The following is a 55,357-nucleotide window of genomic DNA, read 5'->3' as shown; positions in this document are numbered from 1 at the left end:
CTGCTTGGGTTTTTAAGAAACCCTAAACTTGGCTCAGCAATCTCAAATGACTATGTGATTTCTCGCATGGCCACTTGTGATGCTGATAATCTTGGCGACTATCAGTCCATACTCACAAGCACCCACACGAATTGCTTGATTCAATTTGTTAAAGAGCGTTTGGTTAAGAGCTTTTCGTCTCAGCCGAGGCGCGCATTCTACGCTTTCCTCATTGGCTGTCAAGCGTTTATTTTGAAGTATTTTGCGAGAAACCCGTTCAACTTCAAACACTTGACTCGCTGCGATCTCTCGTAGCGGGAGGCGAATCATACAGCGTTACAACCTGCTGTCAACTGCCTTTTTCACCGCTGCCGACCTGGTGATCGAAGCACCTCCGATACTACCTGAAACACTCAACTCATTGATTAACAAGAGGTTTTGCGTTTCGACTACGTCGGAAGTGGGGCGCATTATAAGGGGATCTGGAAGCCCGTCAACCTTTTATTTCAGGAATAGGAAAAGAACCGTGTCAGGGCTATCAGATGCTATTCGCATCCCGACCTTGCCAATACACATCCCGCTGCGCACTATATTGCGCACCCTTGCGCTTACAACAACGGAACCCAACATGAATTCCCCCCAACGCAGCCTGGCCACCACGCTGTTCCCCATCGGCTTGCTGCTGATCGCCATGGCTTCCATCCAGTCCGGAGCCTCGCTGGCCAAGAGCATGTTCCCAGTTGTTGGCGCCCAAGGCACCACAGCGCTGCGCCTCATCTTCGCCAGCATCATCATGCTGATTATATTGAGGCCCTGGCGCGCGCGCCTGGACGCCAGCACCCTGCGCAGCGTGATCATCTACGGCATGGCCCTGGGCGGCATGAACTTCCTCTTCTATATGTCCCTGCGTAGCGTGCCTCTCGGTATCGCTGTGGCGCTCGAATTCACCGGACCACTCGCGGTGGCGCTGTGGGCCTCGCGCCGAGCGCTGGATTTCCTGTGGATCGCCCTGGCAGTCGCCGGGCTGTTGCTGCTGATCCCCGTAGGCCAGACCGGCGCCAGCCTCGACCCGATCGGCGCAGCCTACGCCCTGGGCGCCGGTGTGTGCTGGGCGCTGTATATCCTCTATGGGCAGAAAGCCGGTGCCGAGAACGGCATCCAGACTGCCGCCCTGGGCGTAGTGATCGCCGCGCTGTTCGTCGCCCCCATCGGTATCGCCCATGCCGGCGCCGCATTGCTCACCCCTGCCCTGCTGCCGGTTGCCCTGGGCGTGGCGATCTTGTCCACCGCGCTACCCTACAGCCTGGAAATGGTCGCCCTGACCCGTATGCCCGCACGCACCTTCGGCACACTGATGAGCATCGAACCGGCCTTTGGCGCATTGTCCGGGCTGCTGTTCCTGGGCGAGCAGCTCACACTCTGGCAATGGCTGGCCATTCTCGCCATCATCACCGCCTCGGTGGGCGCTACCCTTTCCATGAAACGGGACGCGGCGCCACCCGTGGCTGCCGATTGATTTGAGAAATATTTTCATTTAGGCATCCAGCAGCCTTGTACCACCCGGCGTGGCTGATTAAGCTGTCACCAGATCATAATCTTGACGCTATCTACTGAGCGGCACATGGACGCCAGAGACCATCAGGGAAGAGGCAAAGCGCAAACTTCAGGCCCATTAATGTAGTCGGGCCGTATAAGGACAGGAATGAAACGTATTTTGCTCATCCTGGGCATCCTGGCCATCGCTGGATGTGCCGCGACAGCCAATACCGAGGTGAAACGAGGGAAAAAAGGCCTGCATATCAATTGCTCGGGACTCTCCTCGTCGTGGGAGAGGTGCTACAGCAAGGCCGCCAGCTCCTGCAGCAGCAAGGGCTATAAGGTCATCGCCCGCTCCGGTGACACCGACGAAGAGCCTGGCGATTACGTATTCGGCATAAACCCTGCCGGCTACACCAGCCGCAGCATGATCGTGATTTGCAAGTAACAGATGCATGAAGGGCAGCCAATGGCTGCCCTTTTCACATTCAGAGAGGTGCGGTCCGCCGTTCCAGCCAGGCCAGCGCTTCACCTTCCAGCAAAGGAGCAAGCCGCTCCCGTACTGTCTGGTGATAGCCATTCAACCAGGCGATATCCTCGCTGCCCAGCGCCTCGACCAACAGGCAGCGCGTGTCGATCGGGCACAGGGTCAAGGTTTCGAACGCCAGGAACTCGCCAAACTCGCTGGTGCCGACCTCGCGATTGACCACCAGGTTCTCGATACGCACCCCCCACTGCCCCGGCCGGTAGGTCCCAGGCTCGATCGAGCTGATCATCCCCGGCTGCATGGCTGTCTGCGGCGTGGCGGCCGCCTGGTAGGCGATCACCTGCGGGCCTTCGTGCACATTCATGAAGTAGCCGACACCGTGGCCGGTGCCATGCCCGTAATCGACCTGGTCGGCCCAGATCGGCGCGCGGGCGATGGCATCGAGCAGCGGCGAGAGGATCCCACGCGGGAACCTGGCCCTGGACAGCGCGATCATACCCTTGAGCACCCGCGAGCAATCCGCCTTCTGTTCGCGGCTCGGTTCACCAATCGGCACCATTCGCGTGATATCGGTTGTCCCGCCCAGGTACTGGCCACCCGAATCGATCAACAGCAAGCCATTGCCCTCGATCACGGCATGTGACTGCTCGGTGGCGCGGTAGTGCGGCATGGCGCCATTGCCGTTGTAGGCCGCGATGGTGGAAAAACTCAGCGACACGAAACCCGGACGGCGGGCACGGGCCGCGCTGAGCTGATCGTCGATGGTCAGCTCGGTAATGCGTTGCGTCCCCAGGTTCGTTTCAAGCCAGGCGAAGAACTCGCACAGCGCCGCGCCGTCCTGCTCCATGGCCTGACGGATATGGGCGAGATCCCCTTCACCCTTGCGCGACTTGCTCAAGGTCGTCGGATTGATGCCCTCGACCAGCCGCACCTGCTCATGCAGGTTATCCAGCAGCCCACGGGTGACCCGTGCCGGATCCACCAGCAGGCTGGCCGTGGCCGGAATCGCCGACAACGCGTCGCCGACCGCTTCATAGTCACGAACCTCGATACCATCGGCCGCCAACACTTGGCGCAGGTGCCCATCAACCTTGTCGCGCCCGACGAACAGGTACGCCTTGTCCTGGCTGAGCAACGCGAAAGAGACGAACACGGGGTTGTAGGAAACGTCGCTGCCACGCAGATTGAACAGCCAGGCGATATCGTCGAGCGTGGCAATAAAATGCCAGTCGGCGCCTTTTTCCTGCAGGGTGCCCCGCAGCTCGGCAAGCTTTTGCGCACGATTGACGGTCGCATGGGGCGGCAGGTGCTGGTAGACCGGATTGCCCGGCAGCGATGGCCGGTCGCTCCAGACCTCGGTCAGCAGATCGAGATCCGTACGCAGCTTTGCGCCCCGCGCTTGCAGACGCTCGCTTAACTGGCGGGCAGCGGCCACTGCCATGACCGCACCATCCACAGCCACGGTACCGTCGACCTCCGCCCCCAACCACTCCAACGCGCCTGGCTGCCCAGGCCGCAGCTTCATCAGTTCGATGCCACTGCCGGCCAGCTCCTTGTTCGCTTGCTCCCAATAGCGACTGTCAGCCCAGAGCCCAGCAAAATCCGCCGTGACCACCAGCGTACCCACCGACCCCTCGAAACCGGACAACCATTGCCGCCCCTGCCAATAGCCAGGCAGGTACTCGGACAGATGCGGGTCGGCCGAGGGCACCAGCAGGGCAGCAACGCCCTCCCGGGCCATGGCCTCGCGCACGCGGGCAAGGCGCGCCGGTACGGATTCGTGAAGCGGGGACTGACTGTTCATGCGCACTCCTGCGGATAGGTGTCGACGGGTCCAGGCCATCGATAATGAAACAGCTGGCGGGCGCCCGCAATCACCACGACCGTAACAAGGCATGCAGTGCCCCAAGTGTCCTGCCGACCGTCGATCCTTGCTCCTGAACTAAACAGCCTGCGCGCCTTCCCACCTCTTACACCCCCTGCGAACGCGAGGCTGGCCATGCCCCACTCCCGCGAACCGAAAAGCGCTGTCGTACTGCTCGATACCCGCGAGCACACACCCGAACACGAGCGGGCGACCCAACTGAGGATCGCCGAGTACCTGGCACGCCTGTTGGGCATCGAGCGCGTCGAGCCAACGCCTCTACCCGACACCGAAGCATGCTGTTACTACGTGCCGAGCGAAACCCTGGTCGATCCGGCGCGTCAGACGATGCTCGGCATCCAGGACGAGAACGACCTTTTCGGCGGAGCCGTCAGTCATCCGCACCTCGCTACCAAGGCTATCTCCCACCCGGTGCCTGCCGACGCCAGCTTCCCGCCCGGCTGGACCGATGCGTTTGCACGGCAAGCCTGCGATGCCCTGCTCCGTGGCTATACGGTGTTTTGCAAAGACGACGCCCGCCGGGCGGCCGAGCTGCTGCTGCGCGAGGGGCCGGTACGCATCAAGCCGGTGCTGGCCTGCGCCGGTCGAGGCCAGCAGGTCATCACCGACGCCCAGGCCCTGGAACCGTTGCTGGAGGGCATGGACGAACAGACGTTGGCACTGTGGGGCCTGGTCCTGGAAGAAGACCTCGACAATGTCGAGACCTTCAGCGTCGGCCAGGTCCGCGTGGCAGGGCTGACCCTCAGCTACCACGGTATCCAGCACCTGACCCGCGACCACGCTGGCACCGAGGTGTACGGCGGCTCCGATCTGGTGCTCGTGCGTGGCGACTACCAGAAATTGCTGCAATTGCCGCTTGCGGATCACCTGCGCCTGGCCATCACCCAGGCCATGGCCTACGAACAGGCCGCCGAACGTTACTTCCCCGGTTTTATCGCTTCACGCCGAAACTATGACATCGCCCGCGGCCGTGATAGCCACGGCCACCTGCGCAGTGGCGTGCTCGAACAATCCTGGCGCCTGGGTGGCGCCAGCCCGGCCGAGGTTCTGGCACTGACGGCCTTCGCCGAGGATCCGGCGCTGCAGCGGTTATGCGCATCGACCCACGAGGTGTTCGGCCGGGCGCGACTGCCCGCCGACGCCACACTGTTCTTTCAGGGGCACGACAGTGAACTTGGACAACTCAGCAAATATGCACGGATACGCGACCATGACCATCGAGAGTGAGATCGTGGAACTGCACGTCGAAGGGGAAAGCATCGCCGGCACGCTGGTCAGCCCCGGCAGCCGCATGCCAGGGATTCTTTTCGTCCATGGCTGGGGCGGCAGCCAACAGCGCGACCTGGCCCGCGCCCGGCAGATCACCGGGTTGGGCTGCGTATGCATGACCTTCGACCTGCGCGGCCACGAAAAGACCGAGAGCCAGCGCCTGACCGTCACCCGCGAACAGAACCTGGCCGACCTGCTCGCCGCCTACGACCGGCTGGCGAGTCACCCGTCAGTCGATCCCGGCGCCATTGCCGTGATCGGCAGCAGCTACGGCGGTTACCTGGCCACTCTGCTCACCCCGCACCGCCCCGTGAAGTGGCTGGCGCTGAGGGTACCGGCCCTGTACTGGGACGATGAATGGGACGCGCCCAAGCAAGCCCTGGATCGCCAGCGCCTGAACGCCTACCGCCTGCGCCCCCTCGGACCGGCCGACAACCGCGCCCTGGCAGCCTGCGCCGAGTTTGCCGGCGATGTGCTGCTAGTGGAGTCCGAACAGGATGACTACGTTCCCCACAGCACGCTGATGAGCTACCGCTCGGCGTTCGTCAGCGCCCATTCGATGACCCATCGCCTGGTCGATGGTGCCGACCATGCGTTGTCCAGCGAGGAAAGCCAGAAGGCCTACAGCGCGATGCTCACGGCCTGGATCAGCGAGATGGTCATCGGCGCGCGCCTGGACCGCTATCCGCACTATGCGCCCTGGTACGCCTGAGTACTGCCCAGCTGGCAATGCAGACCACCATCGGTGCCGCGCACAAGACTACGCAAGGTCTGGTAGGCGGCGAAATTCACCCCGCGCGCCTGGTGTTCGCCCAGCAGGTCGAGGAACGGTTCCTCGATGAAGCTTCCCGCGGCTGCCGCCCATGCCTGGCGTGATTGCCAGCGCAGGAGCTGGAGCACCCGGCGACCGTCGTCACTGACCTGGATGCTGACGCTCAGCAAGCCGTCGCAGCGTTGCGCCAGGTGTTCGCTGCGCACCACCAGCGCCTCGGCCAGGGCATCCTGGCGCAGTGGTGGGACGTCGTACTCGATCATCTGGGTGAACCACAGGGAATGGGTGTTGGCCGCCATGTTGCTTCTCCTCGTTTGGGCTCTTGCAGCAGATGGTCGTGGAGGGTAAAACCTCTAGCTAACTCAAGGTCAAGGATTTTATTGCCGATGAAGCCCCCTTCCTCCCAGGAACGCCTGCTCAGCGTCGGCCAGCTGGCCGCCCGTAGCGGCGTGGCCGTGACCGCCCTGCACTTCTACGAGACCAAGGGCCTGATCCACAGCACCCGCAATGCCGGCAACCAGCGGCGTTATCCGCGGGCCGTGCTGCGCCGGGTGGCGGTAATCAAGATGGCCCAGCGCCTGGGCATTCCCCTGGCCGACATCGCCGGCGCCCTGGATACCCTGCCCTGTGACCACACGCCCACCGCCGACGACTGGCAGCGCCTCTCGGCGCGCTGGCGCGACGACCTGAGCCGGCGTATCGACGAGTTGGTGATGTTGCGCGACCAGCTCGATGGCTGCATCGGCTGTGGCTGCATGTCGCTGAAAGAGTGCCCGCTGCGTAACCACCACGACCGGCTGGCCGATGAAGGGCCAGGCCCTCACCCACCCAGCCAGGATTGAGCCTCAGATCACCACATTGCGCACGAAACGCACCGCCTCCTCGCCATCATTGCGATAGGCGTAGCGGCAATCGCTGGGGAAGACGAAGAACTCGCCCTTGCCCAACTGCTGCTCGCCGCCTTCGATGACCAGCGTCAGGCGGCCTTCGGCCACATAGATCTGCTCGCTCCAGCCGGCGGCATCTGCCTCGCTGGCGTAGCACTCGCCGGGGGCGAGGGTCCATTCCCACAGCTCGACCTCGCGCCGGGCCGGGCTGCTGCCCAGCAGCACGGCGCGGCTGGCAGGGTGCACACCGGCCCAGGCCAGCTCGTCGATACGGCTGGTGTCGCGGCGATCGGGCGCCTGGATCAGGGTGCTGAATGCCACCCCGAGCGCTTCGGCGATCAGGTCCAGGGTGGTAAGGCTGACATTCTTCTCGCCGGCCTCGATGGCCACCAGCATGCGCCGGCTGACCCCGGAGCGTTCGGCCAGGGCGGCCTGGCTCAGGCCGGCGTCACCGCGCAGGCGGCGAACATTCTGGCTGACATGCTGCAGCACCGAAGCCCGGTGCTCGGAATCTTTGTGCACTATATTGCTCACTGGTAGGGGGTGCGCAGTATACTGCCCACTTTGCGGCGAATTGTGCGCCGCCCCTTCTGAGTGCGCAAGACCATGAGCCAGGCCTCCCCCAGCAAGCCCGCCGTCACCTTCCGCCTGAGCAAGGCCGAACTGGTGCTGGTGTTCATCACCATGCTCTGGGGCGGTACCTTCCTGATCGTGCACAACGTCATGACCGTCAGTGGCCCGATGTTCTTCGTCGGCCTGCGCTTCGCTGCCGCCGCGCTGTTCGTCGGCCTGGTGTCGGCCCGCTCGCTGGCAGGGCTGACCGCCACCGAACTCAAGGCCGGGGTGCTGATCGGCGTGTCGATCATGCTCGGCTACGGCTTGCAGACCATGGGCCTGCAGACCATCAGCAGCAGCCAGTCGGCATTCATCACCGCGCTCTATGTGCCCTTCGTGCCCTTGCTGCAATGGCTGGTGCTGGGCCGCCGCCCGGGCCTGATGCCGAGCCTGGGCATCGGCCTGGCCTTCGCCGGGCTGATGCTGCTGGCCGGCCCCGAGGGCGGCGCGCTGCACTTCAGCGAAGGCGAGCTGGTGACGCTGGTCAGCGCCGTGGCAATCGCCGGCGAGATCATCCTGATCAGCCGCTACGCGGGCAAGGTGGATGTGCGTCGGGTCACCGTGGTGCAGTTGGCCACCGCCTCGGCGCTATCGTTCCTGATGATCGTGCCTACCCAGGAGCCGCTCCCCGACTTCTCCTGGCTGCTGCTGGCCAGCGCGGTGGGCCTGGGCGCCATGAGCGCGGTGATCCAGGTGGCGATGAACTGGGCGCAGAAGTCGGTCTCGCCGACCCGCGCCACGCTGATCTATGCCGGCGAGCCGGTATGGGCAGGCATTGTCGGGCGGATTGCCGGCGAGCGTTTGCCTGGCGTGGCGTTGATCGGCGGGGTGCTGATAGTGCTGGCGGTGGTGGTGAGCGAGCTGAAGATTCGTCGCCAGGATGAGGCCGAGGCGTTGCCGGGCGATGACGCGCGTCAGCGCGAGACGGGATTGTAGGGTCTGTATGAAAAGTCTTGAGACGAAGGTCAGGCAAGGCGAAAACAGCCGAGGAAGCGGAGTTTACGGGTTGTAAATGAGCATTCCGAGGCTGTTTTCAACGCAGCATCACCGAGTATCAAGGCTTTTCATACAGAGCCTAGCCCTCCTGCACATCCTCGGGGCTGCAAAGCAGCCCCACGGCTACGCGCTCACCCGCTATGCTTTGTAAAAAACTGTTATAAAAAAACAGCTTGTCACAGCACATTTGTACGATCCTGCAACTGCTTGCGTGTTGGTGATCATCCCCCCGGCACGTATGATCCTTGGCAAACTTCTCAGAACAGAACGCTATGTCATTGATTGTGCTATTGCTTCTGCCCTTCGTGGGCAGTTGCCTGGCGGCTGTCCTGCCGCACAACGCACGCAACGCCGAGTCCATTCTCGCCGGGCTCGTGGCCCTGGTCGGCACCGTCCAGGTGGCGTTGCTGTACCCTCAGGTGGCCGATGGCGGGGTGATTCGCGAGGAATTCCTGTGGCTGCCCAGCCTGGGCCTGAACCTGGTCCTGCGCATGGACGGATTCGCCTGGCTGTTCAGCCTGCTGGTGCTGGGTATCGGCAGCCTGGTGGCGTTGTATGCGCGCTACTACATGTCGCCGCAGGACCCGGTGCCGCGCTTCTTCGCCTTCTTCCTGGCGTTCATGGGCGCCATGCTCGGCCTGGTGATCTCCGGCAACCTGCTCCAGCTGGTGTTCTTCTGGGAGTTGACCAGCCTGTTCTCGTTCCTGCTGATCGGCTACTGGCACCACCGCGCCGACGCCCGCCGCGGTGCCTACATGGCGTTGATGGTCACGGGGGCCGGCGGCTTGTGCCTGCTGGTCGGGGCACTGCTGCTCGGCCATGTGGTCGGCAGCTATGACCTGGACAAGGTCCTGGCTGCCGGCAACATCATCCGCCAGCATGCGCTGTACCCGGTGCTGCTGCCCCTCATCCTGATCGGCGCCCTGACCAAGAGCGCGCAATTCCCCTTCCAGTTCTGGCTGCCCCATGCCATGGCGGCGCCCACACCCGTCTCGGCTTACCTCCACTCGGCAACCATGGTCAAGGCCGGGGTGTTCCTGCTCGCCCGGCTATGGCCTGTGCTGTCGGGCAGCGAGGAGTGGTTCTGGATTGTCGGCGGCGCCGGCGCCGCCACCCTGCTGCTCGGCGCCTTCGCCGCGATGTTCCAGAACGACCTCAAGGGCCTGCTGGCCTATTCGACCATCAGCCACCTCGGCCTGATCACCCTGCTGTTGGGCCTGAACAGTCCGCTGGCAGCTGTCGCCGCGGTGTTCCACATCCTTAACCACGCCACCTTCAAGGCCTCGCTGTTCATGGCCGCGGGGATCATCGACCACGAGAGCGGCACCCGCGACATCCGCCGTCTCAGTGGCCTGTTCCGCCTGGTGCCATTTACCGCCACCCTGGCCATGGTCGCCAGTGCCTCGATGGCAGGGGTGCCGCTGATGAACGGCTTCCTGTCCAAGGAGATGTTCTTCGCCGAGACCGTGTTCATCAGCTCAACCGCCTGGGTCGAAGCGGCCCTGCCGGTGATCGCCACCCTCGCCGGTACCTTCAGCGTGGCCTATGCGCTGCGCTTCACCGTCGACGTGTTCTTCGGCCCTACGGCCGACGACTTGCCGCACACGCCCCACGAGCCACCCCGCTGGATGCGCGCGCCAGTCGAACTGCTGGTACTCACCTGCCTGGTGGTCGGCATTTTCCCGGCACAATCGGTCGGCCCACTGCTGGCCGCCGCCGCGCTGCCGGTCGTAGGCGGCACCCTGCCGGAGTACAGCCTGGCCATCTGGCACGGCTGGAATGCGCCGTTGATCATGAGTCTGATAGCCATGAGCGGCGGCATCGTTCTCTACCTGCTGCTGCGCAAGCAGCTGCAGCGCGGTCGTTTCCCCCACCCGCCGCTGATCGAGCGCTTCAATGGCAAGCGCCTGTTCGAGCATGGCCTGGTCCGCTTGATGCTGCTTGCACGGCATCTCGAGCGCCTGTTGACCACCCGCCGCCTGCAGACGCAGTTGTTCATGCTGGTGCTGGCAGCCTTCATCGCCGGCCTGACGCCACTGCTGTACAGCGGCCTGAGCTGGGGCGAGCGGCCGAAAATTCCCGGCTCCGGGGTCTTCGTCGCGCTGTGGCTGATCGCCATCGCCTGCGCCATCGGCGCCGCCTACCAGGCCAAGTACCACCGTCTCGCGGCGCTGATCATGGTCGGCGTCTGCGGCCTGATGACCTGCATCACCTTCGTCTGGTTCTCCGCGCCTGACCTGGCCCTGACCCAGCTGGCGGTCGAAGTGGTGACTACCGTGCTGATCCTTCTCGGGCTGCGCTGGCTGCCGCGACGAATCGAAGGCGTCTCGCCACTGCCGGGCAGCCAGGACCGTGCCCGCCTGCGCCGCCTGCGCGACCTGCTGCTGGCGGTGCTGGTCGGCGGCGGCATGGCCCTGCTGTCCTACGCCATGCTCACCCGCCCCACGCCCAACGACATTTCCTCGTTCTTCCTCAGCCGCGCCCTGCCGGAGGGCGGGGGCACCAACGTGGTCAACGTGATGCTGGTTGACTTCCGTGGCTTCGACACCCTCGGTGAGGTCACCGTGCTGGTGGCCGTGGCGCTGACCGTGTTCGCCCTGCTGCGCCGTTTCCGCCCGCCCAAGGAGAGCATGCAGTTGCCGGCACAGCAGCGCCAGCTGGCACCGGACGTGGTCACCGACCTGGTCAACCCGCGCCATGCCACAGACACCGCGCTGGGCTTCATGATGGTGCCGGCCGCCCTGGTGCGCCTGCTGCTGCCGATCGCCCTGCTGGTGTCGATGTACCTGTTCATGCGCGGCCACAACCAGCCCGGCGGCGGTTTCGTCGCGGGCCTGGTGATGTCGGTGGCGTTCATCCTGCAGTACATGGTCGCCGGCACTCAGTGGGTCGAGGCGCAGATGAGCCTGCGCCCACTGCGCTGGATGGGCACCGGCCTGCTCTGCGCCACCCTAACCGGTGCCGGGGCGATGCTGCTCGGCTACCCGTTCCTCACCACCCACACCGCCCACCTGCACCTGCCGCTGCTGGGTGACGTGCATGTGGCCAGCGCGCTGTTCTTCGACATCGGCGTGTACACCGTGGTGGTCGGCTCGACCCTGCTGATCCTCACCGCGTTGGCCCACCAGTCGGTGCGTGCCTACCGCCCCGCCAAGTCCAGCCAAGCAGGAGCCGCCTGATGGAAGAAGTCATTGCAGTCGCCATCGGTGTGCTCGCCGCCTCGGGGGTCTGGCTGATCCTGCGCCCGCGTACCTACCAGGTGATCATGGGCCTGTGCCTGCTGTCCTACGGCGTCAACCTGTTCATCTTCAGCATGGGCAGCCTGTTCATCGGCAAGGAGCCGATCATCAAGGACGGCGTGCCCCACGACCTGCTGCACTACACCGACCCGCTGCCCCAGGCGCTGGTGCTGACCGCCATCGTCATCAGCTTCGCCATGACCGCGTTGTTCCTTGTAGTGTTGCTGGCTTCCCGTGGGCTGACCGGCACCGACCACGTCGATGGGCGGGAGCGTGACGAATGAGCGGGATGAATCAACTGATCATTGCGCCGATCCTGCTGCCGCTGCTCACCGCGGCGCTGATGCTGCTGATCGGCGAAAAGCACCGCTGGTTGAAGGCGCGCCTGAACCTGCTGTCCACCAGCCTTGGCCTGGGCATCGCCGTCACCCTGCTGATGTGGGTACGCACACAGGGCCAGGCCGAATCCATCGGCGTGTATCTGCCGGGCAACTGGCCGGCACCGTTCGGCATCGCCCTGGTGGTCGACCACCTGTCGGCGCTGCTGCTGACGCTGACCGGCATCATCGGCCTGAGCGCTCTGCTGTTCGCCCGGGCCCGCTGGGACGGTGCTGGCGCCAGCTTCCACGCGTTGTTCCAGATCCAGCTGATGGGCCTGTACGGCGCCTTCCTCACCGCCGACCTGTTCAACCTGTTCGTGTTCTTCGAGGTGCTGCTGGCGGCCTCCTACGGCCTGCTGCTGCATGGCTCCGGGCGGGCACGGGTCAAGGCCGGGCTGCACTACATCGCCATCAATCTGTTCGCCTCGTCGCTGTTCCTGGTGGGCGCGGCCATGCTTTACGGCGTGACCGGCACCCTGAACATGGCCGATCTGGCACTGAAAGTACCGCTGGTACCTGAAGCCGATCGTGGCCTGCTGCATGCCGGCGCGGCGATCCTGGCCATCGCCTTCCTGGCCAAGGCCGGGGTCTGGCCGTTGAACTTCTGGCTGGTACCGGCCTATTCATCGGCCAGCGCGCCGGTCGCCGCCCTGTTCGCGATCATGACCAAGGTCGGGTTGTACGCCATCCTGCGCCTGTGGACGCTGCTGTTTTCCGGCCAGGCCGGCGCCTCGGCATTTTTCGGTGGTGAGTGGCTGGTCTATGGTGGCCTGGCGACCCTGGCCGTGGCGGCCATGTCGATCCTCGCGGCGCAGCGTCTGGAGCGCCTGGCGGCGCTGAGCATCCTGGTGTCCGCGGGCACGCTGCTGGCCGCCGTCGGTTTCGGCCAGCCGATCCTCACCGGCGCCGCGCTGTTCTACCTGGCCAGTTCCACCTTGGCCCTGTGCGCGCTGTTCCTGCTGGCCGAGCTGGTGGAGCGTTCGCGCTCGGCCAACGAGGCGCCGCTGGAAGATGAAGAAGGCGCAATGCCTTCGCCGCTGGAGTCGCTGCACCCACCCAAAGGCATCAACCTGGACGACGAGCAGCAGGTGGTGATCGGCCAGATCATTCCCTGGACCATGGCCTTCCTCGGCCTTGCCTTCATCGCCTGCGCCCTGCTGATCATCGGCATGCCGCCCCTGTCGGGGTTCATCGGCAAGCTCAACCTGATCAGCGCGTTGTTCAACCCGCAAGGCATGGGCGTCAGCCCAGAGCAGCCGCTGGGCGTCGCGGGCTGGACCCTGGTCACCCTGTTGGTGCTGTCGGGCATGGCCTCGCTGATCGCCTTCGGCCGGGTGGGCATCCAGCGCTTCTGGAAGCCCGAGGAGCGCCCCTCGCCGGTGCTGCGTCGCTATGAATGCGTGCCTATCGTCATTCTCCTGGGCCTGTGCATCTTCCTCAGCCTCAAGGCTGAGCCGCTGCTGCGCTACACCCAGGACACCGCCGCGAGCCTGAGCACGCCGGAGGCCTACGTCAAGGCGGTGATGGCCACCCGGCCACTGCCCGGCCCGACCACCCTCAGCGCGGAGGCGCAGCCATGAGCCGACTGTTCCCTGCGCCGCTGCTGTCCGTCGCACTGTTCGTACTATGGTTGCTGCTCAACCTCTCGGTCAGCCCGGGCAACCTGCTGCTGGGTGCCGTGCTGGGCATCCTCGCGCCAATCCTGATGGCCCCGCTGCGCCCGCAGCACGCCCACGTGCGCCGCCCATGGGCAATCGCCAAGCTGATTGGCCGGGTAGGCCTCGACGTGATCCATTCCAACCTGCTGGTGGCTCGTGGCGTCCTGCGCGCGGGCAGTACTCCACCGCGCTCGGCGTTCGTGCACATCCCGCTGGATCTGCGCGATGCCCATGGCCTGGCAGCGTTGTCGATGATCACTACGGTGGTGCCCGGCACCGTCTGGTCTGAACTGGCACTGGATCGCAGCGTACTGCTGCTGCACGTGTTCGACCTTGAAGACGAAAAGGCCTTCATCGAACACTTCAAGCACACCTATGAACGTCCGCTGAGGGAGATCTTCGAATGAGCGGCCTGCTTGCTTATGCCGTCCTCGCCAGCCTGTTCATCTTCGCCATCGCCATGGGCCTGGCACTGATCCGGGTGTTCCGCGGGCCGTCCGCCCAAGACCGCGTGCTGGCACTGGACTACCTGTACATCCTGGGCATGCTGATGATGCTGGTACTGGGTATTCGCTACGCCAGTGACACCTACTTCGAGGGCGCGCTGCTGATCGCCCTGTTCGGCTTCGTCGGCTCGTTCGCCCTGGCCAAATTCCTGCTGCGTGGCGAGGTGATCGAATGAACGAAGCTATCGTACTGCCGTTCTGGCTGGAACTGCTGGTATCCACGCTGCTGCTGCTGGGCAGCCTGTTCGCCCTGATCGGCGCCATCGGGCTGGTTCGTCTGAAAGACTTCTTCCAGCGCATGCACCCGCCCGCGCTGGCTTCGACCATCGGGGCGTGGTGCGTGGCGGCGGCCTCGATCCTGTACTTCTCGGTGCTCAAGCAGAGCCCGGTGCTGCATGCGTGGCTGATCCCGATCCTGCTGTCGATCACCGTGCCGGTGACCACGCTGCTTCTGGCCAGGGCCGCGCTGTTTCGCAAACGCACCTCGGGTGAACACGTACCCGAGGAAGTCAGCAGCGGGCGTGACCGCGGCAACTGAGGCTCATGCCTGGCTCAGGCGCTGCAACTCGCGGCGTACCATAGAGGCAAACGGCGGCGGGCTCATCTGGTAGAGCTCGCCTGCAACCCAGGCCAGCCAGGCGCCTTGCAGCACCTCCCGGCGCGCCAGCAGGCGCTCGGCCTCCTCCACCGCACGCGCCTGGTGCTCGCGGTGAAAGTCTGCCCGCGAGCCCGCGCTGGGCTCGCCGCTCATTCACTGGCCTTGAAAGTGGTCAACTCGCCCTTGCGCCATTTGGCGACCTTGCCAGTCACGGCCTTGAGCAACTTGCCCAGGCCTTCCTGCACCTGTTGCTGGGCAGCGAACACCAGCATCACGCCATGCCCGTCGCGGAACACGATACCTTCGCCTTCCGGTACCGAGACGAAGGCGTAGTCGCCCTGGCCATAGACGTTCAGCTTGATCTCGCGAAAACGCAACTCCAGCTTGCCACCTTCGCGGCTGGGCAGCACCGCGGCACGGAAGTGGTCGCCTACTTTCAGTTCCAGGCGCTGCTTGTCATCGACCACCATGGCGTCTTCGGTGTCGATTTCGGCCATGTACAGGCCTTCCGGATTCTGCTCGGTGACATAGATGAAACGCCCGTGGAACAGTTTGACCAGTTGGGCGCGCAAGTCGCCCAAGGCGAACAACGCATGGGTATCCAGTGTACTGACTGCCAATGAAAGGCTCCTCACATCGATTGCAACGGCCACGCCACGGACACCGCAGGCGTCAGGTGGCAGGCACTGTTTAGTCATGGTCCGCAGGACCGTGAAACAAGCATCAAAGCGTCCTCGCGCAACGGCGCAGGCGCAACCAGGAAGTGATTCACCCAGCCACCGCCCGGCGACGCGAAGTAAGCTTCGGCTTGATTCCGCAAAGGAAACGTAATGTCCGACAGCAAAAATGCCGGAAAAGATGCGACAAACAACGCCAGTTCTTTGGCCAGAAAGGAATGCTGGTCTTCAGTCGCGCATTACAGGAGAGCAAATATGCACGAAAACACCGAAACCCGTCGAGAGGCACGTAATATTTCTGATCGGGAAATGCCTCGCTATATCGTCATCCCCGCAGGCAACGCGTTCTACCACATTGCCGAGCGCGATACCGGGCGCGTAAGGGGATTTCGCCAGTGCCACAAACAGGCCTGCGCACTGGCCCGGCATTTCGAGCGCTGAATCTTTCAGGCGGCGCTGCACCGCTGCAGCTGGGCCAGCCAGGCAGCCCGGCATTCCAGTGCTTCGGCGCGGCTGGCGAACGCCGTGCCACGGCGCTCGCCATCGACCAACACCACCCAGCATACCCGTTTACCTACGGCCTGCATTGATCGCGGCACACCGGTGCCGATCATGGCGGCTACATCGACTTGGCTATTCACCATTCCCTCCGGAATTTAATTAGCAACCTAACGATGTGCGCATGATACGACCAGCCCTGCCGGGGAAAAAGCGTCGCCTGGTACAGCTGTATTGCAGTAATGGCAACAAATCCGCTCAACCCAGCCCCGGATCTGGCCGGTAGCCCAGGCGCAGCCCACCCCAGTGCCGACCTTGGACGAAGATAGGCACGGACAGGTCGTGCATCAGTTCCCCTGTATCGCGGGTGTAGGTCTGCAACAAGACTCGCTGCTGATGACTGCCACAGCGACTGCCGGTACGATCGTCGAAAATGCGTTTGCTGCGACTGTACGCAGTGTCATGTGCTGGGTCGCCGGTCAAGGGTTGGTTGAAGACGTTATTGTGGGTGGGCACATAACCCTGCTGCGTACACGCGATGGCGTAAACCAGCCCGTCGTGCTGCACCAGCGGCTCCTGGATCTGTGGCAGCACGCTATCGGTGTAAGGGTCGAAGCGCGTAGTGAAGCGCTGTGGCTGCACGCCAGGGATCGGTCGGTAATGGCGATCGAACAGATCGTCCAGGCTGATCCGCCCCTTCTCGACATCTGCCTCGAACTGCTCACTGATCTGCCGAGCACCGGCCTGGGCAAGTTCGAAGACACGCTGGTGGTAGGCATCCAGCCCCACCTCGGCCAGGCGCTCGCTAATGTTCTCGACCTGTCCCTCCATCTGCACGGCCGCCTCGGCCAGGTGTCGAGTCTGCTGGTCACTCACCAACAAATCACCGCGCACCTGGGCCACGGCCTGGAACAGGTTGTCGAGTTGGGCCTGGTTGGTCTGCGTGCCCTGGGCAATCTCGCTGACCTGGACTTCGACACTGGCCGCCAGCTCGGCGATCTGCGCCAGCTGCCCACCAGTATGCTCGACCTGCTTGACCCCGGCGCCCAGCTCATCGGCCAACCCTCGGATCTGTTCCACCACTTGGGCAGTGCGCGCTTGGATGTCGGCCACCATCTGCCCGACCTCCTCGGTGGCACTGGCGGTGCGCCCAGCCAGGCCACGCACCTCATCGGCGACGACCGCAAAGCCACGACCGTGTTCGCCAGCGCGCGCCGCCTCGATGGCGGCATTGAGCGCCAGCAGATTGGTCTGGCTGGCAATCGCCTGGATCACCAGGGTGACCCGGGCGATATCCTCGCTACGCTGGTGCAGCGCCTCGATCAGCTCGCGGCTGGCACTGGCCCGCTCGCTCAGGTCACGCATGCGTTGTATCGACTCGCCCAGCACGGCGCTGCCCGCGACGCTGCTGTCATGGGCCGCACGTGCGGCGGTCAGGGCCTGCTGGCTGAGCTGGGCGGTGGCCTGCTCGGTGGTGATCATGATCTCGGCGCTGCCGACGATCTCCTGGGCCGCGCCCAGTTGCGACTGTACCCGCGCCGCCAGCTGCTGCACCGAATGGGCCACTGCGGCGGCGGACAGGGCATTGTGGCTGGTGCCGCGCGCGAGCTCTTGCAGCAGGCCATCGTCCTGCGCGGTGGGCGTAACCGCAGGCACTGGCGCACGCCGTCCACGCGGCAGCCACAGCACCAGCAGCGCCAGGGGCACGACCAGGTACAACGCCAACCCGGCATAGGCCATGGCGGCCAGCAGCGCGCACAGGGCAACACCCTGCAACAGGGCAACGCCAGCACCCGTTTGGCAAGGCTCAGGTCGAGGTGTTTCAACGGCTGACAGAGATCCTTCTCGCATCATCTTCGTGGTCCATCCGCGTGTCGTTATTGTGACGTCATTAAACGCCACTATAACGCCATTATCCATGCCTCCAGAGGGGCAAGACGGTCGCAGTTGATGCAGGGCAAGAAAGCAAGAAGGCCCCAGGGATCGCTCCATGGGGCCTTGCGCAAGGCGTTGGATCAGATCTGCCGCTGGTGGCGGTCGAGCTGTTCGTGACGCTCCTGGGCTTCGATGCAGTACTTGGTAGTCGGGCTGATCAACAGGCGCTTCAGGCCAATCGGCTCACCACTGTCGTCGCACCAGCCAAAGCTTTCGTCGGTGATGCGGTCCAAGGCCATCTCCAGTTGCGGCAGCAGGCGCTGGTCGCGGTCGATGGCATTGACCAGCCAGGTGCGCTCTTCCTCGACCGATGCCACGTCAGCGGGATCCGACGGGGTATCCAGGCTTTCGATAGCAGTGCGGCTCAGTTCGATGCGCTCGTGGGTTTCGACTTTCATCGCCTGCAGCAACGCGGTGAAATATGCGAGCTGCTCGGCATTCATGTAGTCATCGGCCGACATGGCCAGCAACTGTTCCTTGGTCATCGATTTCTCTATGAAAAATGTGCATATGGGCGATTCGGGTGCCAGCGACGCGACGGCGTCGACGGCGAAATTCTTCAAGCGCCAACCGGCACTCTTTTTACAGGGGGCGGAAGTCTAAGGTGCCAGGCGGCAGCGGGCAACATAAATGACGGAGGATTTGTCCGAAACAGCCAGGAATCCGCCTACTGGTGCGTTGCCTGCGCTTCACGACGAGGCACAGAAAAATATGTAGTAATAAATATTGGCTGCAACCACCCCCGCTCGCAAGCGTCGCAACGTCAGGAGGTATCGGGTTAATGACCAGAGCCGAGCGCAAACGCGCTTGATACAGCCTCGATCAGATAGGAGGCCTGGCCATGAATGACACAACAACTCGACGCTTTGTCCGCTCCAGCACGCTTCAATGCAAAGTTGCCCGACGCTTCGCCGATCGTCCGGAATTGCTCGATGCTGCGGAGCATATCCTGGCAGCACAATGGCTCCATTATCTGCCAGACGATACCCATGATCCAACGGGGCTCTATCTCGCCAGCCGGCAATCAAGCTCCAACAGCCTGTGGGTTCGCCCCTTGTCGCATGTGCTCACCGAGCGCTATTGCCTGGGCCGGACCCTCAACCTGACGATTGACGAAGATACCCTCACTACGCATGTCGATGCTGATCCCGCCTGGCAGGTGGACATCCCCTTGCATCAAGTGGAATTGCTGATCAATGACACTGCACCGTTTCTGCTCGATGTGTACCAACAATCCTTGGCGACCCATTGGAGCCGCTTCGACACCAGGGGTGAGACCCCGTGGCAATGGTATGCCGAAGACCTTCGCAACCGCTTTCTGGCAGCCATCGACGCCCATCAGAACGCCGGCAGCCTGTCTGATTTCGCCTTGGTCATCGCCAGGCTGGTGCATAGCCAACCTGATTCCGGGTACCGAAATTGGCAGAACACAGGTGGCTTGAGCGTCTCGCAGCTTGCCGTGGATTTCTCCGAGGTCGGGATGCTGGACAACGAACTGGCGAGCGCACTGTTGATCGAGCACCGCGATGCCGATCCCGAGCGCAAGGTGACCCTTCTCTACAGCCTGACAGGCAAGCTCCTGGCTTTCCCCTCCCGCCAGGACCTGTTGCAGGCCATCGCTCGATACTGGCCCGCAAGATCCCGAACCGCGTGCCGGAAAGTCAGCATCGGCCCGCCCGCGCAAGGCGACTTCGAAAGCATGGCGCTGGGCGTTCTGGAGCAGCAACTGCGCATCATCGACAGTCGTGCCGCAAGCTATCGGAGCAAGCTTGACGCCATCAATATGAACCTGGAACTGGACAGGCTCACCTCCATGCTGGACCTGTGCAGCAATACCGAATCCAGAGCGCGTAATACGTTGTCGGCCCAACTGCCCGACTGGCTGCGCGACGCGGGGAGCCAGCCCTTGTTGCGCTACAGCACGCTGCTGTTCGACGTCGCCCAGGCTCTCCATACCTCCAAGGGGCAGTTCTGGCTCGATGGGGTCGACAACGCCGTGGAGTTCGCCAACCGGAAACTTGCCGCACGCTTCGCTGCGGATCACCCGGGCGATCCGCTCGAACCTGAGCAGATCAGGATCATCAACTACCAGGTGATTGGCGCCGCTGCCGGGCTTCCTGGACTTGGCAGCATAGGCGAGGTGACCCCCGTCACCTTCTCTCTCGCCCGACTGGCCATCGCCAATGTCGGCTTGCTCAAACCGGGTCGGGTGGAGCTGCACTCCAATGATGCCGCGCCCTTGCCTGCCTGGCTGACTGAAAGCTACCTGCGCGAAGTGGTCGAAGACCTGGATATCGCCAGTGCCTATCCAGCCATGCTGCGCAGCAAGTTGCTGGATGACAGCGGCCAGCGCGAGTGGCGCCAGCGCCAACTCTTGGCGCAACTCGGCAGCCAACTGCCGGCGCTGGCGCAAGAGCTGTATCTACGGGGGAAATTGCCGGACCCGGAGGTCGTCAGTCACATCAGCCAGTTGTTCTGCGACGCTGACGAGAATGATCCGAAGCGCTGGGTGATCAGACCGCTGGGTCTACTCAAGGCACCTGACTCGACAGTGGATCACCCACGCAACACCTGGCTCATAGAGCCCTATTCACCCAACGCCAACAGTTGCCTGCTGTACCGCCCCCTGCACCAGGACAGCCTGCTGCACTTCACCGATCGGCTGGCGCTGTTCGTGGCCATCAGCACCCCTGGCGCTGTGCAGGACGACCTGCTGCACCGTCTTCCGGCCGAGGACCGCAGATTCTATGCCCACGGTGGCTTCCTCGAGCCACATCTGTTCGTACCACTGGATGACACCAGTGCAGTCCCGTTCGGCACGCCCGCGCCGGTGGAACTGACATTCGAAGCACCTTCCAAAGACCTTGGCGCAGATCTCTACCTGGCTTGCGTCAACGAATCGATCCATGAGTTCGAAGAGCATGCCTGGACGAGCGCGCAGACCCGCTGGGCACGCTGGAAAGAGCTGGGAGGACTACTGTTCAACACCTTGCTTCCCCTCGCAGGAGGCGCACTGGGCAAAGTGGCCTGGCTGGCGCAGATGGAAGTGGCACTGGCCGATTTCATCGAAACGGATGCCGGGCAGGATTCCTCAAGGTACTGGCAGGCAGGGGTCAACCTGCTGCTCAATATCGTCATGCTGCTGGCTACACATGCTGATACTCGCCTGAGAGAGGAAAATGGTGAGGAACGCTCACTGGGGATGTCGGTCACGCCCCCCATCGATACAGCGCCGGAACCAGCCGCGCCCGCCGTGGTAGAAGGTGTCTCTGCGATACATCTCGACTTCAGCTGGGGGCGCCCCACCCGCACTTTGACTGTTGCGCAAAGCACTAGACTGCACGCCTTGCAGGCGGATATCGATACCACCGTACTCGGGGAACCGTTGCCCAGCAGCAACCTGCGCGGCCTGTACCTGCATGAATCAAGGCTCTACACGGTGCTGCAGGGCAAGGTGTACCAGGTCATGCTCGACCTGCCTCGCAATCAACTGCGCATCGTTGGCCCTGACGAAACCCCAGGCCCCTGGCTACGGCGCGACGAAGTAGACCGCTGGCAACTGGATCTGAGCCTCACTCTGAAGGGTGGCATGCCACTGTCCGCACAGGTCCGAAAGCTGCAGCTGCAAAAAGCGAGCGCCCTGCGTACTGCAAACGAACTGATCAAGGCCGACAAGGACACCATCGACGCCAGGATTCTGGAACAGACCACACTGGAGAAGCTGGTCGCCAGCCCTCTCGACGATGCCCGCCTGCACACCTGCCAGGACAAGCTCGATACCCTCTCGGAGTTCTGGGCGACACACATCGAGCATCTGAAACAGCGCAACACATTGCAACCAGTGAAGGACTTCAAAAAAGTCCACGCCTTCGCACTGTATCATGAGAGTTTCTGCCAGCGCCTGTTGCGCAAAGTGCTGCACCTGCGCTATCGCCCTGATCGAGACCAATTGCTCAACGCTGCCAGCCTCCAGCAGGCCGGCGAGGTCCTCACCCCCGGGGACGTCAGTATCATCGCCGCCCGCCTGGACAGAATGGCCCCCCTGATAGACCGGATGATCGACAACAATCGACGCTTGCGTCACTGCCAGGATGAACTGAGCAAGCTGGCAAGCCCCCACCAGCCCGAGATCCGGCGATGGCGGGACTTCGCCGTCAGCATGCCGGCAACGCCGGAGCAGGAACTGATCCTGCGCTTCCTGCGGCTTGAAGGACTGCTCAACCGCATGACCCTGGTACACGGCCTGAGCGAGGAAGCGTGCTACTGGAGAGACCGCTTCTGGGGCAACTTCGAACTGGGTATCGCTCAGCGAGCCAAACTGTTCAAGCTGTCAAGCACCGATGACGAAATCACCACCAGACTACTGCGCAGCATTATCGGCCACCTCACGGCCGCATCCCGACAACTGCAAATCTTCACGGCACTGGTCAAGGACAGCGCGGCGTTACAGACCGCGCGGCAGATGAATGAACAAATCGACTGGCTGCTGGAACGAAACCGCGAGGACCTGAAAGAACTGCCCGACTATCCGCCGGTCAGCAGCCTGGGGCAACTGCGCAAGAAGGTACCCGGGCTGATCGAGACCAACGAACATGGGCTTCTGCTGGCCGATCCACGCAGCGACGATGCCAACACCGTCGATATTCCCGGCCCAGACGACAAGACACCCACGCGTACCTACCACCTCAAGCATGGCGACTGGGTGGAGCTCAAGCCCTCCCAGCCCGCCTCCCGCTCAACACAGTCGAGTCTCAAACGCCTTCTCAAGGACAGCGACGCATTGATTGCGCAGGCCCACGACGAGGTGGCGAGCCTGCAAGCGCAGTCAAGTCGCTATCTGCCAGTAGAGCTCCAGGAGAGCGTGCTCTATCAACGCACCCGCCTGCTCGAACGCGTCGATGCCATCGAGGCACGGCTGACCGAGATCAACGAAACCGACGACGCTCATGGCGGCAAGGATGCCGAACTGGTCGCCGGATCCCTACGGCGGCTGGCCGATGAGTTGGAAGGAACGGCTACACGCTTGCGCGTGTCAGCCGCACTCACGCAGAGACCGCGCATGGTTGAGCTCATGTATCTGGTGGATAACGGGCTCGTGCAGTTGCGGGCCGAAGGGGTACGCAGTCGACTGGCCAGGGCCAAGGGGCGGCCAGCCGATTTTCTCGACGAATACAGCATCAGCCACGAAGGCAAGGTGCTGTGGTACGCACACTTCCACTACCCATCGACGACCACCGCCAAGACAGACTTCACCGCTGGCCACCTGAAGACAGCAGCGCAACGGCATATGCCAGGCCAGCGCTACAGCGATGGCAGCGGTAACATCGTGGATGTATACCGTGCCCCGATTACCAGCGCGGCCGCCGCCAAGTACTTCTTCAGCCTTTAGACCAAAGGGGCGGCTGCGGCCGCCCCCCCGTCAACAGTCCTTGAATTGCGCCTCGCGCTTGGCGATGAAGGCGGCCATGCCTTCCTTCTGGTCCTCGGTAGCGAAGGCGGCATGGAACACCCGGCGCTCGAAGCGGACCCCCTCGCTCAGGGTGACTTCAAACGCCCGGTTGACGCTCTCCTTGACCATCATGCTCACTGGGATGGACTTGGCAGCAATGGTCGCTGCCACTTTCAGTGCCTCCTCCAACAGCTCGGCCTGCGGCACGATGCGCGCTACCAGGCCCGCGCGTTCGGCTTCCTCTGCCCCCATCAAGCGGCCGGTCAGGCACAGTTCCATAGCCTTGGCCTTGCCTACCGCGCGAGTCAGGCGCTGGGTGCCGCCCATGCCCGGCAGCACGCCAAGATTGATTTCCGGCTGGCCGAACTTGGCATTGTCGGCGGCGAGGATGAAATCGCACATCATCGCCAGTTCGCAGCCCCCACCCAAGGCAAAGCCGGACACCGCGGCGATAATCGGCTTACGCCGGTTAGCGATGCGGTCGGCGTCACTGAACAGGTCGTCGACGTAGATCTGCGGGTATTGCAGCTCGGCCATTTCCTTGATGTCGGCGCCGGCAGCGAAAGCCTTGGCAGAGCCGGTCAACACCACGCAGCCGATGTCTGGATCACGCTCGAGCTGGTCCAGGGCCTGGTTGATTTCACCAACGATCTGCGCATTCAGCGCATTGAGCGCCTGCGGACGATTTAGGGTGATCAGGCCGACCTTGCCGTGGATGTCCAACAGGATGGTTTCGAATGCCATGCAGACTGCTCCTTCAAAGATTGCGCGCAATGACCATGCGCTGAATGTCGCTGGTACCTTCGTAAATCTGGCAAACCCGCACGTCGCGGTAGATGCGCTCGAGCGGGAAGTCGCTCAGATAGCCATAACCACCCAAGGTCTGCAAGGCGTCCGAACAGACCTTTTCGGCCATTTCCGAGGCGAAAAGCTTGGCCATCGAGGCTTCCACCAACGCCGGGCGCCCGGCGTCGCGCAGGGCGGCGGCGTGCAGCACCATCTGCCGGGCCACGGCGATCCTGGTGGCCATGTCGGCCAAGCGGAAGGCCACGGCCTGGTGCTCGATCAGCGGCTTGCCGAAGCTTTGCCGTTCGTTGGCGTAGTCGCGCGCCACCTCGAAGGCGGCGCGGGCCATGCCCACCGACTGCGAGGCGATGCCGATGCGCCCGCCTTCGAGGTTGGCCAGGGCTATCTTGTAGCCCTGCCCTTCTTCTCCGAGGCGATTGGCCACCGGCACACGCACATTGTCGAAAACGATCTGGCAGGTGTCGGAGGCATGTTGACCAAGCTTGTCCTCGACGCGTGTCACCTGGTATCCCGGTGAGTCGGTGGGCACGATGAAGGCCGTGATGCCACGCTTGCCAGCGTCCGGATCGGTGACAGCGAAGACGATTACCACTCCGGCGTTTTGCCCGGAGGTGATGAACTGCTTGCTGCCGTTGAGCACGTAGTGGCCACCCTCCAGACGGGCGCGAGTCTTCAGGCTGCTGGCATCGGAACCCGCCTGGGGCTCGGTCAGGGCGAATGCGCCGAGCATCGCGCCACTGGCCAGCGGCGCGAGGAACTGCTGCTTCTGCGCCTCGCTGCCGAACTTGAGGACCGGCACGCATCCCACCGAGTTGTGCACGCTCATGATGGTCGAGCAGGCACCGTCACCGGCGGCGATTTCTTCAAGGGCCATGGCATAAGCCACGTAACCTGTGTCACTGCCTCCGTACTGCTCCGGCACCAGCATGCCGAACAGTCCCAACCCGGCCATTTCCTCGATGGCTTCTTTCGGGAAGCGATGCTCCTTGTCCCATTGCTCGGCGAACGGCTTCAACCGTTCCTGGGCGAACGCACGCACGGCGTCGGCGATCTGTTGTTGCTCGTCAGTTACCAACATGGTTCACCTCAGTACAGGCATTCGACGGCCATGGCCGTCGCTTCGCCACCGCCGATGCAAATGGCCGCCACGCCACGGCGCAGGTTGTTCTGGCGCAGCGCCGACAGCAAGGTCACCAGGATCCGCGCACCCGAAGCGCCGATTGGGTGGCCCAGGGCGCAAGCGCCACCATGGATGTTGACCTTGTCGTGGGGCAGGTCGAGATGCTTCATCGCCGCCAGGGTGACCACCGCGAACGCTTCGTTGATCTCGAACAGGTCCACCTCGGCCAGGTTCCAGCCAGTGCGTTCGAGCAGCTTCTCAATGGCGCCGATCGGCGCGGTGGGGAACAGCGCCGGGGTATCGGCGAAGGCAGCGTGGCCATGGATCAGCGCCAGCGGCTTGAGGCCGCGCTTTTCGGCCTCAGAGCGCCGCATCAAGACCAGCGCCGCGGCCCCATCGGAGATGGAGCTGGAGTTGGCGGCAGTGACAGTACCGCCCTCGCGGAAGGCAGGTTTCAACTGCGGGATCTTGTCCAGGCGAGCCTTGGGCGGCTGCTCGTCGTCCTTGATGACCCGCTTGTCCTTGCCCTCGGTGACCTCCACCGCAACGATCTCGGGCGCAAACCGACCGCTCTTGATTGCATCCTGGGCACGGGTCAGCGAAGCGATGGCGAAAGCATCCTGGGCTTCGCGGCTGAAAGCGCCCTTCTGCGCGCAGTCTTCGGCAAAGGTGCCCATCAGACGGCCTTTGTCGTACGCGTCCTCCAGCCCGTCCATGAACATATGGTCGATGATCTTGCCGTGGCCCATGCGATAGCCGCCACGGGCCTTGTCCAGCAGGTAGGGGGCGTTGGTCATGCTCTCCATGCCGCCGGCGACGATCACGTCGGCGCTGCCGGCGAGCAACTGGTCATGGGCCAGGATAGCGGCCTGCATGCCCGAGCCGCACATCTTGTTCAGCGTGGTGCATGTGGTGTGCTTGTCCAGACCGGCACCGAGCGCTGCCTGGCGCGCAGGAGCCTGGCCCTGGCCAGCCGGCAGCACGCAGCCGAACAGTACCTCCTGGACGCTGGCAGCATCGATACCGGCGCGCTCGACGGCGGCTCGGATCGCCGCACTGCCCAGTTGCGCCGCGGTCAGGCTCTTGAGGTCGCCCTGCAGGCCGCCCATCGGCGTACGCACGGCGCTGACGATAACAATCGGATCGTTGGCGAGGGTCATGTTCAATCTCCTTACTTGGCAGCCATGCGCAGCGCTCCGTCGAGGCGGATCACCTCACCGTTGAGCATGCTGTTTTCGATGATATGGCGGACCAGTGCAGCGTATTCCTGAGGGCGGCCCAGGCGAGGCGGGAACGGCACGCCAGCGGCCAGCGAAGCACGTACTTCCTCGGTCATGCCGGCCATCATCGGCGTTTCAAAAATGCCCGGGGCGATCGTCATCACGCGGATACCGAAACGTGCCAGCTCACGGGCAGCGGGTAAGGTCAAGCTGGCGATGGCGCCCTTGGAAGCGGCATAGGCCGCCTGGCCGATCTGCCCATCGTAGGCGGCGATGGAGGCGGTGTTGATGATCACGCCACGCTCCCCTTCCTCGTCCGCAGCCCCTTCGGCCATGGCCGCAGCAGCCAGCCGCAGCAGGTTGAAACTGCCGATCAGGTTGACGTTGATGACCTTGGCGAAGCTGCCCAGGGCGTGCGGGCCATTCTTGCCCAGGACCTTTTCGGCACCGACGATGCCTGCGCAGTTGACCACCCCGTGCAGGCTGCCAAAGGCACCAACGGCGGCGTCGATTGCGGCTTGTACGGCCTGTTCGTCGCTGATGTCGGCCACCGCGAAGCGGGCATGGTCACCCAGCTCGCGCGCCTTCGTTTCGACGGCCTGGGCATTGAGGTCGACCAGCATGACCTTGGCACCAGCCTCGACCAGCATGGACGCAGTAGCGGCACCCAGCCCAGAGGCGGCGCCGCTGACGATGAAGTGCTTGTTCAGTAGTTGCATGATCGGCTTTCCTTTCAGGCGCTGACAGGGGTGATCTGTTGCGCTTGTTGTTTGGCGACTTCCTGGTTACGCAGGATGAAGCGTTGCAGCTTGCCGCTTGGGGTCTTGGGCAGCTCGCTGACGAATTCGATTTCACGGGGGTAGGCATGTGCGTACAAGCGCTGGCGCACATGCTGACGCAGGTCCTCTTCCAGCTCGGCGCTGCCTTGATAGCCGGCGGCCAAGACCACGAAGGCTTTGATCAGCTCAGTGCGCTGCGGATCCGGTTTACCGATCACCGCCGCCTCGATCACTGCGGGGTGCTCGATCAACGCGCTCTCTACATCGAACGGGCCTACTCGGTAGCCGGAGGTGGTGATCACATCGTCACTGCGCCCGACGAAGCTGACGCTGCCTTCCGGGTTCAACTCGACGGTGTCGCCGCTGAGGTAGTACTTGCCGACAAAGGCCTTGGTCGGTAGACCGTGGTAGCCAGCGAACCAGCACAACGGCGATTGCTCGCGATCGACAGCGAGGATGCCCGGCTGTCCGGCTGGCAGTTCCTGCCCCTGCTCGTCCAGTACCACGATGCGATGGCCGGGGATGGCGAAACCGGCCGCCCCCATGTGCACCGCATGTCGCAAACCATGGTGGTTGCACAACACCATGCCCAGCTCGGTCTGGCCGTAATGGTCGTGGATGGTGACCCCCAGTTCTTCGGCGAACCAGCGGATCACCTCTGGGTTGAGCGGCTCACCGGCACTGCTGACCACCCGCAGGCGCCCGTTGACAGGTGCCGAGAACTGCTCGCCGGCGGCAATCAGCAGGCGAAATGCGGTGGGAGAGCCGGCCAGGTTAGTGATACCCAGCTTGTCGATCACCCGGGCGCAGCTGTCGACGCTGAAGGGGCCATCGTAGAACGTGGTGGCATGGCCCAGCGACAAGGGACCGGTCACGGCGTAGTACAAGCCATAGGCCCATCCTGGGTCGGCCAGATTCCAGAAGTTGTCTTCTGGGCGCAGGTCGATGGCATCGCGCATGTAGCCCTGGAAGGCGACGATGGCGCGCAACGGCACTTCCAGCGGTTTGGCAGGGCCGGTGGTGCCGGAGGTGAACATCAGCAGGAACGGGTCGCTGCCCGAGCGCATGACCGGCTCGCAAACCTGCGATGCGCTGTCCATGCATTGCTGAAAGTCCAGTTCGCCACTGCGGGCGTTTACCGTGATGATGGTCGGGCAGCCGTGCACATCGTCCAGTTTGCAACGGTTAAGGCTGTCGGTCACAACGACGCGGGCGCGGGATTGCGCCAGACGGTGCTCGATGGCCTTGGGACCGAAAGCAGTGAACAACGGTTGATACACTGCCCCGAGGCGCCATGTGGCAAGCACCGTGACCAACAGCTCGGCCGTGCGCGGCATGAGCCCTGCTACCCGGTCCCCGGCACCCACTCCTTGAGCCTTGAGTACATTGGCGAAGCGGACCGCAAGGGATTGCAACTGATCGAAGCTGTAACGGCTGCTGTTGCCATCGCGGTCCTCGTGCAGCAGCGCCAGCCTGCCGCTGCCGACATGTCGGTCACAGCATTCGACACAGGCATTGAGTGCTTCGAGGTTGCCATGCAGCGCTGTCGCAACAGCTTCGCCATACTCGAACACACGAACAGCCTCGGCGTAATCACGCATCGTCGGACTCCTGGTTTGTTTTTTTTGGAGTTAACCATCGGTCCGACGATGTTCGCGCCGCTCGTCATCAGCGGCAATGGCCAAAGCTGTCAATCTGGATGACCGGTTTGGCCGCTGACGGGCTCACCCCAGGCCCCGCTCCCATCCTCGTATGAACTGCAAGCTCAGCTCGACCCTCAAGGCTTGGGTCTCCTCTGCCCGCTGCTCATCCAGCACCCCCTGCTCATCCTGGAACTGCGCGGTATCGAGCGTCCCACGGCGTGCCTGCAAAACCTGCTGGCGCTCGTTAACCCGTTGCTCCAAAGCCTCGAAGGCTGGGCGATAACGCCGTGAGAGAAAGCCTTGCCAGAATGGTCGCTGGCTCAGGTAGCTTGCCAATGCCCCCGGCGTTTCCAGGGCGCGCACCGTTCGCCGCGCCGCGAGCAGTTGATCTGCGCTCACACGATTGAGATCGGTGATACGCAGGGCGTGCGGCTGGCCCGGCAAGCGCAGCCATTGACGCAGGCCAACCCGATACCCCAGGCGAATGCCAAGGGCATCATGGACCTCGCGCTGAAGGCTGCGCCGCGCTGTATCCTGCCGGGCAATGCGCTGCACCTGTTCCAGGCGGAACAAGCTACGCCCCAGCGCATACAGCTCGGCGCCGGAGGTGGCGACCTGCGCCTGAGCAACCTGGTTGCGCAGGCGGCTCACCCACATCTGGCTGAAGCAGTCCATCACTGCGTTGTCGTTTACCGGCCGCTGCGCTGCGAGACGATACACCGTCGCCTGCAAGTCAGCGTCGGTGTCGATGGCCATCAGCAAGAGCCAGGCGTTTTCCAGGAGCTCTGCGCGAGGCCAGGCATAATCGGCAAGGGGTATCAGCCGTTGCAACAGGCCGATCAGCTCACCCCCTTCGGCTGTTGCCTGCAGGCGCTGCCAGCGCCGGTCTCGTGCCGGCTGGGCCGCCGCATCGCCGTCGACCCACCAGGCCCGGACGAGCACCGGATCGTCCACTGGGGAGCTCAATAGCTCATTTTCCTCGACGATGGCATCCAACGCCTGCAATCGCAAAAGGTCCAGGGAGCTCAAACGGTTGCCGTCTACCAACAAGGAGCGGCGAAACTCGTACGGCATCGCCAATACCTCGCCCGGCACGCCAACCAGTTGGTTGCTCCTCAAGTCCACCTGCTCAAGGAAGCCACAAAGCCCGATATCTCTCGGCCACTGCTCGAGGCGACAGTTTTGCAGGCGCAGTTGTACGAGATGCGGTAGCCGGCTAAAACTCATGGTCGTTTCCCCGAGGGGATTGTGGCTGAGATCGAGGTGGGTCAGCCGGCCCAGGCTCTGCAACCGTGTGAGGGAGGCTAAATCCGGACGTATGTCATTGTGGCGCAAGTGCAATTCCCGCAGCGCGCTGAGGTAACCGATACCCTCTGGAAGGCGCAACAACCGATTGTTGTTCATGTTCAATACCCGCAGTGCAATCAGCCCCTGCATGAACTGCGCAGGCACGTGAGTGATCGCGGTTTCATTGATGGCCAGCACTGTCAGGTGAGCGAACTCCAACGTGGCTGGGAGCTCGGGAAGACTGCTGATACGCGGGCCCAGAAGGTGCAGGCGCTGGCCAATCACTGCGCCTTGAGCATCCCGCACCAGCTCACCTTGCGCTCTCCAGGCTCGGCGCAAGTCAGCGGCAACGCGCATGCGCGATCGGCGCACGGCGTCGCTCAACGCCGCCGAAACCCAGCGATTGAGCGCCTGGTCCAAAGCCTCATGGTCATCCTGGAGGTCGGCCAGTATTTGGTACGCAGTGCCCCTGCCCCGGAGCAGGCGTTCTATTTCGGCATCCAGCTGAGCATCCTGCAAGCCGAGGAAATACCGTTGCAGGCCGCGCCGTAGCACCTCCCGCGCACTCCCTCGCCCCGGTTCGCGGCCGCTGAGCAGATACCCCACACGGCCATCCTCCAGCCGCCTGCCGGGGTTGAACCAGCGTGGTTGTGCTGGCCAGCCCAGCAAACGCGAAATACCGTCACCCGTTGCAGGCACTTGACCGACGATCTGAGCACGCAGTTGCACTGCCCGGTCGCCACTGTCCACACCCAACTCGGCTAATTGCCGGGCGGTGAGCGTCTCGCATATGACAGAAAAGATATCTGCTGACCTGTCATGCGCCAGCGCCAATGGTCGACCATCGCTGCCGTAAACCAGGAAACGTCCCTGGCTGCGCACCATCACCTTGCAGGCCACCGCATCATCAGCGGCGACGATGCTGCCAATCAGACGCCCGTTCACCGTCCCCTCACGCAACTCCAGGCTCACCGAGATGGGATCACCCTGAGCCAGTAACGCCATCACCAACGCACCGGTTTCATCACTGTAGGCGCAGGTCAGGTACAGGCCTTCCAGCGCACGGCTCAGGCGCACCACACGCAGCAACGCAGCGGCTCGGCTGGCAAGTTCCAGGTGCAGCCTGCCAGTGGCAAGCGATTGGCTGCGCTGTGTCGCATCTGCCTCTGCCGCCAACTCACGGGCATAAGCCACCGGCAGGCCAGGAAAGTCCCGCACGAGCACGCGTACCAGCTCATCGTCGCTGGCAGGCCACGCTGTCAGGTGCTCCAGCAAGGGGCCACGCAGGGCATGTTCATGGGCAAGCACGTTGCTCATTCCGCTACCGACCTGCTCTTGCGCTTCGCACCAGCGGAGCAAGGGAATATCCCCTTGCGGCAGTTGGCCGCTGCGAACGTGGGCAAAGAACCGGTCAACGCGCGAATCCTGCTCGAAACGCCGCAGGGTCTCCCTGAGGTTCACCGGCACGACACGGTTCTCGACCAGGATACCGCGCAGTTCATCCTGGTCGACGCCTGCCACCTGCAGGATCTGCCGGGCCCTGGCCGAGTCAATGGCAGGATGTTGCGGCCAGAGGGTATCAAGCATGCGGGCGCTGTCCTGCCAGTCCAGTGGTTGCTCGCACATCAGTTGCCAGCAGCGCTCACCGTTATGCAGCACTATCGGGCCATAGGCATCAGCACGCAGAGGGTGACGCAGACGATAAAAGCCATTTGGCTCCTGCCGGTGCACCTCGAAGTAACGCGTCCCTGAGCGCATCCAGCATTGCGTGCCTTGACGATACAGGCCATCCGCGCCCAGGCTCGCGCCTTCTGGGCGGGACTGGTAGGGATCGAGGTCCCCAGACCATAGGCGCTGTCCCCTCGCGCCGAGGCTCACCGGTTGCAGGGTATCGAGCAGGCCACCTTGCAACAGTGCAACCCCTGCCACCACGGCGCTGCCCACCGCCACCGTTTCAAGCACATTGAACAGGTGCTCCAAGGCTTCATGCTGGTGCCCTTCGCTCAAGTCGGCAACGCCTTCATAGATGTCGGACAGCGTCTGGACCAACAATTGCCCCAGCAAGATCGCGCCGACCACCGGGATGAATAACCCGGCCAGATTGACCAGGCTCATGCCGGCCGACGTCCACTGTTCAAAGCGCTCGCGTGCGGCCTGGGCATCGGCTTGCGCCGTTGGCACGAGCAACAGGCGTGCATCATCTTTCACCCGTAGCACCTGCTCTGCGGCCATCCTGGCAAACACGCTCCCTTGAACAGTCCTCGCCTGCACCCGCAGGTCGGGAACCTGATCCTGCAGCCGCAGTTCAAGCGTACGCAGGAAACCTGCCCTGTGCCGCAAGCTGATCAACTGGCTGAAATGCTGCCGGTAAGCCGGCGCTTGCAGCAACATGGCAAGGGCCTGCTCCAGCACGGCCGCGTCGCGAAAATAGCGCAGGGCCTTCACCGGATCTGTCGGCAGATAAAGCACGATCCCCTGAGACTGACCGTGCTGATCTTTCAATTCGATCAGCATGCCGTCAGCAACAGGCTGCTCCAGCACCTGCAACAAACCTGGGTAAGCCCTCAGCCCGATGTGCAGCAGACCTATTTCCTCATCGAGTACCCCACGCAAGGCGCTTTCGCCGAAAGCGTCTATTTCGCCTTGCAACACAGCGATCTTGGTGGCAAGCCGCAAACCTGAACGTTTGTGATCGGCCAGCAGCTCCTCGGTCGCGGGCGAAAAAACCTGCGCCAGCAAGTCCTGATAGCGGCTACCTGCATCCAGCTCCCGACAGCCTGCGACCAGTTCGCCGGACTCGCCCGAAAGGACAGCGTCCGTGCCTGCAAGCACCAGGCCTGTACCTTTGTAATAAGTGCTGTGCGCCGGGAAGTTGCTCATCAGTTGCTGCAGCCCGTTACGCCGGCTCTCGCTATAGCCGTAACTGGGTAACGCCTGGCCTGCAAGCGTGTCGAAGCGGGGCGTCACGACCCGCCATTCAAGTTCGGCAAAGGTCGTACCTTCGGGCAGTGGTTGCCTGAGCAACCCGCTGAAGTGCCGTTCGGCGAACACCTGCAGCGATTGCAATTGGGCAGTAACAGCCCGCAGCCGCGCCTGGCTTGCCCGATGTTCCTTGAAGCGCGCCCGTAGATCTCTGATCTGGGCCAGCGAAGCCCGGCTCAGCCAGTCGGGTAGCCTGGCGCGTATGAAGTCATGCGTAGCACTGGTGATTTTCTGTTCAGTCGTACGTTCCGCGGTTGTGGTCATGGAGTCTCCTTGGTTGACGGTAGCGACCCGTCAATGCTCCCCGACCGCCGACGCTAAACGCAGAAGGAACTGCACCTCTTTTTGCTTCACGGCACGCGAACGGCGCCGAGCTGCCCCATCATGCGACGGGGCGAGGAGCGCCAGTCACCCTGCGCTCCTGACGCAGGGTGTAAAACGCCCCCTCGCCACGCGTCCCAGGTTACCGCCCACGGTATCGCGGCACGCCTTCATAAGCAGCGTCGATATCCGCGCTCATGTCACTCCCATTGCTTCCTGGGTCAGCCGCAACACGAGCGCCTCGATCGCGGCCCTGCGCTCGGCCGTCAGCCTGTCGACCTCGACCAGATAAGCGCCTTCGCCACCAGCGGCGAGTCCGCTCAATGCTTCCAGACGTTCCGAGAATGGTTCCTCAACTGCGCTGAATGTCGCCGGCTGCTCGCGTTGCAGATACTCTCGCCAAAAATCGCGCTGGGTCACGAAACGCACCAATTGGTCACTGCCTTCCGCTTCACGTACCGCAGCAGCGGCCACGGCCAATTGCTGCTGGCTGACATCTGCAATGGTGCTGAACTGCATCGTCCTTGGCTGGCCTGGAAGCTCCAGTTCGACAGCCAAACCAGTCCGGTAGGCCAGGCTGACCTCGATTTCGTCGACAGTCTGCCCTTGCGCCACGCGAGCCTGCACATCCTCCCGGGCCAAACGCTCAACCTGTTCAAGACGGAACAACTGCCTGGCTACGCGCAAGCGAGTCAGCCGTGCGGCCACAGGCTCATCCTGTTGAAGCGCCTGGCGCAGGTACAATCGTACCTCCAGGGCACTGAAACAGGCCGCCACACTATCGGCACAGGTTCGCGAGTCAGCAGCCAGGTTGAACAGTTCTTCACGTAACACCGTATCGCTGTGCATCGCCTCCAGCATGGTCCAGACCCGCCGCCCCAGATCAGCAGGAATGAGTTGATAATCACGGGTGCTGGTCAGCTCCTTCAGCAACCCGAAAAACTCGTCGCTGCCCCCCTCGCCCTGAAGGCCATCCCAATGTGCTTCGCTGATACCACGCCGCGGCGCCTCGACCAACGCCAACCATCGCTCACGTGCTGTGGCCACCGCCGGCAGTTGCGCGTCCACGGCGGCCCCCACTGCGCCCGCAGCCAGCATGCGCTGCCTGACAGCATTGGATAACGGATTGCCGGACAACCTGACGGCCATTCGCAAAGCCTCGGGGGCTTCGAGCAGCATCTCGGGTAGTGCGCCAATATGGTTATCACGCAAGTCGACAAGCTCCAGCAAACGGCAACGGTGCAGTTGCGCAGGCACCGTCTGCAAATTCGCGCCTCGCATGTGCAGTTCGCGCAAGCGGCCCAGCGCATCCAACTGCAGAGCAATTGCTCCCAAGGGGTTGTGGTTCAGATCGAGGATGCGCAAGCGTGTGAGATTGCCAAGGGCGGCAACCCCCGCTGCGGTCATGCGGATCTGGTTGCCAGCCAGCCGGAGGTTGGTCAGATGAGACAGATGCATCAATTCGGCAGGCACCTCGGTCAGGCGATTGTCACTCAGGTTCAACCAGCGCAGCTGAGAAAAACAGCGCAAGAAGGTGGCGGGAACATGTTCCAACGCCAGGTCACTGAGTACCAGTTCAGCCACGTGGGCGAAGTCGGTGTCGACCGGGAGCTCGGGAAGACTGCGTAAAGGTACGCCTGTCAGGCTCAGGCGCATGCCCTGAGATGCTCCGTGCTGGTCGACGATATGCTCGCCGATCAGGCGCCAGCTGCGTCGCAGCTCGTCTGCGACCAACAGGCGGGCAGACTGGCTGGCAGTGGTGCGCGTGCCTTCCACCCAACGCGTCAATGCTTCACTGAACCTGTGATACTGCTGTTCCTGCCGCAACAGATTGCCCAACGCCGATCCCGGCTGCTCCAGCAAGATGCCCAGAAACGTTTGCACTTCCTGGTCATTGAAGCCTGGATACAGGCTTCGAATGCGTGCACGCATCAGCTGCTGGCCGGCATTGCCCCCTGCGCCCCTGCCGCTGAGCAAGTAGCCAACGCGGCCATCGGGCAGGCGCCGAATGGGGTTTTGAGGCGCGCCAACGTCACGGGCACCCAACAATTCAAGCAAGGCCTCACGCCCTTGCGGCAGCCAGCGCTGCAGCGTCAGGCGCATTTGAGTCAACGCCTCGTCGCCATGCCAACCGAGGCGTCGTCGGTCCGCGACTGGCAGGCAGGCCAGCAACGCTTCGTCTAGCTCAAGTGGCCCTGGCGCCCTCGCTTGCGACTCGGTGCCGGTCACGTCATACAGGCGGTAGCGACCGTTGTGCCGGACCATCACCACATTCACGCCAGCCTGTTCCGGTTCAGGCAAACACGCCAGCCGGCGACCGTCAGTTGAGCCCTCGCGCAGTTCCACTTTTGTTGCAGCCGGCCAACCGGCGTGCTCGCGCAAGAGGCAGAAGACCAACTCATCCAGACCTGGGTGATGGCTGCCAGCCAGGTACAGCCCTTCACGCATGCGGGTCAGCCTGGCCACCTGCAGCAGCTGGCGCGCATGCTGTGCCACCGCCAACGGCAGCCGCGCCTGAGTGCGCAGGGCGACACGTTGCCCAGCCGTGATGTGTTGTAGAACATGCAATGCATACGCATCAGGCAAACCCGGGAAATCGCGCTGGATAAGCCAGCCAAGGGAGTCTGACTTCAGATAGCGACCAGCCAGGTAATCGAGCAACCGGGGCCGCAGGCTGGCGGCACGCTCGGCAACCTGCTCCACCTGTTCATCTCGCGACAGGGTTTGCAGCCCCAGATCGTCCAGGCACCATTGCCACAACTCACTGTCAGACCTGCCGAGATGGGCAAAGAATCGCTCTATCCGATCATCTGCGCTAAAGCGCTCCAAGGTGTCGCGTAACGCCACTGGCAACGGGCGCTTCTCCACCAGCAAGCCGCGTAAATGCTCCTGGCTCACGTCCGCCACCTTGAGCACCTGGGCGACTCGCTCGCTCCCTAACGCCGAGGAGGCTGGCCAGAGGCGTTGCAGCAGCATCTGGGCCCCCTGCCACTCAAGCGGCCGCTCGCTAAACAATTGCCAGGAAACTTCATTGTTACGCTCCAGAGAAGGACCAAACGCGGTCTCATCCGTGGGGTCCTGCAAGCGCCAGGGGCCATGCTCACCCAGGGCACGCACCCGCCAGTACTTACCACCGTGGAGCCACCAATGCCGCACGCCATCGGTGTGCAAACCATTGTCCAGTTCGTAAAGCGTCGCGCTCGGCCGCTCGCCCTGATAACGCGACAGGTCATTTGACCAAAGCCGTTGACGGCCCGCGACGTTGTTGATGGGCTCCAGCCCATCGACGAAGGTGCTCCGGACAAAGCCACGCGCCACCAGCGCTCCCCCCGCGGCCACCGCGGCAGTTACCGCCAGGTTCTCGGCAACCCCTAGCAGATGCTCGAGGGCTTCATGCTGATGGCCCAAGGTCCAGTGCCTGACTCCTTCGTAAACTTCCGACAGTGTGTGCGTCACCATGTCCGCCAACAGCAACGCGCCAATCGCCGGCACGAACAACCCGGCCAGGTTGAGCAGGGCCAACCCTGCCGACGCCAGAGATTGCTCACGTTCCAGCGCTTGCCTGGAGTCCGCATCAGCTGTCGGCACAGCCAGGAAGCGCGCATCTTCGCGTATCCGCTCCAACTGCTGTAAAGCCAGGCCCTCGAACTGCCCCTGCGGCAGGTTGGCGAACGTCGGCTCAAGATCAGGGTCCTCATCGGCCAGCCGCTTAGCCAGCGTGGTGAGAAATCCGGCCCGCTCGCGCAGCGAGATCCGTTGTACAAGCGCCGCACACCGAGCAGGATCCTTGAACATTTCAACCAGCTGGAAGTTGATCACACGCCAGGAAACCAGATGTCGGAGGGCAGCGTGGGCATCGTCCGACAGCACCAGCAGCACGCTGCCTGCATGCCGCTGGTCGTCGCTACCGAGCTCCACAACCAGCGCCGCATGCAAAGTGCAACCCAATACTTGCAACGGGCCACACCGCACTGTCCGGCCGTTCTGAAGCGTGCCTGCCCGCCCCGCCACCACATCGCGCACAATCTGGGCTTCGGCTGGCGGCAAAAGGCCCCGGGTGGCGGCTATCTCGAGCTGCAGGGCAAGGGCTTGGCGAAGGCTGTTGGCCAGGGATTGCTGGAATGCAGGAGTGAACAACTGGGCCAGATGCTCCTGGTAACGTGCGCCCACATCAGTCCTGCGGCAGACACTGACAATCTGTGCAGCGTCACCGAGGGCAATCCGTTCCGGCACGTCGGTGCCCGGAATTGGCGGATAAACCAGTGCCGTTTCCATGTAGAAAGATTCACCTTTTGCAAAATTCTGCATCAACCTCTGCAAAGCGGGCACCTTCACGAAGTACGACTCATCCGTGGGGAGTTTTCCCGTTTCCACCTTGAACCTGCGACGCTGCTCCCGCCAGTTCGCGCTGTCGAGGTCCAAGAGCACAGATTGCTCCTGGTAGAACGCCTCCGCCAGCAAGCGCCGGGCAAACGTATCCACGGGTTCCAACCGCCTGAATACAGCCGACACTTCAGCCTGGCTTCTGAGGTGGGCCTTATAGGCATCGCGCAACGCCATCACTTGGGCGGCACTGGCCCGCCTCAACCAGTCCGGCAATACCTCACTGAGAAAGTCATCAGTCGGGTGTTCGAGCTTTGGGTGCAGTGGCGCCTGTTGCATGAGGGTCGATCCTGTGGCTGGAAACCCTCAACGCTGAAGTATCTGCCCGCTCCACTGCAGACGGAATCAATTGCCAGCGTGGCGCGCCTGGATCACAGCGCGGTACTGCCCCGGGTTGCACCCGAACCACTTGCGAAAGGCCTTGTAGAACGAGCTGGCATCGGCAAACCCCAAACGTTCGGCGATCTCGCCCATCGCCGGTTCCGCGCCCACCAGCCAGGTAGTGGCGAGCTCACGCCGCACACTGTCCTTCAGCCTTTGGTAGGTCTGCCCCTCTTCGGCAAGACGCCTGCGCAGGGTCGAAGCAGACAGGCACAGGCTTTGCGCCAGGCTATCCAACGCCGGCCACTGCGCGGGGGCCTGGCGCAGCAGGTCGGTGCGAATACGCCGTGCCAAGCTGGTCGGGTCGCGATAACGCACCAGGATATTACCCGGTGCTTGAGCGAGAAAGCGCTGCAACTCCTGCTCGCTGCGCCGCAACGGTAGGCCGAGACAATCTGCTGGGATGATCATGCGTGTCCGCGGACGGTCGAACTGCAGGTTCTCGGAGAACATGACCCGGTAATCATCACAAAACGGCGGTTCGGCGCAGCGCAATTCGATGCCCAGGATAGGGATGCGCCGCCCGGCCAGCCAGCAGGCCACGCCGTGCACGATCATCCAGAAGGTGAAATAGGTGAAGGCTCGACGCGGCTCGGCGCGCGGTTCATCAATGACCAGTTGCGCCAACCCCTGTTGCCGCACCAGGCACGGCTGCAGATCTTCGAGCATCAGTGCAAGAAACTTCAGCGCCATCTCGAGACCGTCGCCCAGAGTTTGCTGCGCCATGCTCGCACGGCACATGAACGCCAGGCTGCCGGTACGCAGCCCGCGAGCATCCATGGCGAAAAACTCGTCGTCGCAACGGCGGGCCAGCAAGCGCCAGAGGCGCGCATAGGATTGCGCGGCAACACGCGCCTCGGGCAGGTACAGGGCGCCAGCATCGATACCGGCACGTGCCAGCAAAGCAGCATCCGCTTCGTCGCCACGGCAGGTCTGCAACAGGGCCTCGCGCACCAGTTGCATGGAAATCGTGTCTTTCGTGCTCATCGGTTGATCCGGGGCGATCCAACGGCCATCTTAGGCCGCTGGACCGAAAATGCCAGCCTCAGGCCCTCGCACCAGGTACGACCAGCGCAACACACGATCATGCCGCCAGCCCTAGGAAAGCCTGGATCAGGCGCAATTCGCGGCGCCGCTCAAGGCAGCCGATCATGTGCCGGTTGAGCAGCCCCTCGCCAGCCAGGGGCCTGGCCACTACCCGCGGATCATGAGCCAACTCCACCGACGATACGATACCGATGCCCAACCGTGCCGCCACCGCTTCGGTCACGGCCTCCCGACTGTCGAGCTCCAGCAGCACACGCGGCTGCACCTGCACCAGGGCGCAGGCCTGGTCGAAGGTGCGGCGGGTAATCGAATTCGGTTCACGCAGCACCATAATCTGTCGGTCCAGCGCGTCGATGGCCAAGTCGTCTGCGGCCCCAGCCAAAGGATGGTCAACCGGCAGCAAGGCACACAGGCGCGAGTCTCCCAGGCTTTGCAGGTAGAGCCCCTTGCGCGGCTCAACCTCGGTCAGTAGCGCCACGTCGGCGTGCTCGGACAACAACGCGGCCAGGGTTTCCTGAGCATTGCCCAAACGCAGGTTGACGGTAATGCCTGGGAAGCGGGCACGCAGCTGGGCCAGCATTGGCATCACCCGGTGCGGCCCGTCAGCGGCCACCTCCAAGCGCCCGGTGAGCAGTTGGCGATTGGCTTCGAGCATGGCCTGCGCCTCTTCAGCCATGCCGAACATGGCACGGGTGATCGCGGCCAGGCGGGTACCCTCCTCGGTCAGTTCCACCCGCCGCGCAGTACGCCGCAGCAAGGTGATCTGGTAGTGCTCCTCCAGCGCCTTGACGTGCCCCGTCACCGCCGGCTGGCTGATGAACAGACGCGCAGCGGCACGGGTGAAACTGCCTTCACGGGCGACAGCATCGAAGGCACGTAGCTGGAACATGTTCATTAGTATCGGCCTTAGTTATAGCTCGGATAACAACAAACAATTTGATTGATGAAAGCCCGAATTGCAACCTAAGCCCCGTAGTTCCAGACCACCGCTTGTGAGGAATAACGGAATGAGCAACGCCCCGATCCTGCTGACCCCCGGCCCCCTGACGACCTCGTCCCGCACCCGCCAAGCCATGCTGGTGGACTGGGGCTCCTGGGACCGCGACTTCAACCAGCTGACCGCCAGTGTGTGCGAGCAACTGCTGGCAATCATCAATGGCAGCGCCAGCCACCACTGCGTGCCCCTCCAAGGCAGCGGGACCTTCGCCGTGGAAGCGGCCATCGGCACCCTGGTCCCGCGTGACGGCAAAGTGCTGGTCCTGATCAACGGTGCCTATGGCCAGCGCCTGGCGAAGATCTGCAAAGTGCTGGGCCGTCCCTACAGCACCTTCGAAACCGCCGAAGACCAACCAACCACCGCCGCCGATGTCGACCAGCTGCTGGCCGCCGACCCTGCCGTCACCCACGTGGCACTGATTCACTGCGAGACCAGCACCGGCATTCTCAACCCACTGGCTGAGATTGCCCAGGTTGTCCAGCGCCACGGCAAGCGCCTGATCATCGATGCCATGAGTTCGTTCGGCGCGCTGCCGATCGACGCCAGCCAGGTGCCTTTCGAAGCGCTGATCGCCGCCTCGGGCAAGTGCCTGGAAGGCGTGCCTGGCATGGGCTTCGTCTTTGCCGAGAAAGCCGCCCTGGCCGCTGCCGAGGGCAACGCCCATTCGCTGGCCATGGACCTGCACGACCAGCACGTTTACATGGCCAAGACCGGCCAGTGGCGCTTCACCCCACCGACCCATGTGGTAGCCGCCCTGCACGAAGCCCTGCAGCAGTACAACGAGGAAGGTGGCCTGCCAGCGCGCCACCAGCGTTACGCCGACAACTGCAAGACCCTGCTCGACGGTATGGCCGCCATAGGCCTGCGCAGCTTCCTGCCGGCCGGAATCCAGGCGCCGATCATCGTCACCTTCCACGCGCCGAACGATGCCCGCTACCAGTTCAAGGCATTCTACGAACGGGTCAAGGCCAAGGGCTTCATCCTCTATCCGGGCAAATTGACCCAGGTCGAGACCTTCCGCGTCGGCTGCATCGGCGTGGTCGGCGCCGATGGCATGCAGGCCGCCGTCAATGCCGTGGCCGAGGTGCTGCGGGAAATGGAAGTGCTGGACATCTGACACTTTGCCCATCGATCTCAAGGAAAACGCGCACATGAACTACAGCAATCCCACCCAGCTGCAAGCCGCCATCCTCGACTGGGCCGGTACCGTGGTCGACTTCGGCTCCTTCGCCCCTACGCAGATTTTCGTCGAGGCCTTCGCCGAATTCGACGTGCAAGTGTCCATCGAGGAAGCCCGAGGCCCCATGGGCATGGGCAAGTGGGACCATATCCGCACCCTGTGCGATGTGCCCGAGATCGCCGAGCGCTACCGCAAGGCGTTCGGCCGCACACCGACCGATGATGACGTGACCGCCATCTACGAACGCTTCATGCCGCTGCAGATCGAGAAGATCGCTGTGCACTCGGCGCTGATCCCGGGTGCGCTGGACACCCTCACTGGCCTGCGCAAGGGCGGCCTGAAGATCGGTTCCTGCTCGGGCTACCCGAAAGTGGTGATGGACAAGGTGGTCGAGCTGGCCGCGCAGAACGGCTACGTGGCCGACCATGTGGTGGCCACCGACGAGACCCCGAACGGCCGCCCCTGGCCAGCTCAGGCCCTGGCCAACGTGATCGCGCTGGGGATCGACGATGTGGCGGCCTGTGTGAAAGTCGACGACACCGTGCCGGGTATCCTCGAAGGCCGCCGCGCCGGAATGTGGACTGTCGCGCTGGTGTGCTCGGGCAATGCCCTGGGTCTGACCTGGGAAGGTTACCAGGCCTTGAGCGCGGAAAAGCTGGAGAGCGAGCGCAAGCGTATTCACGCGATGTTTGCAGGGTCGCGCCCGCACTACCTGATCGACACCATCAACGAGCTGCCCGAGGTGATCGCCGATATCAACCGGCGGTTGGCCAAGGGGGAGATGCCGCAGGCTTGCTGATCGTCCGCGTGATGGCCATCGCCGGCAAGCCGGCTCCCACAGGAGCCGGCTTGCCGGCGATGAGGCATCTTCAGACCGCCCGGTTCAGCTTCACCCACGAGGCAAACTTGTCGATGAACCCCTGCAGGAACGGCCGAGTCTTGTCACTCAACTTGCCACTGTCATCGAACAACGTTGCAGCACCGCCGATGTAGGCCTCGGGCATTTGCATGCACGGCATGTCGAGGAACACCAGCGACTGACGCACGGCATGATTGGCACCAAACCCGCCGATCGCCCCGGGCGACACACTGGCCACCGCCGCCGGTTTGCCACCCCATACGCTCTGCCCGTAAGGCCGCGATCCGACGTCGATGGCGTTCTTCAACCCGCCCGGCACCGAACGGTTGTACTCCGGGGTGACGAACAACACCGCGTCACTGCGACGGATCTCGTCGCGAAAATGCTTCCACGCCTCGGGAGCGCCCTCGGCCTCGACGTCCTCGTTGTACAACGGCAAATCGCCGATCTCGACGATCCTCAGGGCAAGGCTGGACGGCGCCAGCTCAGAGAGCGCGCGGGCCACCTTGCGGTTGAAGGAGTCCTTGCGCAAGCTGCCGACGACAACCGCTACCGAATAAACCTGGCTCATGGCGTTTTGCAACCTCTGCTCTGGGAATGGGACCAGTTAGTTATAGATGACCGTTCCTCGGCTTCACGGTTTTTTTCCATTCGGCTGAAAACTTCCCAAGCATTTCACTGGTCTATGCCTACAGACATTTCCTACACGATTCAGAGGTTTCCACCTAAATGGCAGCAGTAATGGTCGGCCAGTTCCACGCCCGTGACGCCGAAGGCCGCATCTACCCCGTCCACGAGTTCCAGGAGTCCACCCTCCAGGCCGACGGCAGTATCCTCGGGGCCCCGGTCACCAGCTATCGCCTGGCCATCGGCGATCGCGTCAACCATCTGGGCGACGACCGTTTCGAACTGGCCCAGACTGGCGTCGAGATCATTCGTATTCCTTGACGCAGTCGACGGTGTACAGCGTTCCCTCGCGCTGCAGGCCATGCACATCGGCGACGAAGCCAGGGAAACCTTGGTCAAAGGCTCGGGCGCAGTCCAGGTAGACCAGGATCGAGCGGGTCACCTCAGTGAAGCGCTCGCCGGGCATGATCAACGGGATCCCGGGTGGATAGGGCACCAACATCACCGCCGCCACCCGACCTAGCAGTTGCTCGATCGGCACTGCCTCGACTGACCCACGCACCATCCGGTCATAGGCATCGGCGGGTGTCATCGCCACCTCTGGCAAACGGGTGAACAGCAGCTTGAGCTGTTTTGAAGTGGCATTGCCACGATAGAAACCATGCAGTTGCTGGCACAAATCGCGTAGCCCTAACCCCAGGTACCGTGATGGTTGCTCCACCACCACACTTGGCAGGCAGTCGGCCAGCGCGGTATTGGCGTCGTAGTGGCGTTTGAACTCCAGCAGCTCGGTGAGCAGTGTGCTCCACTTGCCCTTGGTGATCCCCATCGAGAACAGCACCAAAAAGCTGTACAAACCAGTCTTCTCCACTACCAGCCCGCGCTCCCAGAGAAACTTGCCCACCACCGCCGCAGGAATCCCATGGCCATCCGTCGCCCCAGCAGCGCCTGGCATCACCAGGGTGACCTTGAGCGGGTCGAGCAATACATAGTTCTCGCCAAGCCCGCCGAAACCGTGCCACTCGGCGCCCGGCTGAAGCAGCCAGTCCACCGCCGCCTGACCCTCGTCGACGTGCGTCGCTGGCGGCTGCCAGATACTGAACCACCAGTCATCGACGGCGAGGTGCTCGCGCAGATTGGCCAGCGCCCGGCGAAAGCTCAGGGCCTCGTCGAACATCTCCTGCAACAGCGAACGCCCCGCCGGGCCTTCCATCATCGCCGAGGCCACGTCCAGCGAGGCGAGGATGCTGTACTGCGGCGAGGTGGAGATATGCATCATGAACGCTTCGTTGAAGCGGTCGCGGTCCAACTGGCGGCTGGCACCGTCCTGCACATGGATCATCGAGGCCTGGCTGAAGGCCGCCAGTAGCTTGTGGGTGGAATGGGTGCTGAACAGCAGCGGCCCGTCGTCGCCACGTGGCGTACCCATGGCATAGCGGTCGACGAAGAATTCATGGAAGGCGGCATAGGCGAACCAGGCCTCGTCGAAGTGCAGCACCTCGACACTGGCACCCAGGGCCTGCTTGATCATCCCGGCGTGGTAGCACAGGCCGTCATAGGTGGAGTTGGTGACCACGGCGAGCTTGATCTTCGCAGGCTTTCCCTGGGCCAGCGGATGGGCCTGGACCTTCGCTTGGATAGACGCCGGGCTGAACTCGCTGAGCGGGATCGGCCCGATGATGCCCAGCTCATTGCGCTCCGGGCACAGGTAGATGGGGATGGCGCCGGTCATGATGATCGCGTGCACCACCGACTTGTGGCAGTTGCGGTCCACCAGCACCAGGTCCCCGCGCCCGACCATGGCATGCCAGACGATCTTGTTGGCGGTTGAGGTGCCATTGATGACGAAGAAGGTATGGTCGGCACCGAAGTTGCGTGCCGCCCGTGCCTCGGCGGCGGCCAGCGGGCCAGTGTGGTCGAGCAGCGAGCCCAGCTCCGGCACCGAGATCGACAGGTCCGAGCGCAGGGTGTTTTCACCGAAGAACTGATGGAAGGCCTGCCCCACCGGGCTCTTGCGGTAGGCGACGCCACCGCCGTGGCCCGGCGTGTGCCAGGAGTAGTTGGATTGCGCGGTGTGCTGTACCAAGGCCTTGAAGAACGGTGGCAGCAGGCCATCGAGGTAATTGTGCGCGGCCCGCGCCACCTGGCGGGCGAGAAACGGCACTGTGTCTTCGAATAGATAGAGAATGCCGCGCAACTGATTCAGCTCGCCCATGGCCTCGGCGGGTGCATTCTCCAGAGTGACCTGCTCGCCCAAGGCAAAAATCGGCAGGTTGGGTGCCCGCAGCCGGGCCAGGCGGATCAGTTCCGCCATATTCTGCAACAGGCGGCTGTCGTCGCCGACACCCTCGGCGGCAATCAGCATGCAGGCCAGGCCGTGATGGGTGGCGGCCACCAGCCGTGCTTCGGCCTGATCGGCGACGGCGAGGATGGCGAAGCCGTCACGGGCCAGTTCATCGGCGATGCCGCGCACTCGCTCGCCGGCGACGGTGTCGGCCTTGATGGCCCGGTGGACGATGAGGATCGGGAACTGCAGGTCCTTGTACATCGGGCGGCTACCTCTGCGGGTAATTTCCCTCAGGGTAGTCGAGTGTGATGCTGTCATCGCCAGGCCGGCTCACAAGGTGCAGCGCTGGATGCGGTCCCTGTGGGAGCTGGCTTGCCAGCGATGGGCCGGGCCTGCCTTCGAGTCAGCTGGCGGCTGGCTCGGTCAATGCCTGCCACATCGACGGCCCACCCGCCGACTTGGCAATGGCCGCCAAGCGTTCGGCATGGGCCTCGAGTTCTTCCTCGCTGGCCAGGATCACCCGCCCCGGCGCACGCCCGACAATACGGCGAATCTCGCTACCGGTTGCCCCTTGCCCATCCTCGTCACCCGCCCCTTCGCCCGCCAGCGACAGGCTGGTCTGGCCACCGGTCATCGCCAGGTAGACGTCGGCCAGCAGTTCCGAGTCGAGCAGTGCGCCGTGCAGCTCACGGCCGGAGTTGTCGATGCCGTAGCGTTTGCACAGGGCATCGAGGCTGTTGCGCTGCCCCGGGTGGCGCGAGCGCGCCATCATCAGGGTGTCGAGGATCGGGCAATGCTGCGAAATATCGGCACGATCCTGCTGGCCGATCAGGGCGAACTCGTTGTTGATGAAGCCAACGTCAAACGCGGCGTTGTGGATGACCAGGGTGGCGCCCTGGATGAACTCGAAAAACTCCTCGGCCACATCGCCGAAACGCGGTTTGCCGACCAGGAAGGCGTCGGTGATGCCGTGGACGTTGATCGCGCCCTCGTCACTCTCACGGTCGGGCTGCAGGTAAACGTGGAAATGCCGCCCGGTCAGGCGCCGGCCCACGACCTCGACACAACCGATCTCGATGATGCGGTGGCCTTCGGCCACTGGCATGCCGGTGGTCTCGGTGTCGAGGATGACGAACCGTTTGTCTTGCTGCTGCTCCACGCGGGGACTCCAACTGGCGGTGCTTGAATTCGGGGTGGGAGTATAACGAAATCGGGGCCGTTTTGCGGTCATCGCGGGGCAAGCCCGCTCCCACGCAGCCAGCAGTCATCTCGTGGGAGCGGCGATGCGGCGACCCGACTTGCCCCGCGATGGCCCGCAACACGATCAACGTTGCGCGCGAACCTCATCAACCCCACGATTGGCCAACTGGTCGGCACGCTCGTTGCCCGGATGGCCGATATGCCCACGGACCCACTTCCAGGTCACCTTGTGCCGGTTGACCTGTTCATCGAGCTGCACCCACAGGTCGGCGTTCTTCACCGGCTCTTTCGCGGCGGTCTTCCAGCCACGCTTCTTCCAGTTGACCATCCACTCGTTGATGCCCTTCATGACGTACTGCGAGTCGGTGGTCAGCAGCACCTCGCACTCGCGCTTGAGCGCCTTGAGGCCCTCGATCGCCGCCATCAGTTCCATGCGGTTGTTGGTGGTCTCGCGCTCGCCGCCCCACAGCTCCTTCTCGACGCCCTTGTAGACAATCAGCACGCCCCAGCCGCCCGGGCCAGGGTTGCCCTTGCAGGCACCATCGGTGTAGATCTCGACGCTATCGCTCATGTACCACTCATGTTCAGTGCTTTTCGGATTCGGGATGGGTGGCGCTGCGGTTGACCTTGGCCAGCGGCAGCGGCAGCAGCTTGCCCATCGGCTCACGGCGCTCCAGGCGCAGCGGCCGCAGGCCCACCACCATCTTGCGCGCCACCAGCAGGTAGACACCGCCACCGGCAGTCTGCCAGCCACCGGCCACGCGCTCCCAGCCAGCCAGGCGCTGCTGCCAGGCCGGCGAGGCAAGCGGCGGACGATAACACCCGAAGCGGCGTTTCTCCAGCGCGAAGCCCAGCAGGTTGAGCCAGTCGCCGACCCGCGACGGCGAGATGCAACGGGCCTTGCGCAAGGCCCCGTGGCTAAAGAAATGGCGCACGCCCCAACTGCTCCAGGGGTTGATCCCGATGATCAGCAGGTGGCCCCCCGGGCGCACGGAACTGGCCGCCTCGCGCAGCAGCCCGTGAGGGGACAGGCTGAAGTCCAGGCCATGCTGCAGCACCACCACGTCGGCGGCGTGCTCCGACAACGGCCAGGCCTGCTCCTCGCAGACGATTTCCACCCCCGGCAGCGGCGCGCCCAGGCGCACGTTGCGCTGCACCTGCGGGGCGTTGGGCGGAGGTTCGGCGCAGGGGCCGTAGTGCACAAGGTAGCCACCGAAGAAGCGCCGCAGCTCTTCTTCGAGCAACTTTTCCTCCTCCTTGAGCATCAACTGCCCAAGAGGCCCATCGAACCAGTCGCGGGCCAGGCGGATCAGCTCGACCCAGTCGGGGTCGGCCTGGGCGAAGGCTTGGTCGGTCATTGCGTTCTCCCTCGAAGGTTCTCCGCTCGCGCCATCGCGGCTAAGATGCCCTCAATGTCCAGGCTTGGCGATACGGATCCGCACATGATACAGATCGATGCCCTACCCGCTTTCAACGACAACTACATCTGGTTGTTACAGGATACTGCCAATCGCCGCTGCGCAGTGGTCGACCCCGGTGACGCTGCGCCGGTGCGCGCGTGGATGGAGCAGCACCCGGACTGGGCATTGGAGGCAATCCTCGTCACCCACCACCACCATGACCACGTCGGCGGCGTCGAAGCCTTGAAAGAGACCACCGGCGCCCAGGTGTACGGCCCGGCCAGCGAACGTATCCCGGGCCGCGATATCGCCCTGGCAGACGGCGCCCGCATCGAGGTGCTGGGCCTTGCCTTCGACGTCCTGGCCATGCCCGGCCACACCCTGGGGCATATCGCCTATTACACTGCGCAATCGCCCACACCGCTACTGTTCAGTGGCGACACCCTGTTCGCCGCCGGCTGCGGCCGCTTGTTCGAAGGCACGCCCGAGCAAATGCACCATTCGCTGCAACGCCTGGCGGCGCTGCCCGCCGAAACCGAAGTGTACTGCGCCCACGAATACACCCTGAGCAACCTGCGCTTCGCCCGTGCCGTGGAACCCGACAACGAACACGTTCGCCAACGGTTCGAGGACGTTACCCGGTTGCGCGCGGACAATCGCATCACCTTGCCCTCGAGCATCGGCCTCGAGTGCCTGACTAATCCGTTTTTACGTACCGCTGAAACATCCGTTAAACAAAAAGCAGACGAATGGAAGGGACATTCCAACCCTAGCCAAGCCACTGTTTTTGCTGCCTTGAGGTCTTGGAAGGACGTGTTCTGATAACCCGAAGATATATCGCATCATAGGCTCTATGGTTGACCCGGCCGGGAGCGGTTTCTAGAATCGCCCAACTTTTTTGCCCGGATAACCGTCCCAGCCGATGTCTTCCCGTAGCCGCAGAACCTCTCATTCGGTCGCCCTGACGCGACTGGCCCAGATCAGTGCACTGGCGCTGGCCGCCACCCTGGTCGGCTGCCAGAGCACCCGTCAGCTCGACGAAGCCGACAGCGTTCGCGCGCACAATTACCAGGCGCGGATCAAGCACAAACCGGCGCCGCTGGTGGCCAAGCCCAAGGAACAGGCACCGCCACAGGACGTCTGGGAGCGCATGCGCCAGGGCTTCGCCCTGCAGGACGGCATGGACGTCAACCCGCGCATCGAACAGCAGCGCCTGTGGTTCGCCAGCAACCCGTCGTTCCTCGAGAACGCCGGCGAGCGAGGCAGCCTCTACCTGCACTACATCGTCGAGCGCCTCGAAGAGCGCGACATGCCGCTGGAGCTGGCCCTGCTGCCGGCCATCGAGAGCGCCTACAACCCGATGGCCTACTCCCGGGCGCACGCCGCCGGCATGTGGCAGTTCATCCCGTCCACCGGGCGCCACTTCAACCTGCGCCAGACCAACTTCTACGATGGTCGGCGCGACGTCACCGCCTCGACCAACGCCGCGCTGGACTACCTGAACCGCCTGCACGACATGTTCAACGGCGACTGGCTGCTGGCCCTGGCGGCCTACAACGCCGGTGAGGGCACGGTCAGCCGCGCCATCGAGCGCAACGAGCGCCTGGGCCTGCCGACCGACTACTGGAACCTGCCGCTGCCGCAGGAAACCCGCGACTACGTGCCCAAGCTGCTGGCCCTGTCGCAGGTGGTCAACACCCCGGCCGCCTACGGGGTCAACCTGAACCCGATTGCAAACGAGCCGTACTTCGAAGCTATCGCCATCAACGACCGCCTCGATCTGTCCCGCGTGGCCGCCTTCGCCGACATCGACGAAGACGAACTGATCCAGCTCAACCCCGCCTTCAAGAAGCGCATGACCGTGGACGGTCCGCAGCAACTGCTGGTGCCGACTGCCAAGGCGCAACTGCTCAGCGACCGCATGTCCAACCTCAAGCCCGAGGAACTGGTCAGCCTGCAACCGAACAAGGCCGTGTTCCAGGCCGCCCTGGCCGAGGCCAAGGCCCCCGCGGCGCGCAGCTACCGGGTCAAGCGTGGCGACAACCTGGGCAGCATCGCCAAGGCCAACCGGGTGTCGGTCAAGCAGCTGCAAAGCTGGAACCGCATCCGTGGCAACAACCTCAAGGTCGGCCAGGTCCTGGCCCTGCGTGGCGGCAGCGCGCCGAGCGCGGCAGCCAACCGCGTGGCAGACTCCAAGCAGCGCTCCACCCAGTACAAGGTGCGCAAGGGCGATTCGTACTACCTGGTGGCCAAGCGTTTCAACGTCGAGATGAAGCACCTCAAGCGCTGGAACCCACGCACCGGGCACGCGCTCAAGCCGGGCCAGACCCTGACCGTCTACCTGGCACGCTGATATCTCGCTCGCGGGGCCTGTCCTCCTCCCACGCCAGTCGCGATCGGCGTGGAGTGGGCTGGCCCCGCGATGCTTTGAAGGCTGAAGCAAAGCCCCGCGCCCTACCCTTTTTCCATTCCAGACAAGCTGTTACTGTACCCCGAACCAAGCCCAACGCCCTCTGGATCGGATGCCGACTTGATACGTCCCCTCCTGCTGTCACTCAGCCTGGCCTTGAGCTTCCCCGCCGTCGCGATGGTGAGCGAAAGCCACGGATACGCGCAGTTCGGCACGCTCAAGTACCCGGCCAGTTTCACCCACTTCGACTGGGTCAACCCGCAAGCCCCTAAAGGCGGCACGTTGCGGGCCATGGCCTTCGGCACCTTCGACACGCTCAACCCCTACACCTTCAAGGGCTCGAGCCCGGTCACCACGCCCAACTTCCTGCAGTACGGCATCAACGAGCTCAACGAGCCGCTGATGGTCGGCACCGGCATGTACGACCCGTCCGGCGACGAACCCACCTCCAGCTACGGCCTGATCGCCCGCTCGGTCGAGTACAGCGAGGACCGCAGCTGGGTGGTGTTCAATCTGCGCCCCGAGGCGCGCTTCCACGATGGCGTGCCGATCACCGCGCAGGACGTGGCGTTTTCCTACCGCACCCTGCTCAAGGACGGCCACCCGATCTACCGCACCAACCTGCAGGAAGTGGCCCGGGTCGATATCCTCGGGCCGCTGCGCATCCGCTTCGTATTCAAGCGCGCCGGCAACCCGCTGCTGATCCTGCGCCTGGGCGAAATGCCGGTGCTGCCCAAGCACTACTGGGCCAAACGCGACTTCAAGGCCACCACCTTCGAGCCGCCGCTGGGCAGCGGCCCCTACCGCATCAGCGAAGTGCAACCCGGTCGCCGGCTGGTGTTCGAACGGGTGAAGGACTACTGGGGCAAGGACCTGGCGGTCAACCGCGGCAAGTACAATTTCAAGCGCGTCGAGTACGAGTTCTACCGCGACGCCACCGTGGCCTTCGAGGCGTTCAAGGCCGGTGAATTCGATATCTACATCGAGCACCAGGCGAAGAACTGGGCCAACGGCTACAACTTCCCTGCCGTGCGCCGTGGCGAGGTGATCAAGGCGCAGATCCCGCACAAGATCCCCACGCAAACCCAAGGCCTGTTCATGAACAGCCGCCGCGCCGCGTTCAGCGACCCTCGGGTGCGCCAGGCGCTGGGCCTGATGCTCGACTTCGAGTGGACCAACCGCGCCCTGTTCAGCAGCGCCTACCGCCGCTCGACCAGCTACTACCCTAACAGCGACTTCACCGCCAGCGGCCTGCCCACCGGCAAGGAATGGCTGCTGCTCAAGCCATTCCGCGACCAGCTGCCGGACAAGCTGTTCACCGAGCCCTACCAGGTCAGCCACACCGACGGCAGCGGCATCAGCCGCCCCGCCCTGCGCCAGGCCCTGGGCCTATTCGCCCAGGCCGGCTGGAAGCTCAGCGGCCAGCGCCTGGTCGACGGCAAAGGCCAGCCGTTCAGGCTGGAGTTGCTGCTGGTGAACCCCAACCTCGAACGCATCCTGCAACCTTATGTCGAAAATCTGGCCAGCATCGGCATCGATGCGCGCTTGCGCACCGTGGACCGCGCCCAGTACAAACAACGGCTCGACCAGTTCGATTTCGACATGATCCTGATGACCCTGAACCAGACCCTGAGCCCGGGCCTCGAGCAGTGGCTGTATTTCCACTCAAGCCAGGCCGCCACCAAGGGCAGCAAGAACTATGCTGGCGTGAAGGACCCGGTGGTCGACCACCTGCTCGACACCTTGCTCGCCGCCCGCAGCCGCGATGACCAGATCGCCGCCGCGCGCGCCCTGGACCGCGTGCTCTCATGGCAGTACTACATGATCCCCAACTGGTACCTCGACAATCACCGCCTGGCCTACCGCAACCGGTTCGCCTTCGTCACCACACCGCCCTACACCCTCGGGCTGAACAGCTGGTGGATCAAGAAGACTTCGGAGAAAGCCAAATGACGCCGACCCTGCGCCGCCTGGCCGCTAGCCTGCTGCTGACCTGCCTCACGCTCCCGGCCGTGGCCGCCCCGCAACACGCCCTGACCCTGTACGGCGAGGCGCCGAAATACCCGGCCAACTTCAAGCACTTCGAGTACGTCAATCCTGACGCACCGAAGGGCGGCACCTTCCGCCAGTCCAGCTTCGGCGGCTTCGACAGCCTCAACCCGTTCATCAACAAGGGCGTGCCCGCCGACAACGTCGGCGCCATCTACGACACCCTGATGCGCCAGAGCCTGGACGAACCCTTCACCGAGTACGGCCTGGTGGCCGGCAAGATCGAAAAGGCCCCCGACAACAGCTGGGTGCGCTTCTACCTGCGCCCCGAAGCACGCTTCCACGACGGCCACCCGATGCGCGCCGAGGACGTGGTGTTCACCTTCAACGCCCTGATCAAGGACGGCGCGCCGCTGTACCGCCAGTACTACGGCGACGTCGCTGAAGTGGTCGCCGAAGACCCGCTCAAGGTGCTGTTCAAGTTCAAGCACAACAACAACCGCGAGCTGCCGCTGATCCTCGGCCAACTGCCGGTGCTGCCCAAGCACTGGTACCAAGGCCGCGACTTCGACCGCGGCAACCTGGAGATCCCGCTCGGCAGCGGCCCATACAAGGTCGCCGAGGTGAAGGCCGGCCGCTCGATCCGCTACGAGCGGGTCAAGGACTACTGGGCCAAGGACCTGCCGATCAACCGCGGCTTCTACAATTTCGACGTGATGACCTTCGACTCCTACCGCGACAACACCGTCGCCCTCGAAGCGCTCAAGGCCGGCCAGTTCGACTACGGCCTGGAGGTGAGCGCAAAGAACTGGGCCACCGCCTACGACGTGCCCGCCGTGCGCGACGGCCGGCTGATCAAGGAAGAACTGCCCAATGGCAACCCCGTCGGCATGCAGGGTTTCATCTTCAACCTGCGCAAGCCGATGTTCCAGGACATCCGCGTGCGCCACGCCATCAGCCTGCTGCTGGACTTCGAGTGGACCAACAAGCAGCTGTTCAACGGCGCCTACACCCGCACCGGCAGCTACTTCGAGAACTCCGAAATGGCCGCCAGCGGCCTGCCCAGCCCCGCCGAGCTGAAGATCCTCGAGCCGCTGCGCGGCAAGGTGCCGGACGAGGTGTTCAACGGCGCCTTCCACAACCCGGTCACCGACGGCAGCGGCATGATCCGCGACCAGCAGCGCCAGGCATACAAGCTGCTGCAGGAGGCCGGCTGGAAGGTCGTCGACGACAAGATGGTCGATAAAGACGGCAAGCCGATGACCATCGAGTTCCTCCTGGCCCAGACCCAGTTCGAGCGCGTGCTGCTGCCGTTCAAGCGCAACCTCGCGGACCTCGGCATCAACCTCGAGATCCGCCGCGTGGACGTTTCGCAGTACATCACCCGCCTGCGCTCGCGTGACTACGACATGATCGTCGGCGGCTTCGCGCAATCCAACTCGCCCGGTAACGAGCAACGTGAATACTGGAACAGCGCCGCCGCCGACAACCCCGGCAGCCGCAACTTCATCGGCCTGCGCGACCCTGGCATCGACCAGCTGGTGGAGCAGTTGATCAACGCCGACTCCCGACAGAGCCTGATCGAGCACTGCCGCGCCCTGGACCGCGTGCTGCAATGGGGTTACTACGTGATCCCCAACTGGCACATCAAGACCTGGCGCGTGGCCTACTGGAACCATATCGGCCACCCCGCCGTATCGCCCAAGTACGACATCGGCATCGACACCTGGTGGATCAAGCCCGACGTCACGCCCGCGGTAAGCGAAGCCGCCGCACCGGATGAGGCCAACTGAGATGCTGGCCTATATCCTGCGGCGCCTGCTGCTGATCATCCCCACCCTGTTCGGCATCCTCATCATCAACTTCATCATCGTCCAGGCCGCCCCCGGCGGCCCGGTGGAGCAGATGATCGCCAAGCTCGAAGGCTTCGACGGCGCCACCAGCCGCATCGCCGGTGGCGGCGCCGAAGTCTCGGTGGCCGGCTCCAACTACCGTGGCGCGCAAGGCCTGGACCCGGCGCTGATCGCCGAGATCGAGCGCATGTACGGCTTCGACAAGTCGGCGCCCGAGCGGCTGTGGATCATGGTCAAGAACTATGCCCAGCTGGACTTCGGCAACAGCTTCTTCCGCGACGCCAAGGTCATCGACCTGATCGCCGAGAAGATGCCCGTGTCCATTTCCCTCGGGCTATGGAGCACGCTGATCATGTACCTGGTGTCGATCCCGCTGGGGATCGCCAAGGCCGTGCGCCACGGCAGCCACTTCGACGTGTGGACCAGCTCGGCGATCATCGTCGGCTACGCCATCCCGGCGTTCCTGTTCGCCATCCTGCTGATCGTGCTGTTCGCCGGTGGCAGCTATTTCGATTGGTTCCCGCTGCGCGGGCTGACCTCCAACAACTTCGACGAGCTGAGCACCACCGGCAAGGTCCTCGACTACTTCTGGCACCTGGTGCTGCCCATCACCGCCCTGGTGATCGGCAACTTCGCCACCATGACCCTGCTGACCAAGAACAGCTTCCTCGACGAGATCAACAAGCAGTACGTGGTCACCGCCAAGGCCAAGGGCCTGAGCCGCACCCGCGTGCTCTACGGCCATGTGTTCCGCAACGCCATGCTGCTGGTGATCGCCGGCTTCCCCTCGGCGTTCATCGGCATCTTCTTCACAGGGTCCCTGCTGATCGAGGTGATCTTCAGCCTCGACGGCCTGGGCCTGATGAGTTTCGAAGCGGCGATCAACCGCGACTACCCGGTGGTGTTCGGCACCTTGTTCATCTTCACCCTGCTTGGTCTGGTGGTGAAGCTGATCGGCGACCTCACCTACACCCTGGTCGATCCGCGCATCGACTTCGCCAGCCGGGAGCACTGACATGGCCCTCTCTCCCCTCAATCGCCGGCGCTTCGAGCGCTTCAAGGCCAACCGCCGCGGCTGGTGGTCGCTGTGGATCTTCCTGGTGCTGTTCGTGCTCAGCCTGGGCGCCGAGTTCATCGCCAACGACAAGCCGATTGCCGTGCGCTACGACGGCGAGTGGTACTTCCCCGCCTTCAAGCGCTACCCGGAGACCACCTTCGG

Annotated in this window: 45 protein-coding genes and 1 pseudogene (1 of these 46 running past the window's edge); 24 read left to right on the top strand and 22 right to left on the bottom strand. The window is 63.5% G+C overall.

Annotated elements, in window-relative coordinates; genetic code table 11:
• From BMY03_RS26480 to BMY03_RS20390, 3 genes and pseudogenes are all read left to right on the top strand, one after another.
• Positions 1-294: pseudogene (locus BMY03_RS26480) on the top strand (hypothetical protein); the annotation flags it as partial.
• 313 nt (positions 295-607) lie between these two features.
• A complete protein-coding gene (gene rhtA, locus BMY03_RS20395) occupies positions 608-1,495 on the top strand; it encodes a threonine/homoserine exporter RhtA (protein WP_094012101.1) in 888 nt (295 codons plus the stop codon).
• Positions 1,496-1,681: 186 nt separating this feature from the next.
• Positions 1,682-1,963 carry a hypothetical protein gene (locus BMY03_RS20390; protein WP_023631461.1) on the top strand — a complete coding sequence of 94 codons (282 nt, stop codon included), beginning with the start codon at positions 1,682-1,684 and terminating at the stop codon, positions 1,961-1,963.
• A 40-nt stretch (positions 1,964-2,003) separates the two neighbouring features.
• Here BMY03_RS20390 and BMY03_RS20385 read toward each other — a convergent pair whose 3' ends face one another.
• Positions 2,004-3,806 carry an aminopeptidase P family protein gene (locus BMY03_RS20385; protein ID WP_094012100.1) on the bottom strand — a complete coding sequence of 601 codons (1,803 nt, stop codon included), beginning with the start codon at positions 3,804-3,806 and terminating at the stop codon, positions 2,004-2,006.
• A 195-nt stretch (positions 3,807-4,001) separates the two neighbouring features.
• Here BMY03_RS20385 and BMY03_RS20380 point away from each other — a divergent pair, with 195 nt between their 5' ends.
• Together BMY03_RS20380 and BMY03_RS20375 are read left to right on the top strand one after the other, a co-directional pair.
• Positions 4,002-5,114, top strand: coding sequence for a DUF3182 family protein (locus BMY03_RS20380; protein ID WP_371041589.1), 1,113 nt, complete (start codon positions 4,002-4,004; stop codon positions 5,112-5,114).
• Positions 5,098-5,868 (top strand): alpha/beta hydrolase family protein, encoded by a 771-nt coding sequence (locus BMY03_RS20375; RefSeq protein ID WP_094012099.1) that lies wholly within the window; start codon positions 5,098-5,100, stop codon positions 5,866-5,868. The genes BMY03_RS20380 and BMY03_RS20375 overlap by 17 nt, the downstream gene beginning before the upstream one ends.
• Here BMY03_RS20375 and BMY03_RS20370 read toward each other — a convergent pair.
• On the bottom strand, positions 5,847-6,227 hold the full coding sequence (locus tag BMY03_RS20370; protein ID WP_023631465.1) for an antibiotic biosynthesis monooxygenase: 381 nt from the start codon (positions 6,225-6,227) through the stop codon (positions 5,847-5,849). The two genes, BMY03_RS20375 and BMY03_RS20370, sit on opposite strands and share 22 nt — an antisense overlap.
• An 87-nt stretch (positions 6,228-6,314) precedes the next feature.
• Between BMY03_RS20370 and soxR the strand changes: the two genes are divergently transcribed.
• Complete coding sequence (gene soxR / locus BMY03_RS20365) at positions 6,315-6,770, top strand: redox-sensitive transcriptional activator SoxR (protein ID WP_046854849.1); 456 nt, start codon at positions 6,315-6,317, stop codon at positions 6,768-6,770.
• 3 nt (positions 6,771-6,773) lie between these two features.
• On the opposite strand, the gene BMY03_RS20360 is transcribed toward soxR, so the two are convergent.
• Positions 6,774-7,337: a helix-turn-helix domain-containing protein gene (locus tag BMY03_RS20360; RefSeq protein WP_094012098.1), complete on the bottom strand. Its 564-nt coding sequence runs from the start codon at positions 7,335-7,337 to the stop codon at positions 6,774-6,776.
• A gap of 84 nt (positions 7,338-7,421) precedes the next feature.
• Between BMY03_RS20360 and BMY03_RS20355 the strand changes: the two genes are divergently transcribed.
• The 7 genes from BMY03_RS20355 (at position 7,422) to BMY03_RS20325 (ending at position 14,747) form a co-directional block, all read left to right on the top strand.
• The gene (locus BMY03_RS20355; RefSeq protein ID WP_094012097.1) at positions 7,422-8,366 is read left to right on the top strand and encodes a DMT family transporter; all 945 of its coding nucleotides are present in this window, start codon (positions 7,422-7,424) and stop codon (positions 8,364-8,366) included.
• 332 nt (positions 8,367-8,698) lie between these two features.
• Complete coding sequence (locus BMY03_RS20350) at positions 8,699-11,605, top strand: monovalent cation/H+ antiporter subunit A (RefSeq protein WP_038706466.1); 2,907 nt, start codon at positions 8,699-8,701, stop codon at positions 11,603-11,605.
• Positions 11,605-11,949: a Na+/H+ antiporter subunit C gene (locus BMY03_RS20345; RefSeq protein WP_023632557.1), complete on the top strand. Its 345-nt coding sequence runs from the start codon at positions 11,605-11,607 to the stop codon at positions 11,947-11,949. The genes BMY03_RS20350 and BMY03_RS20345 overlap by 1 nt, the downstream gene beginning before the upstream one ends.
• Positions 11,946-13,625 carry a monovalent cation/H+ antiporter subunit D gene (locus BMY03_RS20340; protein ID WP_094012096.1) on the top strand — a complete coding sequence of 560 codons (1,680 nt, stop codon included), beginning with the start codon at positions 11,946-11,948 and terminating at the stop codon, positions 13,623-13,625. Before BMY03_RS20345 ends, BMY03_RS20340 begins: the two co-directional genes overlap by 4 nt.
• The gene (locus BMY03_RS20335; protein WP_094012095.1) at positions 13,622-14,110 is read left to right on the top strand and encodes a Na+/H+ antiporter subunit E; all 489 of its coding nucleotides are present in this window, start codon (positions 13,622-13,624) and stop codon (positions 14,108-14,110) included. The genes BMY03_RS20340 and BMY03_RS20335 overlap by 4 nt, the downstream gene beginning before the upstream one ends.
• Entirely contained in the window at positions 14,107-14,385 is a 279-nt protein-coding gene (locus tag BMY03_RS20330; protein ID WP_023632581.1) for a K+/H+ antiporter subunit F, read from the top strand. The genes BMY03_RS20335 and BMY03_RS20330 overlap by 4 nt, the downstream gene beginning before the upstream one ends.
• The gene (locus tag BMY03_RS20325; protein WP_023632580.1) at positions 14,382-14,747 is read left to right on the top strand and encodes a Na+/H+ antiporter subunit G; all 366 of its coding nucleotides are present in this window, start codon (positions 14,382-14,384) and stop codon (positions 14,745-14,747) included. The genes BMY03_RS20330 and BMY03_RS20325 overlap by 4 nt, the downstream gene beginning before the upstream one ends.
• A gap of 3 nt (positions 14,748-14,750) precedes the next feature.
• Here the strand turns inward: BMY03_RS20325 and BMY03_RS20320 are convergent, their stop codons facing one another.
• A complete protein-coding gene (locus BMY03_RS20320) occupies positions 14,751-14,960 on the bottom strand; it encodes a hypothetical protein (RefSeq protein ID WP_094012094.1) in 210 nt (69 codons plus the stop codon).
• Positions 14,957-15,427, bottom strand: a complete 471-nt coding sequence (locus BMY03_RS20315) for a hypothetical protein (RefSeq protein WP_038706469.1) — start codon at positions 15,425-15,427, stop codon at positions 14,957-14,959. Before BMY03_RS20315 ends, BMY03_RS20320 begins: the two co-directional genes overlap by 4 nt.
• Positions 15,428-15,637: 210 nt before the next feature.
• On the opposite strand from BMY03_RS20315, the gene BMY03_RS26225 reads away from it, so the two are divergent.
• Complete coding sequence (locus BMY03_RS26225) at positions 15,638-15,925, top strand: hypothetical protein (RefSeq protein WP_123902486.1); 288 nt, start codon at positions 15,638-15,640, stop codon at positions 15,923-15,925.
• A 5-nt stretch (positions 15,926-15,930) separates the two neighbouring features.
• Here the strand turns inward: BMY03_RS26225 and BMY03_RS20305 are convergent, their stop codons facing one another.
• The 3 genes from BMY03_RS20305 to BMY03_RS20295 all read right to left on the bottom strand — a co-directional run bounded on the left by BMY03_RS20305 (position 15,931) and on the right by BMY03_RS20295 (position 18,402).
• Entirely contained in the window at positions 15,931-16,125 is a 195-nt protein-coding gene (locus tag BMY03_RS20305; protein ID WP_094012104.1) for a hypothetical protein, read from the bottom strand.
• 115 nt (positions 16,126-16,240) lie between these two features.
• Positions 16,241-17,836 carry a methyl-accepting chemotaxis protein gene (locus BMY03_RS20300; RefSeq protein WP_094012093.1) on the bottom strand — a complete coding sequence of 532 codons (1,596 nt, stop codon included), beginning with the start codon at positions 17,834-17,836 and terminating at the stop codon, positions 16,241-16,243.
• A 161-nt stretch (positions 17,837-17,997) separates the two neighbouring features.
• Complete coding sequence (locus tag BMY03_RS20295) at positions 17,998-18,402, bottom strand: TraR/DksA family transcriptional regulator (RefSeq protein ID WP_023629711.1); 405 nt, start codon at positions 18,400-18,402, stop codon at positions 17,998-18,000.
• Positions 18,403-18,758: 356 nt separating this feature from the next.
• On the opposite strand from BMY03_RS20295, the gene BMY03_RS20285 reads away from it, so the two are divergent.
• Positions 18,759-23,306 carry a hypothetical protein gene (locus BMY03_RS20285; RefSeq protein ID WP_143067572.1) on the top strand — a complete coding sequence of 1,516 codons (4,548 nt, stop codon included), beginning with the start codon at positions 18,759-18,761 and terminating at the stop codon, positions 23,304-23,306.
• A 30-nt stretch (positions 23,307-23,336) separates the two neighbouring features.
• On the opposite strand, the gene BMY03_RS20280 is transcribed toward BMY03_RS20285, so the two are convergent.
• The 9 genes from BMY03_RS20280 to BMY03_RS20240 all read right to left on the bottom strand — a co-directional run bounded on the left by BMY03_RS20280 (position 23,337) and on the right by BMY03_RS20240 (position 40,231).
• The gene (locus BMY03_RS20280; protein WP_038706471.1) at positions 23,337-24,110 is read right to left on the bottom strand and encodes an enoyl-CoA hydratase; all 774 of its coding nucleotides are present in this window, start codon (positions 24,108-24,110) and stop codon (positions 23,337-23,339) included.
• 13 nt (positions 24,111-24,123) lie between these two features.
• A complete protein-coding gene (locus BMY03_RS20275; protein WP_038706472.1) occupies positions 24,124-25,251 on the bottom strand; it encodes an acyl-CoA dehydrogenase in 1,128 nt (375 codons plus the stop codon).
• 8 nt (positions 25,252-25,259) lie between these two features.
• Entirely contained in the window at positions 25,260-26,453 is a 1,194-nt protein-coding gene (locus BMY03_RS20270) for an acetyl-CoA C-acyltransferase (RefSeq protein WP_094012090.1), read from the bottom strand.
• Between the two features lie 11 nt (positions 26,454-26,464).
• Positions 26,465-27,232, bottom strand: coding sequence for an SDR family NAD(P)-dependent oxidoreductase (locus BMY03_RS20265; RefSeq protein ID WP_023629454.1), 768 nt, complete (start codon positions 27,230-27,232; stop codon positions 26,465-26,467).
• Positions 27,233-27,246: 14 nt separating this feature from the next.
• A complete protein-coding gene (locus tag BMY03_RS20260) occupies positions 27,247-28,893 on the bottom strand; it encodes an AMP-binding protein (protein WP_023629453.1) in 1,647 nt (548 codons plus the stop codon).
• Between the two features lie 123 nt (positions 28,894-29,016).
• On the bottom strand, positions 29,017-33,468 hold the full coding sequence (locus BMY03_RS20255; RefSeq protein WP_094012089.1) for an NEL-type E3 ubiquitin ligase domain-containing protein: 4,452 nt from the start codon (positions 33,466-33,468) through the stop codon (positions 29,017-29,019).
• A 252-nt stretch (positions 33,469-33,720) separates the two neighbouring features.
• Positions 33,721-38,187 carry an NEL-type E3 ubiquitin ligase domain-containing protein gene (locus BMY03_RS20250; RefSeq protein ID WP_094012088.1) on the bottom strand — a complete coding sequence of 1,489 codons (4,467 nt, stop codon included), beginning with the start codon at positions 38,185-38,187 and terminating at the stop codon, positions 33,721-33,723.
• Positions 38,188-38,253: 66 nt separating this feature from the next.
• Positions 38,254-39,276 carry an AraC family transcriptional regulator gene (locus tag BMY03_RS20245; RefSeq protein ID WP_094012087.1) on the bottom strand — a complete coding sequence of 341 codons (1,023 nt, stop codon included), beginning with the start codon at positions 39,274-39,276 and terminating at the stop codon, positions 38,254-38,256.
• 97 nt (positions 39,277-39,373) lie between these two features.
• Entirely contained in the window at positions 39,374-40,231 is an 858-nt protein-coding gene (locus BMY03_RS20240; protein ID WP_094012086.1) for a LysR substrate-binding domain-containing protein, read from the bottom strand.
• 112 nt (positions 40,232-40,343) lie between these two features.
• Between BMY03_RS20240 and BMY03_RS20235 the strand changes: the two genes are divergently transcribed.
• A complete protein-coding gene (locus BMY03_RS20235; RefSeq protein WP_094012085.1) occupies positions 40,344-41,450 on the top strand; it encodes a 2-aminoethylphosphonate--pyruvate transaminase in 1,107 nt (368 codons plus the stop codon).
• A gap of 34 nt (positions 41,451-41,484) precedes the next feature.
• Positions 41,485-42,312, top strand: a complete 828-nt coding sequence (gene phnX, locus BMY03_RS20230) for a phosphonoacetaldehyde hydrolase (protein WP_023629447.1) — start codon at positions 41,485-41,487, stop codon at positions 42,310-42,312.
• Positions 42,313-42,382: 70 nt separating this feature from the next.
• Here the strand turns inward: phnX and BMY03_RS20225 are convergent, their stop codons facing one another.
• Entirely contained in the window at positions 42,383-42,943 is a 561-nt protein-coding gene (locus tag BMY03_RS20225) for an NADPH-dependent FMN reductase (RefSeq protein WP_023629446.1), read from the bottom strand.
• A 158-nt stretch (positions 42,944-43,101) separates the two neighbouring features.
• On the opposite strand from BMY03_RS20225, the gene BMY03_RS20220 reads away from it, so the two are divergent.
• Entirely contained in the window at positions 43,102-43,320 is a 219-nt protein-coding gene (locus BMY03_RS20220) for a hypothetical protein (protein WP_038706474.1), read from the top strand.
• Here BMY03_RS20220 and BMY03_RS20215 read toward each other — a convergent pair.
• The 4 genes from BMY03_RS20215 to BMY03_RS20200 all read right to left on the bottom strand — a co-directional run bounded on the left by BMY03_RS20215 (position 43,304) and on the right by BMY03_RS20200 (position 47,844).
• Entirely contained in the window at positions 43,304-45,547 is a 2,244-nt protein-coding gene (locus BMY03_RS20215) for an Orn/Lys/Arg family decarboxylase (protein WP_094012084.1), read from the bottom strand. The genes BMY03_RS20220 and BMY03_RS20215 overlap by 17 nt on opposite strands.
• A 142-nt stretch (positions 45,548-45,689) precedes the next feature.
• Positions 45,690-46,445 (bottom strand): DNA polymerase III subunit epsilon, encoded by a 756-nt coding sequence (gene dnaQ, locus BMY03_RS20210; protein WP_023629444.1) that lies wholly within the window; start codon positions 46,443-46,445, stop codon positions 45,690-45,692.
• A 165-nt stretch (positions 46,446-46,610) separates the two neighbouring features.
• Positions 46,611-47,057 (bottom strand): ribonuclease HI, encoded by a 447-nt coding sequence (gene rnhA, locus BMY03_RS20205; protein ID WP_023629443.1) that lies wholly within the window; start codon positions 47,055-47,057, stop codon positions 46,611-46,613.
• Between the two features lie 13 nt (positions 47,058-47,070).
• A complete protein-coding gene (locus BMY03_RS20200) occupies positions 47,071-47,844 on the bottom strand; it encodes a methyltransferase domain-containing protein (protein ID WP_038706475.1) in 774 nt (257 codons plus the stop codon).
• 84 nt (positions 47,845-47,928) lie between these two features.
• On the opposite strand from BMY03_RS20200, the gene gloB reads away from it, so the two are divergent.
• The 6 genes from gloB to BMY03_RS20170 form a co-directional block, all read left to right on the top strand.
• Positions 47,929-48,708, top strand: coding sequence for a hydroxyacylglutathione hydrolase (gene gloB / locus BMY03_RS20195; RefSeq protein WP_094012083.1), 780 nt, complete (start codon positions 47,929-47,931; stop codon positions 48,706-48,708).
• A gap of 100 nt (positions 48,709-48,808) precedes the next feature.
• Positions 48,809-50,239 (top strand): lytic transglycosylase domain-containing protein, encoded by a 1,431-nt coding sequence (locus BMY03_RS20190; RefSeq protein ID WP_094012082.1) that lies wholly within the window; start codon positions 48,809-48,811, stop codon positions 50,237-50,239.
• A 234-nt stretch (positions 50,240-50,473) separates the two neighbouring features.
• Positions 50,474-52,249, top strand: coding sequence for an extracellular solute-binding protein (locus BMY03_RS20185; RefSeq protein ID WP_094012103.1), 1,776 nt, complete (start codon positions 50,474-50,476; stop codon positions 52,247-52,249).
• Positions 52,246-54,078 carry an extracellular solute-binding protein gene (locus BMY03_RS20180; RefSeq protein ID WP_038706479.1) on the top strand — a complete coding sequence of 611 codons (1,833 nt, stop codon included), beginning with the start codon at positions 52,246-52,248 and terminating at the stop codon, positions 54,076-54,078. The genes BMY03_RS20185 and BMY03_RS20180 overlap by 4 nt, the downstream gene beginning before the upstream one ends.
• 1 nt (position 54,079) lies before the next feature.
• Positions 54,080-55,153 (top strand): microcin C ABC transporter permease YejB, encoded by a 1,074-nt coding sequence (locus BMY03_RS20175; RefSeq protein ID WP_038706480.1) that lies wholly within the window; start codon positions 54,080-54,082, stop codon positions 55,151-55,153.
• Between the two features lies 1 nt (position 55,154).
• A protein-coding gene (locus BMY03_RS20170; RefSeq protein WP_023630279.1) for an ABC transporter permease crosses the window boundary here: on the top strand, positions 55,155-55,357 show its start. The gene runs 817 nt beyond the window's last position; the window shows 203 of its 1,020 coding nt (coding positions 1-203); the start codon lies at positions 55,155-55,157; its stop codon lies beyond the right edge, outside the window.

This window comes from Pseudomonas soli, from assembly GCF_900110655.1.
GTDB classification, from domain to species: Bacteria; Pseudomonadota; Gammaproteobacteria; order Pseudomonadales; family Pseudomonadaceae; genus Aquipseudomonas; species Aquipseudomonas soli.
The sequence above is the reverse complement of the archived record's forward strand: the minus strand, read 5'-3'. Positions and strand labels throughout refer to the sequence as shown.

Coding starts and splice junctions, on each gene's coding strand:
- BMY03_RS20390 (WP_023631461.1), top strand. CDS start 1,682: ATGAAACGTATTTTGCTCATCCTGGGCATCCTGGCCATCGCTGGATGT.
- rnhA (WP_023629443.1), bottom strand. CDS start 47,057: ATGAGCGATAGCGTCGAGATCTACACCGATGGTGCCTGCAAGGGCAAC.
- BMY03_RS26225 (WP_123902486.1), top strand. CDS start 15,638: ATGTCCGACAGCAAAAATGCCGGAAAAGATGCGACAAACAACGCCAGT.
- BMY03_RS20385 (WP_094012100.1), bottom strand. CDS start 3,806: ATGAACAGTCAGTCCCCGCTTCACGAATCCGTACCGGCGCGCCTTGCC.
- BMY03_RS20285 (WP_143067572.1), top strand. CDS start 18,759: ATGAATGACACAACAACTCGACGCTTTGTCCGCTCCAGCACGCTTCAA.
- rhtA (WP_094012101.1), top strand. CDS start 608: ATGAATTCCCCCCAACGCAGCCTGGCCACCACGCTGTTCCCCATCGGC.
- BMY03_RS20295 (WP_023629711.1), bottom strand. CDS start 18,402: ATGACCAAGGAACAGTTGCTGGCCATGTCGGCCGATGACTACATGAAT.
- soxR (WP_046854849.1), top strand. CDS start 6,315: ATGAAGCCCCCTTCCTCCCAGGAACGCCTGCTCAGCGTCGGCCAGCTG.
- BMY03_RS20350 (WP_038706466.1), top strand. CDS start 8,699: ATGTCATTGATTGTGCTATTGCTTCTGCCCTTCGTGGGCAGTTGCCTG.
- BMY03_RS20240 (WP_094012086.1), bottom strand. CDS start 40,231: ATGAACATGTTCCAGCTACGTGCCTTCGATGCTGTCGCCCGTGAAGGC.
- BMY03_RS20185 (WP_094012103.1), top strand. CDS start 50,474: ATGGTGAGCGAAAGCCACGGATACGCGCAGTTCGGCACGCTCAAGTAC.
- BMY03_RS20260 (WP_023629453.1), bottom strand. CDS start 28,893: ATGCGTGATTACGCCGAGGCTGTTCGTGTGTTCGAGTATGGCGAAGCT.
- BMY03_RS20300 (WP_094012093.1), bottom strand. CDS start 17,836: ATGATGCGAGAAGGATCTCTGTCAGCCGTTGAAACACCTCGACCTGAG.
- BMY03_RS20325 (WP_023632580.1), top strand. CDS start 14,382: ATGAACGAAGCTATCGTACTGCCGTTCTGGCTGGAACTGCTGGTATCC.
- BMY03_RS20215 (WP_094012084.1), bottom strand. CDS start 45,547: ATGTACAAGGACCTGCAGTTCCCGATCCTCATCGTCCACCGGGCCATC.
- phnX (WP_023629447.1), top strand. CDS start 41,485: ATGAACTACAGCAATCCCACCCAGCTGCAAGCCGCCATCCTCGACTGG.
- gloB (WP_094012083.1), top strand. CDS start 47,929: ATGATACAGATCGATGCCCTACCCGCTTTCAACGACAACTACATCTGG.
- BMY03_RS20280 (WP_038706471.1), bottom strand. CDS start 24,110: ATGGCATTCGAAACCATCCTGTTGGACATCCACGGCAAGGTCGGCCTG.
- BMY03_RS20370 (WP_023631465.1), bottom strand. CDS start 6,227: ATGGCGGCCAACACCCATTCCCTGTGGTTCACCCAGATGATCGAGTAC.
- BMY03_RS20375 (WP_094012099.1), top strand. CDS start 5,098: ATGACCATCGAGAGTGAGATCGTGGAACTGCACGTCGAAGGGGAAAGC.
- BMY03_RS20265 (WP_023629454.1), bottom strand. CDS start 27,232: ATGCAACTACTGAACAAGCACTTCATCGTCAGCGGCGCCGCCTCTGGG.
- BMY03_RS20180 (WP_038706479.1), top strand. CDS start 52,246: ATGACGCCGACCCTGCGCCGCCTGGCCGCTAGCCTGCTGCTGACCTGC.
- BMY03_RS20200 (WP_038706475.1), bottom strand. CDS start 47,844: ATGACCGACCAAGCCTTCGCCCAGGCCGACCCCGACTGGGTCGAGCTG.
- BMY03_RS20175 (WP_038706480.1), top strand. CDS start 54,080: ATGCTGGCCTATATCCTGCGGCGCCTGCTGCTGATCATCCCCACCCTG.
- BMY03_RS20245 (WP_094012087.1), bottom strand. CDS start 39,276: ATGAGCACGAAAGACACGATTTCCATGCAACTGGTGCGCGAGGCCCTG.
- BMY03_RS20330 (WP_023632581.1), top strand. CDS start 14,107: ATGAGCGGCCTGCTTGCTTATGCCGTCCTCGCCAGCCTGTTCATCTTC.
- BMY03_RS20320 (WP_094012094.1), bottom strand. CDS start 14,960: ATGAGCGGCGAGCCCAGCGCGGGCTCGCGGGCAGACTTTCACCGCGAG.
- BMY03_RS20380 (WP_371041589.1), top strand. CDS start 4,002: ATGCCCCACTCCCGCGAACCGAAAAGCGCTGTCGTACTGCTCGATACC.
- BMY03_RS20270 (WP_094012090.1), bottom strand. CDS start 26,453: ATGACCCTCGCCAACGATCCGATTGTTATCGTCAGCGCCGTGCGTACG.
- BMY03_RS20355 (WP_094012097.1), top strand. CDS start 7,422: ATGAGCCAGGCCTCCCCCAGCAAGCCCGCCGTCACCTTCCGCCTGAGC.
- BMY03_RS20255 (WP_094012089.1), bottom strand. CDS start 33,468: ATGACCACAACCGCGGAACGTACGACTGAACAGAAAATCACCAGTGCT.
- BMY03_RS20250 (WP_094012088.1), bottom strand. CDS start 38,187: ATGCAACAGGCGCCACTGCACCCAAAGCTCGAACACCCGACTGATGAC.
- BMY03_RS20190 (WP_094012082.1), top strand. CDS start 48,809: ATGTCTTCCCGTAGCCGCAGAACCTCTCATTCGGTCGCCCTGACGCGA.
- BMY03_RS20345 (WP_023632557.1), top strand. CDS start 11,605: ATGGAAGAAGTCATTGCAGTCGCCATCGGTGTGCTCGCCGCCTCGGGG.
- BMY03_RS20235 (WP_094012085.1), top strand. CDS start 40,344: ATGAGCAACGCCCCGATCCTGCTGACCCCCGGCCCCCTGACGACCTCG.
- BMY03_RS20225 (WP_023629446.1), bottom strand. CDS start 42,943: ATGAGCCAGGTTTATTCGGTAGCGGTTGTCGTCGGCAGCTTGCGCAAG.
- BMY03_RS20275 (WP_038706472.1), bottom strand. CDS start 25,251: ATGTTGGTAACTGACGAGCAACAACAGATCGCCGACGCCGTGCGTGCG.
- BMY03_RS20340 (WP_094012096.1), top strand. CDS start 11,946: ATGAGCGGGATGAATCAACTGATCATTGCGCCGATCCTGCTGCCGCTG.
- BMY03_RS20220 (WP_038706474.1), top strand. CDS start 43,102: ATGGCAGCAGTAATGGTCGGCCAGTTCCACGCCCGTGACGCCGAAGGC.
- BMY03_RS20335 (WP_094012095.1), top strand. CDS start 13,622: ATGAGCCGACTGTTCCCTGCGCCGCTGCTGTCCGTCGCACTGTTCGTA.